52 protein-coding genes (2 of these 52 running past the window's edge) are annotated in these 55,939 nt (G+C 67.8%); 27 read left to right on the top strand and 25 right to left on the bottom strand.

Translation table 11 applies throughout. The annotated features are described in order from the left end of the window. Both ACZ5BM_RS05510 and rlmN read right to left on the bottom strand, forming a co-directional pair. Positions 1–1,343: the 5' portion of a Hint domain-containing protein gene (locus tag ACZ5BM_RS05510; protein WP_498910415.1), read on the bottom strand. 397 nt of this gene lie to the left of the window's left edge; the window shows 1,343 of its 1,740 coding nt (coding positions 1–1,343); its start codon is at positions 1,341–1,343; its stop codon lies off the left edge, out of view. A gap of 541 nt (positions 1,344–1,884) precedes the next feature. After that, positions 1,885–3,072 (bottom strand): 23S rRNA (adenine(2503)-C(2))-methyltransferase RlmN, encoded by a 1,188-nt coding sequence (gene rlmN, locus ACZ5BM_RS05505; protein WP_498910414.1) that lies wholly within the window; start codon positions 3,070–3,072, stop codon positions 1,885–1,887. A gap of 154 nt (positions 3,073–3,226) precedes the next feature. On the opposite strand from rlmN, the gene ACZ5BM_RS05500 reads away from it, so the two are divergent. Beyond that, positions 3,227–3,370 (top strand): hypothetical protein, encoded by a 144-nt coding sequence (locus ACZ5BM_RS05500; RefSeq protein ID WP_498910412.1) that lies wholly within the window; start codon positions 3,227–3,229, stop codon positions 3,368–3,370. A 6-nt stretch (positions 3,371–3,376) separates the two neighbouring features. On the opposite strand, the gene ACZ5BM_RS05495 is transcribed toward ACZ5BM_RS05500, so the two are convergent. From ACZ5BM_RS05495 to ACZ5BM_RS05475, 5 genes are all read right to left on the bottom strand, one after another. Beyond that, a complete protein-coding gene (locus ACZ5BM_RS05495; RefSeq protein ID WP_498910410.1) occupies positions 3,377–4,117 on the bottom strand; it encodes a TlyA family RNA methyltransferase in 741 nt (246 codons plus the stop codon). 4 nt (positions 4,118–4,121) lie between these two features. After that, positions 4,122–6,089, bottom strand: coding sequence for a 1-deoxy-D-xylulose-5-phosphate synthase (gene dxs, locus ACZ5BM_RS05490; protein WP_498910408.1), 1,968 nt, complete (start codon positions 6,087–6,089; stop codon positions 4,122–4,124). A 15-nt stretch (positions 6,090–6,104) separates the two neighbouring features. Continuing rightward, positions 6,105–6,983: a polyprenyl synthetase family protein gene (locus ACZ5BM_RS05485; RefSeq protein ID WP_498911504.1), complete on the bottom strand. Its 879-nt coding sequence runs from the start codon at positions 6,981–6,983 to the stop codon at positions 6,105–6,107. Between the two features lie 96 nt (positions 6,984–7,079). Next, a complete protein-coding gene (locus tag ACZ5BM_RS05480; protein ID WP_498910406.1) occupies positions 7,080–7,328 on the bottom strand; it encodes an exodeoxyribonuclease VII small subunit in 249 nt (82 codons plus the stop codon). Between the two features lie 171 nt (positions 7,329–7,499). After that, entirely contained in the window at positions 7,500–7,814 is a 315-nt protein-coding gene (locus ACZ5BM_RS05475; RefSeq protein WP_498910404.1) for a sulfurtransferase TusA family protein, read from the bottom strand. Positions 7,815–7,856: 42 nt separating this feature from the next. On the opposite strand from ACZ5BM_RS05475, the gene ACZ5BM_RS05470 reads away from it, so the two are divergent. Both ACZ5BM_RS05470 and ACZ5BM_RS05465 read left to right on the top strand, forming a co-directional pair. Continuing rightward, positions 7,857–8,786, top strand: coding sequence for an ROK family protein (locus ACZ5BM_RS05470; protein WP_498910402.1), 930 nt, complete (start codon positions 7,857–7,859; stop codon positions 8,784–8,786). Positions 8,787–8,800: 14 nt separating this feature from the next. Beyond that, complete coding sequence (locus ACZ5BM_RS05465) at positions 8,801–9,745, top strand: alpha/beta hydrolase (protein WP_498910400.1); 945 nt, start codon at positions 8,801–8,803, stop codon at positions 9,743–9,745. A gap of 780 nt (positions 9,746–10,525) precedes the next feature. On the opposite strand, the gene ACZ5BM_RS05460 is transcribed toward ACZ5BM_RS05465, so the two are convergent. From ACZ5BM_RS05460 to ACZ5BM_RS05450, 3 genes are read right to left on the bottom strand one after another with little or no spacing between them, the layout of a single operon-like run. Continuing rightward, the gene (locus ACZ5BM_RS05460) at positions 10,526–10,693 is read right to left on the bottom strand and encodes a hypothetical protein (protein WP_498910398.1); all 168 of its coding nucleotides are present in this window, start codon (positions 10,691–10,693) and stop codon (positions 10,526–10,528) included. Continuing rightward, on the bottom strand, positions 10,690–12,045 hold the full coding sequence (locus ACZ5BM_RS05455; protein ID WP_498910396.1) for an amino acid permease: 1,356 nt from the start codon (positions 12,043–12,045) through the stop codon (positions 10,690–10,692). The genes ACZ5BM_RS05460 and ACZ5BM_RS05455 overlap by 4 nt, the downstream gene beginning before the upstream one ends. Positions 12,046–12,051: 6 nt before the next feature. Further along, on the bottom strand, positions 12,052–12,876 hold the full coding sequence (locus ACZ5BM_RS05450) for a cell envelope integrity EipB family protein (RefSeq protein ID WP_498910394.1): 825 nt from the start codon (positions 12,874–12,876) through the stop codon (positions 12,052–12,054). A gap of 168 nt (positions 12,877–13,044) precedes the next feature. Between ACZ5BM_RS05450 and ACZ5BM_RS05445 the strand changes: the two genes are divergently transcribed. Then, positions 13,045–14,826: a serine hydrolase domain-containing protein gene (locus ACZ5BM_RS05445; protein ID WP_498911502.1), complete on the top strand. Its 1,782-nt coding sequence runs from the start codon at positions 13,045–13,047 to the stop codon at positions 14,824–14,826. Between the two features lie 9 nt (positions 14,827–14,835). On the opposite strand, the gene tam is transcribed toward ACZ5BM_RS05445, so the two are convergent. Further along, a complete protein-coding gene (tam, locus tag ACZ5BM_RS05440; protein WP_498910393.1) occupies positions 14,836–15,615 on the bottom strand; it encodes a trans-aconitate 2-methyltransferase in 780 nt (259 codons plus the stop codon). A gap of 13 nt (positions 15,616–15,628) precedes the next feature. Continuing rightward, positions 15,629–17,464, bottom strand: a complete 1,836-nt coding sequence (aspS, locus tag ACZ5BM_RS05435; protein ID WP_498910391.1) for an aspartate--tRNA ligase family protein — start codon at positions 17,462–17,464, stop codon at positions 15,629–15,631. Between the two features lie 194 nt (positions 17,465–17,658). On the opposite strand from aspS, the gene rnd reads away from it, so the two are divergent. Continuing rightward, a complete protein-coding gene (gene rnd / locus ACZ5BM_RS05430; protein WP_498911500.1) occupies positions 17,659–18,849 on the top strand; it encodes a ribonuclease D in 1,191 nt (396 codons plus the stop codon). A gap of 149 nt (positions 18,850–18,998) precedes the next feature. Beyond that, complete coding sequence (locus ACZ5BM_RS05425) at positions 18,999–19,667, top strand: GcrA family cell cycle regulator (protein WP_498910389.1); 669 nt, start codon at positions 18,999–19,001, stop codon at positions 19,665–19,667. Between the two features lie 67 nt (positions 19,668–19,734). On the opposite strand, the gene ACZ5BM_RS05420 is transcribed toward ACZ5BM_RS05425, so the two are convergent. The 4 genes from ACZ5BM_RS05420 to ACZ5BM_RS05405 are packed head-to-tail and all read right to left on the bottom strand — an operon-like array spanning position 19,735 to position 21,515. Continuing rightward, on the bottom strand, positions 19,735–20,358 hold the full coding sequence (locus tag ACZ5BM_RS05420; RefSeq protein ID WP_498910387.1) for a septation protein IspZ: 624 nt from the start codon (positions 20,356–20,358) through the stop codon (positions 19,735–19,737). Positions 20,359–20,370: 12 nt separating this feature from the next. After that, positions 20,371–20,676 (bottom strand): hypothetical protein, encoded by a 306-nt coding sequence (locus ACZ5BM_RS05415; protein ID WP_498910385.1) that lies wholly within the window; start codon positions 20,674–20,676, stop codon positions 20,371–20,373. Next, entirely contained in the window at positions 20,676–21,101 is a 426-nt protein-coding gene (locus ACZ5BM_RS05410) for a DUF4112 domain-containing protein (protein WP_498910382.1), read from the bottom strand. Before ACZ5BM_RS05410 ends, ACZ5BM_RS05415 begins: the two co-directional genes overlap by 1 nt. Positions 21,102–21,119: 18 nt before the next feature. Continuing rightward, positions 21,120–21,515 (bottom strand): hypothetical protein, encoded by a 396-nt coding sequence (locus ACZ5BM_RS05405; protein WP_498910380.1) that lies wholly within the window; start codon positions 21,513–21,515, stop codon positions 21,120–21,122. Positions 21,516–21,548: 33 nt separating this feature from the next. Here ACZ5BM_RS05405 and ACZ5BM_RS05400 point away from each other — a divergent pair, with 33 nt between their 5' ends. Together ACZ5BM_RS05400 and ACZ5BM_RS05395 are read left to right on the top strand one after the other, a co-directional pair. Further along, on the top strand, positions 21,549–22,016 hold the full coding sequence (locus ACZ5BM_RS05400; protein WP_498910379.1) for a hypothetical protein: 468 nt from the start codon (positions 21,549–21,551) through the stop codon (positions 22,014–22,016). 95 nt (positions 22,017–22,111) lie between these two features. Beyond that, positions 22,112–22,903, top strand: coding sequence for an NYN domain-containing protein (locus tag ACZ5BM_RS05395; protein ID WP_498910377.1), 792 nt, complete (start codon positions 22,112–22,114; stop codon positions 22,901–22,903). Positions 22,904–23,067: 164 nt separating this feature from the next. Here the strand turns inward: ACZ5BM_RS05395 and xseA are convergent, their stop codons facing one another. Then, positions 23,068–24,681 (bottom strand): exodeoxyribonuclease VII large subunit, encoded by a 1,614-nt coding sequence (xseA, locus tag ACZ5BM_RS05390; RefSeq protein ID WP_498910375.1) that lies wholly within the window; start codon positions 24,679–24,681, stop codon positions 23,068–23,070. 63 nt (positions 24,682–24,744) lie between these two features. Between xseA and purD the strand changes: the two genes are divergently transcribed. Continuing rightward, entirely contained in the window at positions 24,745–26,043 is a 1,299-nt protein-coding gene (purD, locus tag ACZ5BM_RS05385) for a phosphoribosylamine--glycine ligase (protein WP_498910374.1), read from the top strand. Between the two features lie 85 nt (positions 26,044–26,128). Here purD and ACZ5BM_RS05380 read toward each other — a convergent pair whose 3' ends face one another. Then, the gene (locus ACZ5BM_RS05380) at positions 26,129–28,555 is read right to left on the bottom strand and encodes a TonB-dependent receptor (protein ID WP_498910372.1); all 2,427 of its coding nucleotides are present in this window, start codon (positions 28,553–28,555) and stop codon (positions 26,129–26,131) included. 308 nt (positions 28,556–28,863) lie between these two features. Between ACZ5BM_RS05380 and gmk the strand changes: the two genes are divergently transcribed. The 6 genes from gmk to ACZ5BM_RS05350 all read left to right on the top strand — a co-directional run bounded on the left by gmk (position 28,864) and on the right by ACZ5BM_RS05350 (position 36,171). After that, entirely contained in the window at positions 28,864–29,520 is a 657-nt protein-coding gene (gene gmk, locus ACZ5BM_RS05375) for a guanylate kinase (RefSeq protein WP_498911498.1), read from the top strand. 71 nt (positions 29,521–29,591) lie between these two features. Then, on the top strand, positions 29,592–31,070 hold the full coding sequence (rfaE1, locus tag ACZ5BM_RS05370; RefSeq protein ID WP_498910370.1) for a bifunctional HldE family protein: 1,479 nt from the start codon (positions 29,592–29,594) through the stop codon (positions 31,068–31,070). Between the two features lie 43 nt (positions 31,071–31,113). Then, positions 31,114–32,334: an AGE family epimerase/isomerase gene (locus ACZ5BM_RS05365; protein WP_498911496.1), complete on the top strand. Its 1,221-nt coding sequence runs from the start codon at positions 31,114–31,116 to the stop codon at positions 32,332–32,334. A 152-nt stretch (positions 32,335–32,486) separates the two neighbouring features. Next, positions 32,487–33,995, top strand: a complete 1,509-nt coding sequence (locus tag ACZ5BM_RS05360; protein ID WP_498910368.1) for a replicative DNA helicase — start codon at positions 32,487–32,489, stop codon at positions 33,993–33,995. A gap of 26 nt (positions 33,996–34,021) precedes the next feature. Beyond that, on the top strand, positions 34,022–35,161 hold the full coding sequence (locus ACZ5BM_RS05355; RefSeq protein WP_498910366.1) for a glycosyltransferase family 61 protein: 1,140 nt from the start codon (positions 34,022–34,024) through the stop codon (positions 35,159–35,161). 167 nt (positions 35,162–35,328) lie between these two features. Beyond that, entirely contained in the window at positions 35,329–36,171 is an 843-nt protein-coding gene (locus tag ACZ5BM_RS05350) for a hypothetical protein (RefSeq protein WP_498910364.1), read from the top strand. A gap of 146 nt (positions 36,172–36,317) precedes the next feature. Here ACZ5BM_RS05350 and ACZ5BM_RS05345 read toward each other — a convergent pair whose 3' ends face one another. Together ACZ5BM_RS05345 and ACZ5BM_RS05340 are read right to left on the bottom strand one after the other, a co-directional pair. Then, on the bottom strand, positions 36,318–36,914 hold the full coding sequence (locus tag ACZ5BM_RS05345; RefSeq protein WP_498910362.1) for a helix-turn-helix domain-containing protein: 597 nt from the start codon (positions 36,912–36,914) through the stop codon (positions 36,318–36,320). 22 nt (positions 36,915–36,936) lie between these two features. Next, positions 36,937–37,182 carry a hypothetical protein gene (locus tag ACZ5BM_RS05340; protein ID WP_498910360.1) on the bottom strand — a complete coding sequence of 82 codons (246 nt, stop codon included), beginning with the start codon at positions 37,180–37,182 and terminating at the stop codon, positions 36,937–36,939. 66 nt (positions 37,183–37,248) lie between these two features. Here ACZ5BM_RS05340 and ACZ5BM_RS05335 point away from each other — a divergent pair, with 66 nt between their 5' ends. From ACZ5BM_RS05335 to ACZ5BM_RS05325, 3 genes are all read left to right on the top strand, one after another. Then, positions 37,249–38,316 (top strand): dihydroorotate dehydrogenase 2, encoded by a 1,068-nt coding sequence (locus tag ACZ5BM_RS05335; RefSeq protein WP_498910358.1) that lies wholly within the window; start codon positions 37,249–37,251, stop codon positions 38,314–38,316. Then, positions 38,313–39,167, top strand: a complete 855-nt coding sequence (locus ACZ5BM_RS05330; RefSeq protein ID WP_498910356.1) for an HAD family hydrolase — start codon at positions 38,313–38,315, stop codon at positions 39,165–39,167. The genes ACZ5BM_RS05335 and ACZ5BM_RS05330 overlap by 4 nt, the downstream gene beginning before the upstream one ends. A 91-nt stretch (positions 39,168–39,258) precedes the next feature. Next, positions 39,259–41,904 carry a hypothetical protein gene (locus tag ACZ5BM_RS05325; protein WP_498910355.1) on the top strand — a complete coding sequence of 882 codons (2,646 nt, stop codon included), beginning with the start codon at positions 39,259–39,261 and terminating at the stop codon, positions 41,902–41,904. Positions 41,905–41,941: 37 nt separating this feature from the next. Here the strand turns inward: ACZ5BM_RS05325 and ACZ5BM_RS05320 are convergent, their stop codons facing one another. Both ACZ5BM_RS05320 and ACZ5BM_RS05315 read right to left on the bottom strand, forming a co-directional pair. Next, complete coding sequence (locus tag ACZ5BM_RS05320; RefSeq protein ID WP_498910353.1) at positions 41,942–42,367, bottom strand: hypothetical protein; 426 nt, start codon at positions 42,365–42,367, stop codon at positions 41,942–41,944. A 111-nt stretch (positions 42,368–42,478) separates the two neighbouring features. Then, positions 42,479–43,060 (bottom strand): YqgE/AlgH family protein, encoded by a 582-nt coding sequence (locus ACZ5BM_RS05315; protein ID WP_498910351.1) that lies wholly within the window; start codon positions 43,058–43,060, stop codon positions 42,479–42,481. Positions 43,061–43,201: 141 nt separating this feature from the next. Between ACZ5BM_RS05315 and ACZ5BM_RS05310 the strand changes: the two genes are divergently transcribed. The 3 genes from ACZ5BM_RS05310 to ACZ5BM_RS05300 are packed head-to-tail and all read left to right on the top strand — an operon-like array spanning position 43,202 to position 45,143. Continuing rightward, positions 43,202–43,501 carry a hypothetical protein gene (locus ACZ5BM_RS05310; RefSeq protein WP_498910349.1) on the top strand — a complete coding sequence of 100 codons (300 nt, stop codon included), beginning with the start codon at positions 43,202–43,204 and terminating at the stop codon, positions 43,499–43,501. Continuing rightward, complete coding sequence (locus ACZ5BM_RS05305; protein ID WP_498910348.1) at positions 43,498–44,259, top strand: Rossmann-fold NAD(P)-binding domain-containing protein; 762 nt, start codon at positions 43,498–43,500, stop codon at positions 44,257–44,259. The genes ACZ5BM_RS05310 and ACZ5BM_RS05305 overlap by 4 nt, the downstream gene beginning before the upstream one ends. Next, positions 44,256–45,143 (top strand): polyphosphate kinase 2 family protein, encoded by an 888-nt coding sequence (locus ACZ5BM_RS05300; protein WP_498910346.1) that lies wholly within the window; start codon positions 44,256–44,258, stop codon positions 45,141–45,143. The genes ACZ5BM_RS05305 and ACZ5BM_RS05300 overlap by 4 nt, the downstream gene beginning before the upstream one ends. A gap of 79 nt (positions 45,144–45,222) precedes the next feature. On the opposite strand, the gene clpA is transcribed toward ACZ5BM_RS05300, so the two are convergent. Continuing rightward, positions 45,223–47,571 (bottom strand): ATP-dependent Clp protease ATP-binding subunit, encoded by a 2,349-nt coding sequence (clpA, locus tag ACZ5BM_RS05295; RefSeq protein ID WP_498910344.1) that lies wholly within the window; start codon positions 47,569–47,571, stop codon positions 45,223–45,225. Between the two features lie 237 nt (positions 47,572–47,808). Next, entirely contained in the window at positions 47,809–48,138 is a 330-nt protein-coding gene (gene clpS, locus ACZ5BM_RS05290; protein ID WP_498910342.1) for an ATP-dependent Clp protease adapter ClpS, read from the bottom strand. Positions 48,139–48,517: 379 nt separating this feature from the next. Here clpS and ACZ5BM_RS05285 point away from each other — a divergent pair, with 379 nt between their 5' ends. From ACZ5BM_RS05285 to ACZ5BM_RS05270, 4 genes are all read left to right on the top strand, one after another. Further along, positions 48,518–49,624: a D-alanyl-D-alanine carboxypeptidase family protein gene (locus ACZ5BM_RS05285; protein ID WP_498911494.1), complete on the top strand. Its 1,107-nt coding sequence runs from the start codon at positions 48,518–48,520 to the stop codon at positions 49,622–49,624. A gap of 191 nt (positions 49,625–49,815) precedes the next feature. Then, positions 49,816–50,625 carry a type I methionyl aminopeptidase gene (gene map, locus ACZ5BM_RS05280; RefSeq protein ID WP_498910340.1) on the top strand — a complete coding sequence of 270 codons (810 nt, stop codon included), beginning with the start codon at positions 49,816–49,818 and terminating at the stop codon, positions 50,623–50,625. 5 nt (positions 50,626–50,630) lie between these two features. Then, the gene (gene ggt, locus ACZ5BM_RS05275; protein ID WP_498910338.1) at positions 50,631–52,493 is read left to right on the top strand and encodes a gamma-glutamyltransferase family protein; all 1,863 of its coding nucleotides are present in this window, start codon (positions 50,631–50,633) and stop codon (positions 52,491–52,493) included. A gap of 36 nt (positions 52,494–52,529) precedes the next feature. Further along, complete coding sequence (locus tag ACZ5BM_RS05270; RefSeq protein ID WP_498910336.1) at positions 52,530–53,165, top strand: hypothetical protein; 636 nt, start codon at positions 52,530–52,532, stop codon at positions 53,163–53,165. Positions 53,166–53,168: 3 nt separating this feature from the next. On the opposite strand, the gene ACZ5BM_RS05265 is transcribed toward ACZ5BM_RS05270, so the two are convergent. Next, positions 53,169–53,813 carry a TerC family protein gene (locus ACZ5BM_RS05265; RefSeq protein WP_498910334.1) on the bottom strand — a complete coding sequence of 215 codons (645 nt, stop codon included), beginning with the start codon at positions 53,811–53,813 and terminating at the stop codon, positions 53,169–53,171. Positions 53,814–53,895: 82 nt separating this feature from the next. Between ACZ5BM_RS05265 and purB the strand changes: the two genes are divergently transcribed. Together purB and ACZ5BM_RS05255 are read left to right on the top strand one after the other, a co-directional pair. Further along, positions 53,896–55,248, top strand: a complete 1,353-nt coding sequence (purB, locus tag ACZ5BM_RS05260) for an adenylosuccinate lyase (RefSeq protein WP_498910331.1) — start codon at positions 53,896–53,898, stop codon at positions 55,246–55,248. 143 nt (positions 55,249–55,391) lie between these two features. Further along, positions 55,392–55,939, top strand: partial view of an NRDE family protein gene (locus tag ACZ5BM_RS05255; RefSeq protein ID WP_498910329.1) — the 5' portion only. Its footprint extends 214 nt past the window's final position; the window shows 548 of its 762 coding nt (coding positions 1–548); the start codon lies at positions 55,392–55,394; the stop codon falls past the right edge of the window.

The following is a 55,939-nucleotide window of genomic DNA, read 5'->3' as shown; positions in this document are numbered from 1 at the left end:
GTTCCGGTGACGAGACGCAGGTCGGCATCGTCGGTCAGGGCCGCGCCCTGGGCCGGCGGCAGCCCGTTCCAGTCGGCGCGCGTCTCGACGGCACGATAGAGCGGTTCCACGAAGTTGCGCGACACCTCGAGCGGGGCGGCGGCATCGGCCCAGCTCAGACCGCGCGACGGCTGGAACGAGACCACGGTGCCGGACTGGCGGAAGGTGTTGCGGTTGCCGGTGTCGAGATAGCTCTCGGTGAGCACGCCGTCGGCCATGATGACGGAGTGATCGTCGGTCTCGATGTGGAAATACTCGAACGACGCGAAGCTGGCGTCGTAGAACACCGAGCGGCCGTTCACCAGCATGCGGGCGGGCACGAAGCGGCCGTTCAGCAGCAGGCAATGCTCCGGCGTGACCAGCATGTCCTTCGACGGGATGCCGTCGGCCAGCGCGCCGGCGAGGATCCGCACGGGAGCGCCGCTCTCGTCGCCCGGCAGGTCCGCACGCACGATGGACCGGGCGCGTCCGGCCCAGATCAAGCTGCGCGTGGTTTCGCGGCCATCCACGAACGCCACGATCTCGTCGCCCATGCGGAGATCTTCCACGGCCACGTCACCCGACGGGGTGCGGATCATGCTGCCGGCAAGGAAGCAGGTGATGATGCCGCCGCTGCCGTCGCTGTTCCCGTTCGCATTCGTGAAGTCGTGCGAGTAGCTGGTCGGGGGGAAAAACCCGAAGCCGCCGTGTGGCGTTCCGGTAGCTTTCAAGTTGAAGACATCGCCGGAGAGCGTGATGGTGCGGCCGACGCCCACAATCCCTAGAAGGCTGACGCCGTCGCCGATGGTCGTCGTATTGGTGGCGACGTTGTAGCTGGCCGGGATATCCGAAGAATTCGGGAAATCCATCGTGAAGTTCTTGGGAACAGTCGTGGTGATGTTGCCCTTGGCATCCACGAATTGTACCGGCAGATTCAGAACGCCGAAGCTGAGCCCGGTCTGTTCGACTTTGATCTCGCCGCCTTGCGGACCGACATTGATGGCGTTCAGCGAGGTCGCGCCGAGCACGCTGCCCTGAAGGTCGGCGATGCCGCCGTTGACGGTGACGGTGCTGGCCACGCCGCCGCTCAGAATGCCGCCGCCGATCTTGGCCGTCGCGCCGTTCTGGATCACGATCGACGAGGCCAGGCTCAGGCCCGCGATCGAGTTCGACAGGTCCACGACCACATTGTCGCCGGCCGGCGTGTTGGCGTTCTTGGTGATGATGATCTGGCTGAGACCGGAGACGCCGACCAGAGCGCTGAGATCGCCGCTGCTGTAGACCGTCGCGACGCCGTTGCTGATACTGACGAGTGCTTTTGCCATATAAATGGTCCTTCAATATTTGAAGAAGCCCGGCAGGGCGCGCGGAGATGCGCTCCCGAACGGGTGGCCAAGACGAAGAGCGGGTATCTCGCCGTATCGGGCAGAACAGTTCTGGCGGAAGCGGCGTTGTTGCTTTTTTCGTAACAAGTAATCCGTAACCTGCGTCGGAATTCCGATCAACCATAATAGACATGAGGAATAATCTTTGACGGAAAATTAACGATGCTTGCAAGCAACGGTATGATGAATACAATAAAGAAGAGAAAGTCTAAGAATTTATAAAAATCTAATCGCACGCCTACCGTATAGTCCGGATGGACGCTGGTCGGGCAGCAGGCGCGAACCTCGCCATGCATCCTGTATAAAAGCGATCGTATACTGACGTTGGCTGTCGTTCGCAGCGCGTCTGGTCTGTCGATGCTGCAAAGAAACGAAACGGCCCGGCAGCACGCGACCGGTCGATCGCGTGCTGCCGGGCCGTTGATGGGAAACGCGGGAGCGGAGGGCCCGAAGGACGGGCAGGAGCCGGTCTCCGGGCGGGCTATGCCGCGGCGGTGCGGTCGCGCCGGCTTTCGGTGCGCAGCTGCCCGCACGCAGCGAGAATGTCCTGGCCGCGCGGGGTGCGGATCGGCGAGGCGAAGCCGGCATCCTCGACGATGCGGGCGAACCGGGCGAGCTGCTCGCGGGTCGAGGTCTGGTAGTCGCTGCCCGGCCACGGGTTGAACGGAATCAGGTTCACCTTGGCCGGGATGCCGGCGATCAGGCGCACCAGCTCGCGCGCATCGGCCTCGCTGTCGTTCACGTCGCGCAGCATCACGTATTCGAAGGTGATGCGACGCGCGTTCGACGCCGCCGGGTAGCGGCGGCAGGCGGCGAGCAGCTCCTTGATCGGGTATTTGCGGTTCAGCGGCACCAGCACGTCGCGCAGATCGTCGCGCACGGCATGCAGGCTGACGGCGAGATTCACCGCCAACTCCTCGCCGCAGCGATCCATCATCGGCACCACGCCGGAGGTGGACAGGGTGATGCGTCGGCGGGACAGGGCGATGCCTTCGCCATCCATGACGATGCGCATCGCCTTGGCGACGTTCTCGTAGTTGTAGAGCGGCTCGCCCATGCCCATCAGCACGATGGTCGACAGGAGCCGCGGCGTCTCGCCGTGCGGGCTGGGCCATTCGTTGTAGCTGTCGCGCGCGGCCATGAACTGGCCGACGATCTCGGCGGCACCCAGATTGCGGGCGAGCTTCTGCGTGCCGGTGTGGCAGAAGCGGCAGGACAAGGTGCAGCCGATCTGGCTGGAGATGCAGACGGCGCCGCGATCCTCGCGACGGTCGGGGATGTAGACCGTCTCGGCCTCCTGCCCGTCGCGGAAGCGGAACAGGAATTTGCGGGTTTCGTCCTCCGCGGTCTGCACCACGGCGGCTTCCGGGCGGCCGATCACGAAGCGTTCGGCGAGCTTGGCCTGGAGCGGCTTGGCGATGCTGCTCATCTGCGCGAAATCGGTGACGCCCTGGTGATAGACCCAGTGCCAGACCTGCTTGGCGCGGAAGGGCTTCTCGCCCACCGCCACCAGCGCCTCGGCCAGCTCTTCCCGCGACAGGCCGACGATCTCGCGCCGGCCATCGGCCAGAACGGGCGGCGGCGGCGCGAACAAGGCCGCCTTGGCCAGGATGCGATCCCGCTCGGCGTCGGACAGGTCGTGCGAGTCGTGGGTGCTGGCGGGGGTCATGCTGGGCAACGTCCGGATACAATTCGGCAGGGAACAAACGAGCGGCGGAATAAACTCCGCAAATGGCCCCACGTTAAGCGTTTTGTAGCCAGACCTGCGTCACGATCATGCCACGGTCCGGAAACAAGCTCGGTCCAACAGGGGAGGCGGTTCGATGGACGATCTGGAATACAACGCGAAGCTCGACGAGCTGGACCATCTGATGAACGACCTGGACGTGCCGTTGGAGCCGTCCCGCGTCTGGGATCTGCTGGCGGCGGTGTCGCATCACGATCTGGAGCAGGTCGGCCGGGCCTGAGCCCGGTCACGGCCGGTAGCGGGCGCCGATCAGGAACTCGACATTGCCCTCCGGCCCGGTGATCGGGCTGGTCTCGATGCCGTCCACCGTCCAGCCCGGCAGGGTGCTCCACCAGTCGAGGATCGTCTCGCAGACCTGAGCATGGATCGTGGGGTCGCGAACCACGCCCTTCGAGCCGACATTGCCGCGCCCGGCTTCGAATTGCGGCTTGATCAGCGCGATCGCCCAGGCGTCGGGGGCGCACAGAGCAAGCGGTGCGGGAAGAACCGTGCGCAGGCCGATGAAGCTGGCGTCGCAGACGATGGCGCCGATCGGCTCGGGCACCAGATCGGCGCCGAGCGTGCGGGCATTCACCTTCTCATGCACCACCACGCGGGGATCCGAGCGCAGCTTCCAGGCGAGCTGCCCATGCCCGACATCGACCGCATGCACCCGTTCCGCCCCGGCATGCAGCAGCACGTCGGTGAAGCCGCCGGTCGAGGCCCCCACATCGACGCAGATCCGGCCCTTGGCCGCGTAGCCGAAATGCTCCAGCCCATGCGCCAGCTTGAGGCCGCCGCGCGATACCCAGGGATGGTCCTGACCCTTGAGTGATAGCGTCACGTCATCCGGCAGCATGTCGCCGGCCTTGGCGATACGCTGTTCGCCATGGAACGCGAGGCCGGCCAGGATCAGGGCCTGTGCCCTGGTCCTGCTTTCGGCCAGCCCACGCTCGACCAGGAGCTGATCGGCCCGGATCTTGGCCATCGTCTCAGGCGATCCCGGGCTTCCGCTGCTCGTGTCCGACGCCCAGGGCCTCCAAAGCGGTCTGGACGATGGTTTTCTGGTCCAGTCCAGCCTCTGCGATTTGGGCTGCGGGTGTGTTGTGGTCGATGAAGCGGTCGGGGAGGGTGAGGGGTCGCATGCGCACGCCGTCGAGCAGGGCTGCGTGGGCGAGATGGTGCATGACCGCCGCCCCGAAGCCGCCGGCAGCCCCTTCCTCGATGGTGATCAGCACGTCGTGCTCGCGGGCGAGACGGTCGATCAGGGCGATGTCGAGCGGCTTGGCGAAGCGCGCATCGGCGACCGTGGGGGCGAGACCGCGGGCCGCCAGCTCGTCGGCGGCCTTCAGCGCCTCGCCCAGCGACGTGCCCAGCGACAGGATGGCGATGCCGCCCTTCTCGCCTTTCGGCCTCTCCCGCACGATGCGGCCCACGCCGATCGGCAGCACCTCGCCGCGTGCGGGGAGCGCCAGGCCGAGCCCGTTGCCGCGCGGATAGCGCACGGCACTCGGGCCGGCATCGTGCGCCGCCGCCGTGGCCGTCATGTGCATCAGCTCGACCTCGTCCGCGGGCGCCATCACCACGATGCCGGGCAGGCAGCACAGATAGTTCAGGTCGAACGCGCCGGCATGGGTGGCGCCGTCCGCGCCCACGAGGCCGGCGCGGTCGATCGCGAAGCGCACGGGCAGGTTCTGCAGCACGACGTCGTGCACCACCTGGTCGTAGCCGCGCTGCAGGAAGGTGGAATAGATCGCACAGAACGGCTTGATGCCCTCGGTCGCCATGCCGGCGGCGAAGGTGACGGCGTGCTGCTCGGCGATGCCCACGTCGAAGAAGCGGTCGGGGAAGCGCTTCGCGAAGGCGTCGAGCCCGGTGCCGGACGGCATGGCGGCGGTGATCGCCACGATGCGCGGGTCGTGCTCGGCCTCGGCCAGCAGGGCGCGGGAGAACACGTTGGTGTAGGAGGGCGGGCCGGGCGGCGCCTTGGTCTGCTCGCCCGTGACCACGTTGAACTTCTGCACGGCGTGATACTTGTCGCCCGAGGCTTCCGCCGGCGCATAGCCGCGGCCCTTCTGGGTGATCACGTGCAGCAGCACCGGGCCCTGCTCGTCCGCGTCGCGCAGGTTGCGCAGCACGGGCAGCAGGTGGTCCATGTTATGGCCGTCGATCGGGCCGATATAGTAGAAGCCCAGCTCCTCGAACAGCGTGCCGCCGGTGAGCATGCCGCGGGCGTATTCGTCGGCGCGCTTGGCGGTGCGCTCGATGGTGGTGGGCAGGCGGCGCGCGACCTTGCCGCCGAGTTCGCGCAAGCTCAGGAACGAGCGCGACGACATGATGCGGCTGAGATAGGCCGACATCGCGCCGACCGGCGGCGCGATGCTCATCTCGTTGTCGTTCAGGATCACGATCAGCCGGGCCTTGGACGAGCCGGCATTGTTCATCGCCTCGTAGGCCATGCCGGCCGAGATCGATCCGTCGCCGATCACGGCGATCACGTTGCGCTGCGGCAGGGCCCCCTGGCCGGCGGCCTCGCTCTGATCGGACAGCAGCTCGTGTGCCACGGCCATGCCGAGGCCGGCCGAGATCGAGGTGGACGAGTGTGCCGCGCCGAACGGGTCGTATTCGCTCTCCGAGCGGCGCGTGAAGCCGGACAGGCCGCCGGGCTGGCGCAGCGTGCGGATGCGGTCGCGGCGCTCGGTGAGGATCTTGTGCGGGTAGGTCTGATGGCCCACGTCCCAGATCAGCCGGTCATACGGCGTGTCGAACACCGCATGCAGGGCGACGGTGAGTTCCACCACACCCAGAGCCGCACCCAGATGCCCGCCCGTCACCGACACCGCGTCCAGCGTCTCGCCCCGAAGCTCGTCCGCAACCACACGAAGCTGCTCCGCACTCAAATTGCGAAGATCCAGCGGCGACGAAACACGGTCCAGTAAGGGGTATTTCGAAGTGCTCATATCCGGTTCCCCCGATCAGTTCCGACGCTCGACCACGTAGCGCGCCAGCGCGCGCAGGCCGTCCGCACCGGCGCCGAAACCGGACAGGAAATCGGTCGCGCGTTGCGCCAGACGTTCCGCTTCGGCGCGGGCGCCGTCGATGCCCAGCAGGGCGACGAACGTGGATTTGCCGGCTTCGGCATCCTTGCCGGCCGTCTTGCCGAGCTGTTCCGCGGTCTCGGTCGCGTCCAGCACGTCGTCCGCCACCTGGAAGGCGGCGCCGAGATCGCGTCCGTAGAAGGCGATGGCGTCACGATCGGCCAGCGAGGCGCGGCCCAGGATCGCGCCGGCTTCGGCGGCATAGCGGATCAGGCGTCCGGTCTTGAGCGCATGGAGACGCTCCACCTCCGGCAGCGCCAGGGCGCGGCCTTCGCCTTCCATGTCGATCATCTGACCGCCGACCATGCCGGCGGCGCCGGACGCACTGGCCAGCGCCGCCACCAGGGCGATCCGGGCTTCCGGATCGGCATGGGTGGCCGGATCGGCCAGGATCGCGAAAGCCTCGGTCTGCAAGGCGTCGCCGGCCAGGATGGCGGTCGCCTCGTCGAATTTCCTGTGCGTGGAAGGCTGGCCGCGACGCAGATCGTCGTTGTCCATCGCCGGCAGGTCGTCATGCACCAGCGAATAGGCGTGCAGCATCTCGACCGAGGCGGCCACGCGCAGCGCGCCGTCCTGGGCGGCACCGAACAAGGCCGCCACTTCGGTGGCGAGGAAGCCACGGAAACGCTTGCCGCCGCCCAGCGTGGCGTAGCGCATCGCGTCGACCACGCGGGCCTCGCCGCCGGAGACGGGCGGCAGCAGCCGGTTGATCGCGGTTTCGATCAGCCCGGCGCGCTCGGCCAGGATCTGCTTGATGGGACGCGCAGCGCCGGCGACGGCGGACGCTTCGGGCACGGCATCGCCGGAGGGAATGCCGGTCGGGGTGGTATGGATCACGCGCGTTCGGTCCGTTCAGTCGATCGTCTTGGTTGCCAGCGCGCCGTCGGCCCGTTCCACGATCGCCTGCACGCGGGCCTCCGCCTCGCTGAGCTTGGCCTCGCAGTGGCGGCGCAGCTCGGCGCCGCGCTCATAGGCGGTGATCGCGTCTTCCAGCTTCTGCTGACCGCCCTCGAGACCCCGCACGATGCGTTCCAGCTCGCCCAGAGCGTCCTCGAAGGAGAGATCGAGCGGAACCGGGTTCGGCGGCGCGGAATCGGACATGGTGGCTCCTGGCGCCAGGGTTGGAGAAAAGGGTCGGAGAAACGGGCGGATCACGGCGTCGTCGCACGGTCCGGATCGGGCCGCATGGCACGCGCACGGATTACCGCCAAACCGGGCGGGGGAGCAAACCGTGCGACAAACCATGGCCCCGGGAACGGGCGCTGACGCGGCTCAGGCAGGCGGGGTGGACGGCTCCTGGTCCGGGCGGCGGCGCAGCACGAAGCTGAAGGTGCCGCCTTCCTCGCCGAACGCGACCAGGGCGTGGCCGGTCTCGCGACAGAAGGCGTGGAAATCGGCTACCGAAGCGCGGTCGGTCGCAAGCACGCGCAGCTTCTCGCCCGGTTTCATGCTTCGTAGCATTCTATTTGCGCGAAGAACCGGCAAAGGACAGCTCAGCCCCTTGACGTCGAGCAGCGTTTCGCCGACGGCGGCTTTCGGCGCTGATTGTTGCGCTGGCGATGGAGCCTGGCTTGGAGAAAGGGGCATCCATCCATCATAAACCCCTCCAGTAGGGCTTGCGAGGCGCAGATGGCTGATTTCCGGGTCGGGATCGATTTCGGCGGAACCAAGATCGAGATCGTGGCTATCGGCAACGACGGCAAGGAAACCATGCGCAAGCGCGTGGCCAATCCGCTCGAATACGACGCGTCGATCCGGGCGATCCGTGAACTGGTCGAATCGGTGGAACAAAGCCAGGGCGGCACTGCCACCGTCGGCGTGGGCATTCCGGGGGCGGTCAGCCCCGATACCGGGCTGGTGAAGAACGCCAATTCCACCTGGCTCAACGGCCGTCCGTTCGCACGCGACCTGTCCGCGACGCTGGAGCGGGAAGTGCGGGTGGAGAACGACGCCAACTGCTTCGCCCTGAGCGAGGCGGTGGACGGCGCAGGTGCCGGCAACCAGATCGTGTTCGGCGTCATTCTCGGCACGGGCGTCGGCGGCGGAATCGTGGTGAACGAGCGCGTGCTGATCGGCCGTCATTCCATCGCCGGCGAATGGGGCCACACCCCGCTGCCGTGGCCGAAGCCGGACGAGACCCCGGGCATCGCCTGCTTCTGCGGCAATCACGGCTGCGCCGAGCGCTATCTGTGCGGCTCCGCCCTGGCCGAGGATTGCGACGGCCCCGGCCATCGCGACGCGTCCTCGATCCCCGGCCGCGCCGAGGCCGGCGAGGAGAAGGCGATCGCGGCGCTGAACCGTCATGCAGAGCGTCTGGCGCGCGGGCTGGCGCAGATCATCAACATCCTCGACCCGCACGTGATCGTCCTGGGCGGCGGTCTGTCGAACATGAAGCACCTCTACAGCCAGGTGCCGCCGCTGATGGCGAAGCATGTGATCAGCCCGCAATGCACCACGCCGATCCTGCCCAACATCCACGGCGACAGCTCGGGCGTGCGCGGCGCGGCGTGGCTCTGGCCGCGCGAGCAGCCCCGCACCTACCGCACCAGCTTCTCCTGAACCCGGAGCGCGCCATGCCGGATCTGTCCCGCGTCGATCCCGAACTGCGCGCCGGCCTGGAGGCCATGCGCAGCGAGCCGGTGAATGCCGAAACGCTGCACGCGCTGCGTCAGCGCCGGGCCGAGGAAGGCAAGGCGGCCCTCGCGCACAACCCGTCCCTGGCGACGCTGGAGGTGCACGAGGTCGGGCCGATCTCCGTGCGCGTGTTCACCCCCGTGGGCGGCGACCCGGAGCTGCTTCATCCGGCCTATCTGCATCTGCATGGCGGCGGCTACGTGATGGGCTCGGCCTCCGGCGCAGACGCGGAAAAGGCGGCGCTCGCGGCCGAACTCGCCTGCGTGGTCGCGTCGGTCGAGTATCGTCTGGCGCCGGAATCGCCGCATCCGGGCCCGGTGGAGGACGCTTACGCCGCCCTGCGCTGGCTGCACGAGAACGCGGCGTCGCTGCGGGTCGACCGCACGAGGATCGCGATCGGCGGGGAGAGTGCCGGCGGCGGTCTGGCGGCGTCGCTCGCTTTGCTGGCGCGCGATCGCGGTGAAATCCCGCTGGTGTTCCAGTCCCTGATCTACCCGATGCTGGACGACCGCACCGTGACGGCCGAGCCGCACCCGTTCGCGGGCGAACTGGTCTGGACGCGCGACGACAACCGGTTCGGCTGGTCGTCCCTGCTGGGCGTCGAGCCGGGCAGCGACGGCGTGTCGCCCTACGCCGCCCCGGCGCGGGCCGAGGATCTGTCCGGCCTGCCGCCGGCCTTCATCTCGGTCGGCACGCTCGATCTGTTCATTGACGAGGACATCGTCTACGCGCAGCGCCTGATCCGCGCCGGCGTTCCGTGCGAGCTGCACGTGTTCCCGGGCGCGTATCACGGCTTCGACTCCGTAGCCGCCGCGCGCTCGGCCATGGTGGCCCGTAACCGGGCCCGGTCCGCGCTGCGCAACGCGCTGCATCCGAGGCGCTGATTGCTGCTGCAGGTCTACGCGATGTTCCGAGATCGAGTTGGGCAGAATGTAGAACCGCAGCGACAGGGATGCCTTTCAAGTCCCATGTGAAGTGTTGTCGCAGTTGGCCGTTTTGGACGAATTGGCGGGGTCCTGCTCGATTTTGATCTGGAGACTGCCCGGGCTGTCTCTGATGCGTGAATCAAGTCTGCCGTAGGATTTTGGCAACAATGACTTCGAGCCTTCGGGCATCATTGGCCATGTCTGCCCAAGAGTCGACAGTCTCCTCCGATGGAGTAAGGCTGGAGACATGTGAGATCCAGCTCTCAAGCGCATCCTTTACGAAAATCCACTCGCGGCTGTTCAAAGCGACTGAAACTGGACTTTCTGTCTGATCTTCATGCACTTTGTCGCTATCTCCTCCAGACAGTCGGTGAATTTCGAAACAGACATCTTTTTTCGCCAGGCAAAGAAGATAATGGTTCGAATGATCCTGGCAATATTTCAGATCATACCCACGATAAGTTTCAGATCTAAGTGCCCATACATACACGCGGGTAGTATCGCCAGAGTGTAATGGTGCATAATTACCATCGCTTATGGAGTGGTCAGTGCGATTAATAATATCAATCGTTATGCCCTCAGGGTGAGCGCCTGTAAGCCTGGGCCGAGAAAAAGTCAGTATCTACATAGATTGAGCGAGATCGTGGTGAGAGATCTCGATCCGCCAAATCGGATATCGCTCAACTTCCGGCAAACGTGCTGCGACCGGCCTGCGACCTGGATCGATAACCGGTCCAGCTATGCATCCGTATCGCTCGCGACGTGCCCGCTGCCGAAATCGACGTCGGTGACGATGTCGTTGATCACCGCCACCGCGACGTCGCGTACGATGCCATGCGCTTCAGCGTCGGCCAGGACCTGTTCGAGGCGGGGGCGGAGCCAGTCGTGGGCGGGGGTTCCGGTCATGGGGCGTGTCTCCTTCGGGTGAGTCGATCCAACACCAGCACGGCGACCACGGTTCCGGTGCCGAGCACGATCTGCGGGCGTGTGGTGGGGTTCGCCGCCATGGCCAGAAGCACGGCGGCGATGACGGCGACGGTGGCCCAGGACAGGAACGGGAACAGCCACATGGCGAAGGCCGGGCGTCGTCCCTCGTGCTGCATCGCGCCGCGCAGCCTGATCTGGGCGAGACAGATCAGCAGGTAGACCAGCAGGATCAGCGCCCCGGAGGCGTTCAACAGAAACGCGAATACGCCGTCCGGCGAGATGCTGGAGGCGACCGCTACGCAGAGCGCGACCGCCGTTCCCGCCAGGATCGCCCGACGCGGCACCTGGCCGCGTCCGGTCCGCACCAGGAAGGCCGGAGCATCGTGATGCGCCGCCATCTCGAACAGCACCCGCGACGTCACGTAGAGCGACGAGTTGAGGCAGCTCAGCACGGCGATCAGCACGATGATCGACATGGCGAGCGGCGCGCCGGGGATGCCGAGCGCCTGCATCGCGGACACGAAGGGCGAGTGTCCCGGAACGAGCCGGTGCCAGGGCACCACGCACAGGATCAGGCTGATGGAGCCGAGATAGAACAGCAGCATGCGGGCGGCGACCGTGTTGGTGGCATGGGCGACGTTGCGGCCAGGATTGTCGGATTCCGCCGCCGCCACGGTGGCGATCTCGCTGCCGGTGAACTGAAACACCACGGTCGGCACGATGGCCAGCACCGCCGCGAGCCCGTGCGGCGCCACGCCGTCGGTCCAGAGGCGCGACACCGAAGCCGCATCTGCGCCTAACAGGCCGAACAGGGCCGCGATGCACAGGCCGCAGAAGCCGAGGATCGCCGCGACCTTCAGCGCCGAGAACCAGAACTCGAACTCACCGTAGGAGCGCACGGAAACGAGGTTGGTGCCGGCCATCAGCAGCACCAGCAGAACGCCGAGCACGGTGCGGTCGACGGGAATCCAGGCGCTGAGGATGATCGATCCGCCGATCGCCTCGGCCGCCACTACCACGGCCCAGAACAGCCAGTAGAGCCAGCCGGCGAGAAAGGCGGCGCGCGCGCCGAGGCCGTGCCGGATGTGGAAGATAAACGAGCCCTCTCCGGGCCGCTCGATCGCCATCTCGCCCAGCATACGCATCACCAGCAGCGCCACCGTGCCGGCCAGCGCGTAGGAAAGCAGCACGGAAGGGCCGGTGCCGGCGATGGCAGCGGAGGAGCCGACGAACAATCCGGCGCCGATCACGCCGCCGATGGCGATCATCGCCACATGGCGGCTGCGCAGGCTGTGCGACAGCCCGGAAGGCCGCGTCTTGGTTTCGGACATCGGAGATCAGGACCGGCAATGCGCGGCGGTGGCGCCGGGCGTGAAGGAGGTCATGGCGCCGTCCATGACGAAGGAGCCGAAATCCATCCGCAGCCGGTCGCTGACGCCGTTGGCGAAATAGCGCATGCCGACCTCGTAATCCGGGGTGATGGTGCCGGGCTTGCGGTTGAAGAAGGCGACATGCACGCGCCCGGAGCCGAGCTTGCGCAGGCCGGGCTGATCGGAGTCCGAAGGCGGGGCGTGCCAGGGCAGGATGGTGACGTAGCTGTCGGAGGGGCCGTCGGCGCTGGTGCCGTCGAACAGAACGGGGTCGATGCTGCGCTTGCCGTCCTCCGCCGCGCGGATGATGGCGGCGGTGTGCATCATCGGGAACAGCGTTCCGGCCGGAAGCGCGATGGTGGCGGGGGCGGGCAGGGTGAAGCGCGCCTGCCCTTTGCCGTCGGCCCCCAGACTGGCTTCGCCGCGCACCTGCTGGGTGAGCTGGCCGTTGTCGCGCTCTTCCATGTCGAAGCTGAGGTGGCGCCCGTCCTTGCTTTCCAGCGTGGCATAGGTGGAAACCATGTCGGAGGACTGGCCTTCGCGCGTGGCGATCTGCAGATGCAGTTGCTGCTGCGTGGCCCAGTTCTGGCAGGCGTCGATGACCTTGAAACTCATGGAGCCGGTGGCGGCCACCGTGTTGCCGTCCGTGGTGGAGGCGAGCGAGAGATCGTACTGGGCGGTGTGCGGGGCGAGCTGGATGTCGGGGACGGGCAGGGATGCCGGGGCTGCGGTCGCTTCGCAGCTCGCCGCCGCGCCGATGGCGATCGCTGCGGCGACTATCGTTCTGAGCATCCGCGGCGATCTCCGGCTGGCCAATCCGGACAGCGTATCACCGGCTGCCGGTGTCGTCGCGGTCCCGTCGTTCGGCGGTCGGACCAATACGGGGAGGGACCAAGGCAAATCGTCGACGGGAGATCGTTTCGGGGCTAGGACGTTCCGATCTGCTGGCAGGTGAACACCATGTTTTCCGTTTCGACCCGGTGCGGGGTGGCCGTTTCGCTGCTTCTGGTCCTGGGCGCCCAAGCTCGTGCCGTACCTGTCGCGGAGATGCCTGATCCTCTTTCCCCGGCCGAGCTGCATCGCATCAGCGACATCTTCGCCGGGTCTGTCGTCGAGACCGGAAAGGCGATCGGCATCGGCGTTGCCGTGGTGCGCGCCGGGCGGCCAGCTCGCCTGTTCACGTACGGTTTCGCCGATTGGGCCGCGCAGCGTCCGTTCACGGAGCATTCCCGCTTCGAGATCGGTTCCGTAACCAAGGTGTTCACCACCAACCTGCTGGGGCAGGCCGTGAATGCCCGCCTCATGTCTCTCTCGACCCCTCTGTCCGCCTTCGGACCCGAGCTCGGTTCGCTGCCCGCCAGTACCGCCGATGTCACCCTGGGCGAATTGGGTAGCTTCACCGCGGGTTATCCGACCCTGGCGCCGCTTTGCGGCAACCAGAATGTGCCCGGATGCCTTCCCAGCGAGCGCCCCACGGTCGCGCAGTACGGTGCTGCCGACTTCGCCGCTTATTTCCGCGGCACTCCGGCGCCCGCCTCCCTGCCGGCCGGATACACCTATTCGGATTTCAGTACCGGGTTGATCGGGCTGCTGCTTGGTGCGCCGCAGGGCCGGCCGCTCGGCAAAACGGCGCTTCCCGGCTGGCAGCGCCTGCTTGAAGAGCGACTTCTGTGGCCGCTGCGGATGCGTGACACGGCGATGCTGGTGCCCGCCGGAGATTCGGATCTGGCGTCCGGATACCAGCTTCCCGTTCTCAGCGTCTCCATCCGAAACGGCGGCATCGCGAGCATCGCCAACGCGAGTGTGGCCGGACCATACCAAACCTCGCCCACCGTCAAGGTGGTGGGCGGCGGCGGTCACGGTGCGTCCGTCGCCGCCACGCTCGACAAGCAGGGGTTCCTGGTGTCGCTGCCGGTGCTCTCGGGCGGCACCGGCTATGTGCCGCCGCCGGCGGTCGTGTTCGACGCGCCGTCCGGCCAGACCGGCAGGACGGCGAAAGGCGAGGCGATCATTCGTGGCGGTCGGGTGATCGGCATCCGCATCCTCGACACCGGTTCAGGCTATGGCGCCGGACAGGTGGTGAAGATCCACGTCGCTGGCGGCCGTAGCGCGTTCGGTCGCGATGCGATCGCTCGGGGGCGTGTCGTCGCGAGTGGGGTTGCGTTCGGCTCTGTGACGTATGGCGGTGTCGGCTATGTGCGGCCGCTCGCCGTTCTCGTGACGCCGGGCCAGGCGCTCCATAACACGGTGCCGATCTGGGCGCCGGCAGGGGCGCTGAAATCCAGCCTGTCCGATATGGCGCGCCTGGTCCGGGCGGCTCTGCCCGCCTCGCGTTCCGGTTCGTTGGGGTTCGACGGCTCCGTCGAGCCCGTGCGGGCGGGCTTCCGGATTGCGGAGCAACCTGCCGCCTGCCAGGTCGCGATTTATATGCCGTTGGCGAAATGCCCGAGCGGCAGCCCGGTTTCCGGGTTGGCCTGGAGCATTACCCGGCCCGACCCTGCCTCGCATTTCCCGGCCACCGTCATCAAGACTGGTGGTCTGACCGGTTTTTCGACTCAGGTGCTGCTGATGCCGAGCCGGGGGCTCGGCGTTGTGGTGATGGTCAATTCGCGTCAGGCGGCATTAAACGATGGCGCCGATCAAGCCGTATCGGACAACACGCTCGGTATCACGGCGCCGATGCTCGCGCACGAGATCGCCGATGCGATCTTCTTTGCCGGTCCTCCCGGAGTGGTTCCCTAGCCACCCGGTTCAGTCGACGGTCGCGACCAAAAACAGGCGTGGGAAGGGCAGCAGCACGGAACCATCCGGCGCGGCCGGATAGGCGTGCCTGAGCGCCGCCTCGTATTCGGCCAGGAAGAGCGGCGTCGTCTCGTCGTCGAGGGCGGCCAGGAACGGCCGCAGCCCGGTGGATTCCAGCCAGCGGACGATTCCGGCGGCGCCGTCGGCGAGGCGGTGATGGTACGTGGTGCGCCACGCATCGACCTCCGCGCCATGCGCCCGCAGCAGCGCGTCGTACCACGCCACGCCATGCCGGTCGGCACGGGCGGCGACGGCGTCGGACAGGCGGTCGGCCCAGCGCGGGTCCGCGGCGATCGCCCGCATCAGCACATGGCTCGGCTCGTCCAGATTGTCGGGCATCTGCACCGCGAGCGTGCCGCCGGGTGCCAGGCGGCGCAGCAGGGCAGGCAGCAGGGCGGCATGATCCGGCAGCCATTGCAGGGCGGCGTTGGAAAAGACGAGATCGTGATGCGCGCCCTCGTTCCGGGCCCAGGCGGCGATGTCGTCCTGGAAGAACGCGACATCCGGTAGCCGCTTCCGGGCGGCCTCCAGCATGTCGGGAGAGCTGTCGAGGCCGGACAACACGGCATCGGGGAAGCGGGCACGGAGCAAGGCGGTGGAATTGCCCGGCCCGCAGCCGAGATCGATCACCCGGCCCGGTGCGGCGTCGGGCAGGGCGTGGAGAAGGTCGAGGGCCGGTCGGCTGCGTTCACGTTCGAAAACCGAATAGCGTGCAGCCGACCAGTCCATCGTGTTTCTCCGTTCAGTTCGGCTTGGTTTCCGGCACGACGGGGGCGGTGGCGCCCGGCACCGGCTTGGCCGGCGGCAGAACCGTGCGCAGCGACAGCTCCTTCATGCGCGCTTCCGGCACGGCGGCCGGCGCGCCCATCATCGGGTCCTCACCCTGCTGGTTCAGCGGGAATAGGATCACCTCGCGGATGTTCGGCTCGTCGGCCAGCAGCATGACGATGCGGTCCACGCCCGGGGCCGAACCGCCATGCGGCGGCGCGCCGTAGCGGAACGCGTTCAGCATACCGCCGAAGCGTGCCTCGACCTCGCTTTCCGGATAACCGGCAATGGCGAAGGCGCGGATCATCACGTCCGGGCGATGGTTGCGGATCGCGCCCGAGCTCAGCTCGATGCCGTTGCAGACGATGTCGTACTGGAACGCCTTGATCGTCAGCGGGTCCTGCGTGTTCAGCGCCTCCAGACCGCCCTGCGGCATCGAGAACGGGTTGTGGCTGAAATCGATCTGCCCGGTTTCCTCGTTCAGCTCGTACATCGGGAAATCGACCACCCAGCAGAAGCGGAACGCGTTCTGCTCGATCAGCTCGAGCTCGTTCGCGATGCGCGTGCGCACGGCGCCGGAGAACTTCACCGTTTCGACGCCCTTGAGCCCGTCGCGCGGACCGGCGACGAAGAACACGGCGTCGCCGGCCTTGAGGCCGCAGCGCTGGCGGATGGTCTCGCAGCGATCGGCTTCCAGGTTCTTGGCGATCGGGCCTTTTGCGCCCTCGCTGTCGAAGGTGATGTAGCCCAGCCCGCCTTGCTTCTCGTCGCGCGCCCAGGAGTTGAGCTTGTCGAAGAAGGAGCGGGGACGGTCGCCGGCGCCTGGAGCCGGGATCGCGCGCACCTGGCCGCCGGCAGCGGCGATGCGGGCGAACAGGCCGAAGCCGGAGTCGGCGAAGGCGTCCGTCACGTCGCTGATGCGCAGCGGGTTGCGCAGGTCCGGCTTGTCGGAGCCGTACTCCGCCAGCGCCACGTCGTACGGGATGCGGGTGAACGGCGCCGTGTCCACGACGCGGCCGTTGCCGAACTCGTCGAACACGCCGGCGATCACCGGCTCGATGGTGGCGAACACGTCTTCCTGGGTGACGAAGCTCATCTCGAAATCGAGCTGGTAGAACTCGCCGGGCGAACGGTCGGCACGCGCGGCCTCGTCGCGGAAGCAGGGCGCGATCTGGAAGTAGCGGTCGAAGCCCGCCACCATCAGCAGCTGCTTGAACTGCTGCGGCGCCTGCGGCAACGCATAGAACTTGCCGGGATGGTTGCGCGCCGGCACCAGGAAGTCGCGCGCGCCTTCGGGGCTGGACGCGGTCAGGATCGGGGTCTGGAACTCGGTGAAGCCCTGGTCGATCATCCGGCGGCGCAGGGACGCGATGACGTTCGCGCGCAGCATCATGTTCTTGTGCACGCGCTCGCGACGCAGATCGAGATAGCGATAGGCGAGACGCAGCTCGTCGCCGTAATGCTCGTTGCCGGCCACCTGCAGCGGCAGCACCGCCGCCTGGGACTGGATCTCCATCGCCTGGGCCCGGACCTCGATGGCGCCGGTCGGCAGCTTCGGGTTCACGGTGGCGCCTTCGCGCAACACCACCTCGCCGGTGACGGTCAGCACGCTTTCCACGCGCACCCGCTCCACCTGATCGAGCAGCGCACTCGGGAACACGATCTGGGTGATGCCGAAATGGTCGCGCAGGTCGATGAACAGCAGCCCGCCATGGTCGCGCTTGGAATGCACCCAGCCGGACAGGCGCACGGTCTGGCCGGCATCCTCCGCCCGGAGGGCGTCGCAACGATGGGTACGATAGGCATGCATGGCGCGGTGATCCGGGACTGGTGAAGAGGTAGCTATAGATAGCGAAGGCGGCGCAGGAAGCCGACGGGTTTGGCCCATGTCAAGAAAGAGGTCTTCCCGACGCCCGGGACAGGTCTCCGCGGCGCGGCGGATCGAACAAGACGTCTCGCGATCTCGTCTTTCGCATGGGGGAGCGCGCGTGTATGCGTGAACCCATGTCACGCCCTGCCTCTCGCCAAGCGGGGGCCCGATTCCCCGAGCCCGTGCTGATCACCACCACCGAGGCGCTCGCCGCCTGCGTGGAGCGCCTGCGGGCGGAACCGTTCGTCACGGTCGATACCGAATTCGTGCGCGAACGCACCTACTGGCCCGAGCTGTGCGTGGTGCAGCTCGCCGGCGCCGGCGAGGTCGCGATCGTGGACGCCGAGGCCGAGGGGCTGGACCTCCAGGTTCTGGGCCCGCTGCTGGACGATCCGGCGGTGGTGAAGGTGTTCCACGCCGCGCGTCAGGATCTGGAGATCTTCCTGCACCGTTTCGGCCGCCTGCCGACGCCTTTGTTCGATACCCAGGTGGCGGCAATGGTGGCCGGGTTCGGCGATCAGGTCGGCTATGACAGCCTGGTGTCCTCGCTCACCGGCGGCCAGATCGACAAGGCGCACCGGTTCAGCGACTGGTCGCGCCGCCCGCTCTCGCCGGCGCAGATCGCCTATGCCGCCGCCGACGTGACCCATCTGCGCGATGTCTATGGCAAGCTGCGCGAGCGTCTGGAGCGGGAAGGCCGTCTCGACTGGGTCGGCCACGAGATGGCATTCCTGAGCGACCCGAACACGTTCCGCCCGGACCCGGAAACGCTGTGGGAGCGGCTGCGTCCGCGCACCGGCAACCGGCGCATGCTGGGCGTGCTGCGCGCCATCGCCGCCTGGCGCGAGCGGGAAGCGCAGCGTGTCAACGTGCCGCGCCAGCGTCTCCTGAAGGACGAAAGCCTGCTAGAGATCGCCGCCACCATGCCGGACGGGCCGGAAGCGCTGGCCACCGTGCGCGGCGTCAGCCGCGGTTTCGCCGAGGGCAAGAGCGGCGTCGGCCTGCTGGACGCGATCGAAACCGCGCGGGCTATGCCGGAGGATGCCCTGCCGGCCGCGCCGCGCAAGGACGGCCCGCGCCCGTCGCCAGCCCTGGTGTCCTTGTTGAAGGTGCTGCTGGCGGCCAAGGCCGAGCAGCATGACGTCGCACCCAAGCTGCTGGCCTCCTCTGAGGAGATCGACCGTCTGGCGACCGAGGACGCGCCGAACATTCCGGCGCTGGAAGGCTGGCGCCGGACCGTCTTCGGCGAGGACGCGCTGGCCCTGAAGAACGGGCAGGTCTCGCTGGCGGTCGACGGCAAGCGGATCAGGCTGCTGAAACGCTGATTCCGGCGGTTCTGTCTTATCCACAGGCTTTCCACATCGCTTGCGTGATTCCGCTCACCGCCTTGTCCACAAGATTATGTGGTCGGTCGGTTGAGGCACCCCAAGCTGTAGGGTAGTCTCCCACTCAACGGAGAGTTGAGGGGGCCAGGATGGAGTGGACCGACGAGTCGATTGCCCGCCTGCGCGCGCTTTGGCAGGAAGGGTTGTCCACGGCCGAGATCGGCCGGCGGATGGGGATCACCAAGAATGCCGTGGTCGGCAAGGCGCACAGGCTCGACCTGCCCGCGCGCCCCTCGCCGATTCGCAAGACCGATGCAGGCCAGCCCGCGCCGCAGCCCAAGCGTCCCGTCGCAGCCGAGAAGCCGCGCACGCCGGCCCCGGTGATGACGCCGCCGGCAGCGGAGATCGCCGCGGTCGAAGTGCCGGTCGCGGATCCGGCCCCCATCGCCGTTCAGGCGCCGGCCGTGGCCGTGGAGCCGGTCGTGTCTCAGCCCGCGCCCGCTCCGGTGGAGATCGCGGCACCCGACAACGTCCGGCTGCTACGCCCCGAGATGCCCAACCCCGCCGTGGCCCCCGTGCCGCGCGAGGAGCCGGCACCCGTCGCGCAACGTCCGGAGCCGGTGCGCGCCGTGTCGCGTCCGGCTGAACCGCGCGAGCCGCGCCGTCGCGGCCTCACCTGCTGCTGGCCCCTGGGTGAACCGGGGACCAAGGGGTTCCATTTCTGTGGCGCCGATCCCGCACCGGGCAAGCCGTACTGCGCCGAGCATGCTGCTCTGGCCTACGTCAAGCTGCGCGATCGTCGCGACAGCGTCGCCTGACGCGGAGCGGACCGAAACGGAAAACGGCGGTGCGGGCGACGGCCCGGCACCGCCGTTTTCGTTTCCGTCAGGCAGCGTTGGTCGCTGCCTCGTAGTCCGGGTCCGCTTCGCGCGGCAGAAGCCCGAGCGCTTTGTAGATCCCGGCGGCGAACGAGCCGCTGAAGCTGAACACCGCCATCGCCATCGATCCAGCGATGCCGGCCACCTGCCGGATGATCACCGCATGCCCCAGCGTGCTGTGCAGCCCGACCCACAGATAGAACCCGGCCATGCAGAAGAAATAGAGCGACCACGTCGCCGTCACGAGCTGGAAATAGCGGCGGCGGTGCGGGATGCGGAAATCCGGCTGCTGCTGCATCACCAGCTCTTCGATGATCGACTTGCCACGCGCGCCAATCGCGAACGCGATGCCGACCATGGTTTCCGTCACCGAGCCCTCGTATTTCAGCATGAACGGCGTCTTCGAGAACACGTCGATCGAGCCGAAGATCAGCACCATCGCCGTGCTCAGGATGTAGAGGCGCGGAAACCCGATGCCGAGCCAGTGTCGTCGCGCCGCATCCAGCGGCACGAAGACGAGCGTGCCGATGATCGCGGCGCGCAGGCCGATGGTGGCGAACAGCAGATAGAACACGATGACGCCGCCGAAATCGAACGCGGCGGTGCCGAGAAGCTTCTTGAACCCGTCCAAGATGCGCAGCCTTCAGTGCGGCCGGTGCGACGCGGTGCCGCCGGGCAGGGTCTGCGACGGCGACGGCGCCTGGTTCGGAAGCCGAGGGCGGTCCTTTTCCTGCCGCAGCAGATGGCGGTCGATTCCACCGACCGTGGCGTTCATCCGGCCCTGGTTCTGCTGCGTCGTGCCGGCGCTGTTACCGCCCGGCGTGCGCGGCGAGATGGCGCCTTCCGACGGCACCGCGCTCTTGTCCGGGTCGGGCACGGTCTGGGCCGAGGCGATCCCTGCGCTTGCGAAAACCAGTGCGGTCGCGGCGGCGACCCGGAGAAAGCGCATCAGATCTTGTCCTTCCGGCTGGCAGTCTCGTGCGCGTCGATCAGCATGATGTTGCGCATGTTGGCCTTGAAGCTGGCATCGAACACATCGCCGACCACGGGAACGGAACCGGCCAGGGCTTCGATACCGACATTGCCGAGCATGCGGACGATGGTCTTCGTCGGCAGACCCAAACGATAGGCTTCATAGACAATGTAGAGCGAGATCGCCGTGGTGACGGCGTCGCCGGCCGCAGGCGTCAGGCCGACCACGGCGCCGAGGCCGAAGCGGAACCGCGTGCCCGGCAGACGCAGCGCGGCATCGAGCAGCCAGGCCAGCTTCTTGATCCGGTTGAGGCGTCGGGTGCGTTCGCGCGCCGACAAGGCAGGGCGCGCCAGAAGGGCCTCCGCGGATTCGTTCAGGCGGGATGTGGGCAAACGGGACATGGGAAGATCCTTCGCTTCTCAGCGGCACACGTGCCGGAAGCCGTCCGCACCGATATAGGTGGCCGTGGCAGCATCATAGCACGCATAGGCGGTGCATTGGCCCGCCTGCGCGTACTGGCGCGGCAGGAGCTGACGCGTCATGGCGTTGTTTTCCTGCGCCGCGATGCCGCAGAGCGGCGTGTTGGCAGGAGCGGACGGGTCGTTGGGCAGCACGCCGGCCGAGGAGGCGTCTGCGTTGGCGGTCATGGCGGCCGGGCCCGGGGGAGGCGGGGCCGCGGGCTGCGCGGGCGTCGCGGCCGCGCTGGTCGCAGGCGGCGGCTGAACGCCATCGTCGCAGGCGGACAACAGGCCGGCGATCGCCAGAACCGGCGCGATGGGTGCGATCCGTCGCGCTGCCGTCAACCACCGTTCCATGCCGATCTCCCGATATCACAGGCGTGCGAACGCTTGCCGGGGGCCGGGCGTTGCAGCGACGCAATCATCGGGGAACCCGGCATGAACGACCAGATCGCCCAAACCGTTTCTCCTCTCTCAGCCTCGTCGCTGATCCTGCGCAATGCCGACGGCAGCGGCCGCGGGACGCTGCGTCACGTCGGCGCCAACATCGTCAAGCTGTTCGGCGAGCAGGTCGACATTCAGGGCGCGGCTCACCAGCAGCTCTGGATCGACCGGCTGACCAGCCTGAACCAGGACGGCTTCTCCTATGCGGGCAACGTGTTCGTCGCCATCCGCATCACCGAAGGCGGTATCGGCCAGGAGATTCCGTTTGAAGAAGGTCGCAAGGTGGAAATGCAGGGCATGTTCATTCCCGCCGACCAGGCGACCGCGGGACCGAACGACCCCGGCCTGCCCGTGCTGCACTTCACCCATAAACCCGTTGGTTTCGTGGTCTATGACGGGAAGACTTACGATTGACGTATATTTTGTCCTACAACCGTGCTGAAAGCCGTCGAACCGCCATAGTCTGGCGAGGTGATGGCGTCGTTCCGGTGCCCAGGGTTTGATATCGCATGTGTTTCGCTGTTTTCGTCGATGCCGGCTACCTGTTCGCGCAGGGCTCGGTGGCTCTATCCGGCCGCTGGGTCAGCCGGGAACTGATGTCGCTCGACATCGAGGGCATCAAGGAGAGCCTGACCTCGCTTGCCGTCGTGAAGAACCGCGAGCTGCTGCGGATTTACTGGTACGACGGCGCACGGGCCGGCCGTCCCACCGCCGAGCACGATCTGCTGGCCGACACCGACTCCATCAAGCTGCGCCTCGGCCGCATCAATATGTCGGGCGAGCAGAAGGGCGTCGATGCCCGCATCATCAACGACCTTGTCGAACTGTCTCGGAATCGAGCCATTTCGGATGCGGTTCTTTTATCGGGCGATGAGGATCTGCAGCTCGGTGTGGGACAAGCGCAGCAATTCGGCGTCCGCGTTCACCTGATCGGCATCCATCCGGCCCGATCGACCCAGAGCCGGTCGCTGCGCCGGGAGGCGGATACGACCACGGAATGGGACGCGACGGTTCTGGATCGCTTCCTGGCGATCGGCACCGCCGAGCCGCAGGAAGAGCCGCTTTCCGAAACGGAGGCGGCCGAGCTGGAAGCGGAGATCGACGGGCTGGTGTCCGCCCTGCCGCCGGATACGCTGGCGCAACTCCAGAAATCGTTCGAAACCAGCAGCACCGTTCCGGGCGACTACGACCGCGTGCTGCTCGGCATCGGTCGACGCGCCTTCGGCGAGCCGACCCTCACCGATGGCCAGAAGACGTTGCTGCGCGGCCTGTTCGTGCGTCTGGTGCGCGAACTGAACTGAGCGCGTGATTTCCATCGGTCTAACGCTAGGAAGAAGAGTGTTCTTTCTTGAAAGAAAGAACCAAAGAATTTTTGGTTGTTTGAATAAGGAAGGCTGAACTCCTCCGACTCAAACAATCGAAAGTCTTTTTGCTTCTTTTTCTCCAGAAAAAGAAGGCTCTTCCTCTACAGCGCCAACGCCCCCTGCGCGGTCGCATCCGGCTCCACCCGCACCGCGCGCGTCCCGTCGGCGAAGCGAAGCTCCAGCCGCGCGCCGGTACGAAGCGCGCCGGCCTGGGTCACGGCATGCCCGTCCTTGTCGCGCACCAGCACGTAGCCACGCGCCAGCACGGCCAGCGGCGACACGGCTTCGAGCTGCGCCGACAACACGGCCAGCCGAGCGCGCTGATCCTTGCCGCGTGCCCCGGCATCGCGCAGCACCAGACGCAAACCGGATTGCAGCCCGTTGGCGGACAAGGCCAACCGGTTGCGGCTGCGCTCGATCAACCGCTCCGGGTCCGGCAGGCGACGGTCCAGCGCCGCCAGTGCGGCACGTCCGGATGTCGTCGGCGTGATGCGGGCGCGATCGAGCATGAGCGTGGCATCGGCCAGACGGGCGCGTCGCTGTTCGATCAGCCGGCGCGGGTCGGGCAGATGGCGTTCCGCGGCCAGAAGCGCTGCGCGGCGCAGCGTGACCAGACCCGGCAGCGCCCGATCGAGTCGGTGGCCCAGATCGCGCAGAGTCCGGCGCCGTGCGTCGAGCTGGCCGGGCAGGGACAGCTCCAGCCGGTGCGCGCGGTCGTCCAGGCGCTGTCGCATCTGGTTCAACAGCGTCGGCAGATCGGGCAGGGCGGCGGCGGCGCGGCCGTAGCGGGCACGGGCAGCCTCGAGCGCGCGGCCCAGCCCCGCCTCCAGACGCGCGGCGCGGTGCGACAGATCGGCCAGCAACTCCAGACGCGCCGGGATGGCGATCTCCGCCGCCGCCGTGGGGGTGGGCGCGCGCCGGTCGGACACGAAATCGATCAGGGTGGTGTCGGTCTCGTGTCCGACGGCGGAGATCAGCGGGATCGAGCACGCCGCGGCGGCGCGCAGCACCGCCTCGTCGCTGAACGCCGCCAGATCCTCCAGGCTGCCGCCGCCCCGCGCGACGATCAGCAGATCCGGGCGCGGCACGCCGGTGCCGGGACCGGTGCGCCGGTCGAACCCCTCGATCGCGGCGGCGATGCGCGCGGCAGCCCCTTCGCCCTGCACCGGCACCGGCCAGAGAAGCAGAGACCTGGGGAAGCGGCGGGCGATGGTGGTGCGGATATCGTGCAGCACCGCGCCCTGCGGCGACGTCACCAGCCCGATCAGCGCCGGCAGGAACGGCAGACGCCGCTTGCGCTCGGCGTCGAACAGCCCTTCCGCCGCCAGCTTCAGCCGCAGCCGCTCGATCCGCGCCAGAAGCGCGCCCTCGCCGGCATAATCCATCCGCTCGACGATCAGCTGGTAGGAGGACCGCTCGCCATAGGAGGAGATCCGGCCGGTGGCGATCACCTCGACGCCGTTCTCCGGCTGCAGGCCGAGCCTGGCCACGCTGTTGCGCCAGACCACGCCGCTGATCTTGCCGCCCTCGTCCTTGAGCGAGAAATAAAGATGCCCGGACGGGTAGCGCTTGAACTCGGTGATCTCGCCGCGCACCCGGATGCGCGAAAACGAGGTTTCCAGCACCCGCTTCACCGCGCCGGACACTTCCGAGACGCTGTATTCCGGCAGGTTGGAGCTGGGGCCGGCCCCCGGCGTCGCGACGGTTTCGATCATGCGTGCAGGGTATGATACCACCGCCCGGTTCGCGAGGGGCGGGCCGGGACGAAGGAGAGTGGCATGCGTGTTCTGCTGGTGGGCTCGGGCGGACGGGAACACGCGCTGGCCGCCGCGCTGAGCCGCTCGCCGCTGCTCCGGGCGCTGTTCATCGCCCCCGGCAATCCGGGCACGGCGTCGTTCGGCACCAACGTTGCAGTGCGTGTGGACGATGTCGAGGCGCTGGTCGAGCTGGCCCGTCGCGAGTGCATCGATCTGGTGGTGCCGGGGCCGGAAGCGCCGCTGGTGGCGGGTCTGGCCGATGCCTGCGCCGCCGCCGGAATCCGCTGCGCCGGGCCGACCGCCGAGGCGGCACGGCTCGAAGGCTCCAAGAGCTTCACCAAGGAGGTGTGCGACGCCGCCGGCATCCCCACCGCGCGCTGGGAACGCTTCGAGGACGCCGATGCGGCGGTGGAGTTCGTGCGCCGTCGCGGCGCGCCGATCGTGATCAAGGCGGACGGCCTCGCCGCCGGCAAGGGCGTCGTTGTGGCGCAGACCCTGGCCGAGGCGGAAGCGGCGATCGACATGATGATGCGCGAGAACGGCCTCGGCACCGCCGGCGCCGCCGTGGTGATCGAGGAATGCCTGGTCGGCGACGAGGTCTCGTTGTTCGCCTTCTGCGACGGTGAGACGGCGGTGCTGATCGGCGCGGCGCAGGACCATAAGCGCATCGGCGAGAACGATACCGGTCCGAATACCGGCGGCATGGGCGCCGTGTCGCCGCCCGCCTTCTTCGACCGCGACACGCAGGAGCTGGCGCTCGATCTGCTGGTGCGGCCCATGCTGCGCGAGATGAGCCAGCGCGGCACGCCGTTCCGGGGCGTGATCTTCGCCGGGCTGATGCTGGAAGCCGACGGGCCGAAACTGATCGAATACAACGTGCGCTTCGGCGACCCGGAAGCGCAGGCGTTGCTGCCGCGCCTCGAAACCGATCTGCTGCCGGCTCTGACCGCCCTGTGCGATGGCGGCCTCGCCGGCACCGAGGTGCGGTTCTCGGACGACGCGTCGGTGGCGGTGGTGATGGCCGGGCGCGGCTATCCGGAGCGGGCCGCGACGGGAGCGGTGATCGACGGGATCTGGCGTGCGGAAGCCTTGCCCGGCGTGCGCGTGTTCCAGGCGGCGACGGCCCGCAACGAGAAGGGCGCGCTGGTCGGTAATGGCGGCCGGGTCCTGACCGTGATGGCGACGGCGCCGACGCTCGGCGAGGCGCGCGAGCGGGCCTATCGCGGCGTGGAGGCGATCCACTGGGCGGACGGGATCTTCCGTCGCGACATCGGCGTGCGGGCCCTGGCGCGTGCCGAAGCCGCCGCGGCGATCGCCTGAACGCGCCGAAACGGAATCCTTCCGGTTTCTGACGGGAAGAAACGAAACCGGCCGTCCCCGCGCAGGGACGGCCGGGTTTTAAGGATCAGAAGCCGACCGACAGCGTGGCGATGGCCGCGAAACCGTCGCCGATCGTGTAGAGCGGCGTCTTGCCCGCGATCCTGGTGCCGAACACGCCCCTGGTGGTCTTGGCGTTGGTGGTCACCGAGTTGGCGTAGCCGAGATATTTCTCGTTGGTGAGGTTCTGCAGATCGAGACGCAGCGTCGGCGTCTTCAGATGCCAGGCGCTGTGGAAGCGATAGCCCAGCGCCGCATTGATCGTGGTGTAGCCGTTATAGGCTTCCTGGTTCATGAAATCGGCATATTGGTGGCCGGTGTATTTCAGGTCCAGATCGCCGAACAGCGAGCCGTTGTCGTAATCGACGCCGACTGCCGACTGGAACTGCGGTGCGTTGGGCGCCAGCTTGCCGGTGGTGGGCAGGTAGTCGCCGCCAGAGACGATGTTGCTGTCCACGGTGGTGTGCAGGATTTCCGCAGACGCATACGGCCGGAAGTGATGGAACGGACGCGTGCCGATCTCCATGTCCACACCGTCCGAGGTCTGGCCGCCGGCGCTGATGTTGGAGCCGTAGATGATGCCGGTGGCGGGATCGATCACCGAGGTGCTCAGCTGACGGTTGGTGAAGTTGTAGTGGAAATAGGTCACCGATCCGTTGATCAGATCGCCCTTGTAGCGATAGCCGAGTTCCTCCGAGATGGAGACTTCCGGCCGCTGGTTCGGGCTCGCCAGGGTCGCATACTGGCGGGTCTTGGGATTGTAGACGCCGGCATCGTACAGCGTGTAGTTGGTCGGCGTCTTGAAGTTCGTCGTCACCGACGCGAAGATCTGGTTCCTGCTGTTGATGTTGTAGCTCACCGAAGCGGTCGGCAGCGGCGCCGAGTTGTCGGTGCTGACGTAACGCTGGCCGACATTCGGCAGGTAGTTGGTGCCGTTGCGCTTGATGATCGAGTATTTCAGCCCGGCCGAGAGGTCGAGCTTGTTGCGCAGCAGCGACAGCGTGTCGCCCACGAACACGGTGTGGATCTGGGTGAGCGTCAGCGTGTTGCGGTATTGCAGCAACTGCCCGTTGCTCAGCACGAGATTGTTGGAATCGCCCCACTCGTTGAGCGGATGGCCGTTGCCCTCGACCGGGCTGTACGGACCGGTCTGGCGCTGCCAGGAATATTCGAACCAGTAGCCCAGCACGGCATGGTTGATGCCGGTATCGAGGGTGAACTTCGACACCACGCCCGGGCGGTAGGTCTGGGTGATGGACGGGTTGTAGGCCAGAACCGTGCCGCGCGTCTGGTTGCCGAGCGTGCCGGTATAGGTCTGTGCGCCGAACTGGATCTTGTCGAGCGACTGCGGATAGGCGCCGCCGCCATTGCCGTAGCCGTACCAGAGATACGGATCCACCGCGAAGCTCAGATGGTCGGTCAAGGTGAAGTTCGACGGTGCGCTCGAATAGATGTTGGTGAACGGGTTCACGCGCACGCGGTAGAAGTTGCTGTCGTTCTTGACGTAGTTGTGGTTGTAGACCGTGTTGCCCGGCAGGGTGTAGCCGACCGGATTGTTGCCGCCGTAGCCGTAGCGATGCCAGCTATCGGCACTGACGCTCGGATACTGGTTGTTGTCGAGTTGGTTGATGACGAAGGCCAGGCTGACGCGGTTGTTCTGGCCCCAGTCGTTCACCGCCTTCAGCTCGGCATGCTGCTTGTCGTCCGTGCCGGGACCGCGCCAGTGCACGTCGCTCGATTTCGAATACGATGCGTAGGCGCGCAGATTGGTGTTGCCGATCAGGCCGCTTTCCAAACGCACGAGGCCGCGCACGAAGCTGTACGAACCGTAGGACACGTCGGCGAAGCCGCCGGCCTTCAGGTCCGGGTCCTTCAGATAGACGTTGACCGCACCGCCGCTGGCATTGGCCGACGGCGTGTCGAGATCGGCCGCACCCTGTTCGACCTTGATCTGCGCGATGTTTTCCGCGTCCACGATCTCCTGCGGATAGGTCGCGGCGTTGCCGATATCGTTGACCGGAACGCCTTCGAGCTGGAACGCGATCTGGCTGGAGCCGAGGCCGCGCATGGTCAGCGAGCCGCCGGTGGCGCCCATCGGATCGGTGGACGACACGTTCACGCCCGGCAGCATGCGCAGCAGCTGGAACGGGTTCGATGCCGGGTTCTGCTTCTCGATGAACGCGTTGGTGACGGTGGATACCGATTTCGGCGCGGACTCGCGCACCATCAGGCCGCCGCCGATCGCGGTGCGCTTCGGATTCACGCCGACGACGCGAATGCTTTCCGTGCTGCGCTGGTCGGTCGGCAGAGAGCCAAGCGTGGATGCGCCGGATGAAGAGATCGCAGTGTCGCTCTGCAATGTTGCGTTCGTCGTCTTGTCGGCGCGCTGCGCGAAGGCGGCGTTGGACAGGCAGGTGGAGGTCAGCAGAATGGCGACCCCTGCGCGAATACGCATGATGAATTCCCCGAGCCGAAGTGATGGCGCGCCCTAGCAGCAAATTCTGACCAGGGAGACAGAAAAACCGTCCGGCGCGCGGCCAACCGGGAATGTTGTCGGCTGATGTAACGCGATCGACACGGAATGTGACCGATCACGGTCAGTCGTATGACGGCTGCGTGTCGGTTCGGTGTCGTAGTTGTTCCGGGACCTGGCGGTCGTCCTCCCCGCGCCGCCGCGCGGTCCGGTTCACGACCGGCCTTCCCGGGGCTATAAGCAGGCACGCAACGAGGAACCCGCCCATGTCGCCGTCCGACCCGCTTCCGGTGGCCCGTTCCAGCCCGGGGAGCCGGCCGGACACCGCGCCTGCGGAGCGACGTGGCGTCTGCTTCGTGATCTCCGCACCGTCCGGCGCCGGCAAGAGCACCATCGCCAATGCGCTCCGCGCCGCCGACCCCCATCTGCGCCATTCGGTCAGCGTCACCACGCGCCAGCCGCGCCCGGGCGAGACCGAGGGCGTGCATTACTATTTCCGCAGCCGCGAGGAGTTCGACCGCATGGCCGAGACCGGCGAGCTGCTGGAATGGGCCAACGTGTTCGGCCGCGGCTACGGCACGCCGCGCGCGCCGGTCGAGGCGGCCCTGGCCTCCGGCCGTGACATGGTGTTCGACATCGACTGGCAGGGCCATCGCCAGCTGCGCGACGCCTTGCCGGGCGACGTGGTGAGCCTGTTTGTGCTGCCGCCCTCCCTGCCCATCCTGGAAGGACGGCTGCGCTCCCGCGCCTCGGACGATCCGGCCGAGATCGCCCATCGCATGGCGGCGGCCCGCGACGAGATCTCGCACTGGGAAGAGTTCGACCACGTCATCGTCAACGACCGGCTCGACCGGGCGATCGGCGACGCACGCGCCGTTCTGTCGGCGGCCAGGATCGCCCGTCCGCGCCAGACCGGCATGGCGGAGCTGGTGCGCTCGTTCGGCTGACCGGGCAGGCGCGTGGCGGACCGAAAACGGATATGGAACGGCATGGTATCGGTTCGGAGCTTCGGCTGAGCATGGATTTCTCCGGCCTGCGCGTCCTGTGCGTCGGCGACGTGATGCTGGACCGGTTCCAGTACGGCGCCATGGAGCGGATCTCGCCCGAGGCGCCCGTGCCCGTGCTGCGCCTCACCCATACGCGCGAGATGCCGGGCGGCGTGGGCAACGTCGCCAACAACATCCTGTCTCTGGGCGGGTGGGCGACCCTGGTCGGGCTGATCGGCGATGACGGGCCGGGCCGGTCGCTGCGCTCGCTGCTCGGCGGCATGGACCGTCTGGACGACGCCACCGTTCTGTCCGCGACCCGTCCGACCATCTGCAAGACGCGCTTCATCGCCGCCAACCAGCAGGTGGTGCGTGCCGACGAGGAAAGCCTGCTGCCGATCCAGCCGGACGAGGAAGACGCGCTGGTGGCGGCGATCGCCGCGCATGTGGCCGAGGCCTCGGTGCTGCTTCTGTCCGATTACGGCAAGGGCGTCCTGTCGCCGCGCGTCATCGAGGAGGCGATCCGTCTGGCCGCCGCGCGCGGCATCGCCGTGTTCGTGGACCCCAAATCGCGCGACTTCTCCCGTTATCGCGGCGCCACCTGCATCACCCCCAACGCCCGCGAACTGGCCGTCGCCGCCTCCCTGCCGGCCGGCACGGAGGAGGAGGTCGAACGGGCGGCGCGTCTGGTGATGGAACAGGCAGGCGCGCGGGCGATCCTGGCGACCCGCTCCGAGAAGGGCATGCTGCTGGTGGAACGAGGCGACGCCGCGCTGGCGGTGCGGTCCCGGGCGCGGGAGGTGTTCGACGTCAGCGGCGCCGGCGACACGGTGATCGCGGCGCTGGCGCTGTCGCACGCCTCCGGCCGTTCCTTGGAGCAGAGCATGCACATCGCCAACGCCGCCGCGGGCGTGGTGGTCGGCAAGCTCGGCACCGCCACCGCCGATCTGCACGAGGTGATGGAGGAGCTCGACCTCACCGATCAGGCCCTGGATGGCGGGACGGATGCAGAAGCCGGCCAGATCGCCGGGCTGCAATCCCTGGCCCGCGTGCAGGGGCTGGTGGCGCGCTGGAAGGCTCAAGGGTTGTCGGTCGGCTTCACCAACGGATGCTTCGACATTCTCCATCCCGGCCACGTCGCGATCCTGGCGGCGGCACGGGCGAGCTGCGACCGGCTGGTGGTCGGGCTGAACAGCGACGCCAGCGTGTCCCGGCTGAAAGGCCCGACCCGTCCGGTCAACACCCTGGCGGCACGGGCGCAGGTGATCGCCGCCATCCGTCACGTCGATGCGGTGGTCGGATTCGAGGACGACACGCCGCTGGAGCTGATCCGCGTTCTCCTGCCCGACGTGCTGGTGAAGGGCGCCGACTACGCCCCGGACCAAGTGGTGGGCCGCGCCGAGGTGGAAGCCAATGGCGGCCGTCTGGTGCTGGCCCGTCTGGTCCCCGACACCTCCACCACCGGAACGATCCGTCGCATCCGCGCCGACGCTCCCGCAGAGACGGCATGACCGGTGTCATGAACGGCGCGTCTGTGGAATTTGCGACGTGAGGATGGTGGATCGCGGGCCGGCCGCCCTGGGGCGCGCGCGGGACCGGTTCCGGGCCTGGCTGTTCGGCACCGCGTTCCCGTTCTGGAACGCGAACGGCTTCGGCCCGGCACTGCCGGACGGATCCCGGCCCGCGGCGGAACAGATCGCCCTCGACGGGGCGACCGTCTTTCCCGGCTTCACCCGCGTGCGGGTGCAGGCGCGACAGTTGTTCGTCTATGCCATCGCCGCCGAGCACGGCGTTCCGGGCGCGGCCGGTGCGGCGGAGGGCATCTTCCGCTTCCTCCTCCTGCATGGGCGCGCCACGGACGGGCACTGGATCAGGCGGGCGACGCCGCAGGGCCGTCCGGTGGACGAGGCGGCCGATCTCTACGACATCGCCTTCGTGCTGTTCGCCCTGTCGCAGCACGCCCGCGTCTTCAAGGACCCGCGCCCGCTGCGCGAAGCGGAGCGGACCCTCGCATTCCTGCGCCGCGAGATGACGCATCCGGGCGGCGGCTTCCATCACGTAATGCCGACGGAGCCGGGCTGGCGGCTGCAGAACCCGCATATGCATCTGCTGGAAGCGGCCGTGGCGCTGTTCGAGGTGAGCGGCGATGCGCGCTGGGCCGAACTGGCGCGCGAGCTGGTGGCTTTGTTCCACGAGCGCTTCTTCGATCCCGAAAGCGGTACGCTGGCCGAGCATTTCGATCAGGCGCTGCACCGGGCCGGCGGCATGGATGGCGATCTGGTCGAGCCGGGCCACCAGATGGAATGGATATGGCTGCTCGACCGGGCGGACGCCCTGTTCGGCGATCCGCTCGCCGACCGGGCGATCCGGGCGCTGGACCGGGTCCGGGACGGGCACGGCGTCGGGCATGAGACCGGGCTGATGCGCGACGCCATCGCCCGCGACGGCCGCCTGCTGCGCGGATCGTCGCGCTTGTGGCCGCAGGGCGAGCTGCTGCGAGCCGGTACGGTCCTGCACAGGCGCGCCGACACCGCGACGGAAGCGGCATCGGCGATCGACACGGTGCTGGACAGCGCCGGCAACCTGCTGGACCGGTTCCTGGTCGGCCCCGAGAGCACGACCCTGCCGCCCGGCACCTGGATCGACCAGCTCGACGCGTTCGGCCGCCCGGCGATCCGCATGATCCCGACCAGCTCGTTCTACCACATCGTCACCGCCTGGATGGAGCTGGACGTGTTCCGCCCGGACGAGCCGGAAACACTCACCGGGTTCTGAGTGCCGAACGGGCGCGGCGGGAACGTGCGCTCGAAATCATCGAGCGTTTGCAATCATTTAGGTCCTGAACGCCCTGATCTCGACACGTCGGGCCGGTCCGCCGGAGCAGATCGCCGGTTCAATCCGGCCGGCCGTTGCTCTATCCTCCCCCGATGAACAGCATCGGACGCGCCCCTAACGACCAGACCGCGGACGGCGCCCTTCTGGGCCTGTCGCAGCGCCTGCCGCCGTCCAACGCGGCAGCCGAACAGGCGCTGCTGGGCGCGCTTCTGGCCAACAACAAGGCCTATGAACGCGTCGCCGAATTCCTGATCCCCGAGCACTTCATCGACCCGATCCATGGCCGGATCTTCCAGTCGATCGTGCGCCGGATCGAGGCCGGACAGCTCGCCGACGCCATCACGCTGCGCGGCGAGTTCGAACATTCCGGCCTGCTCGACGAGGTCGGCGGCACCGCCTATCTGGCCCAGCTGCTGACCGCCATGGTCGGCATCATCAATGCCGGCGAATACGGCCGCGCGATCCACGATGCCTGGATCAGGCGTCAGCTGATCGATGTCGGCGAAACCGTGGTCAACAACGCGTTCGGGCGCGACCCGGAGCTGGACGGCGCCAAGCAGATCGAGGCGGCCGAGGAAACGCTGTTCAAGCTGGCCACGGAGAAGGGTCAGGATGGCGGCTTCGTCACCTTCGAACGCGCGCTCACCGACGCGATCTCCGTGGCCGAGAAGGCGTTCCACCGCACCGGCGCCGTCAGCGGCCTCACCACCGGCCTGCGCGATCTGGACAAGAAGACCGGCGGCCTGCATCCGTCCGATCTGCTGATCCTGGCCGGCCGTCCGGCGATGGGAAAGACCGCGCTCGCCACCAAGATCGCCTTCGGCGCCGCGCGCTCGCTCCTGGTGCAGGGGCGCGAAACCGGCACCATGCCGCGCGGCTCGGTCGCGTTCTTCTCGCTGGAAATGAGCGCCGAACAGCTCGCCACGCGTCTGCTGTCGGAAGAAAGCCGCGTGTCCGGCGAGCGCATCCGCCGCGGCGAGATCGGGCAGAAGGAATTCGATCGCTTCGTGCTGGTGAGCCGCGAGTTGCAGGCGCTGCCGCTGCATATCGACGACACCCCGGCGATCTCGCTTTCGGCCATGCGCACGCGCTGCCGCCGTCTGGCCCGCACCAAGGGGCTGAGCCTGGTGGTGGTCGATTACCTCCAGCTCATGCGTCCGGCGGTCGGCACCAAGCCGGACAACCGCGTTCTCGAAATCTCCATGATCACGCAAGGGCTGAAAGCGATCGCCAAGGAGCTGGAGGTTCCGGTCCTGGCACTCTCCCAGCTCTCGCGCCAGGTGGAAAGCCGCGAGGACAAACGGCCGCAGCTCTCCGATCTGCGTGAATCCGGCTCGATCGAACAGGACGCGGACGCGGTGATGTTCGTGTACCGAGACGAGTATTATTTGCAGCAGCGCATGCCAAAGACGACCATGTTCGACAGCACTGACAAATATCATGTCGCTCACGAGGCTTGGTTGCGGAAAATGGAAGAAGCGCACAACAAGGCCGAGCTTCTGCTGGAGAAGCAACGTCACGGTCCCACCGGCAAGATCGATCTGTTCTTCGAAGGCGAATTCACCCGTTTCGCCGATCTGGATACCGTGCACGGGACCTGAACTCGGCCGAGGATCGGATGGCGCCCATGACGATCTCCGTCGGCAGATTCATCGAATTGCGCTCGCTGCCGGTCCGCATCCTCCGCGAGCAGGAGATGCGGCCGTTCGATCTGCCGCCGGATGCGTTTCCCGGTCAGGATCACGCGGGGTTGCTGGAAGGGCTGAAAGGCGCCTCGCTGTCGCGGTTCGACGGCCGGACCGTCGTTCCTCCCGTGCGTTTGCTGCACGTCGTCGTCGAGAACGGATCGTTCTTCGTCGGCCATCGGCTGGACGGCACCGTGCTGACGGCGGACGGGCGTCCGATCGTCCAGACGGCCGCGTTCCGCGATCTGCGCGAAGCCGGGGAGCAGGACGAGACCGCGGTCGATGCCGGCCCCGTGCAACAGGTCGAGGACGTGTTCGTCGGGTTCGACGGCGCATGGCGCAATTATTTTCATTTCCTGTGCTTCGGCCTCGCCAAATCGTTTCTTGCCGCGCGACGGCTCGACCCGTCGGTCGCGATCGCCCTGCCGGATTACGACGCCAACACGACGGAACGCCCGGCATCGTTCACCCGGACCGTGTTCGAACAATGCATCGAGGCCAGCGGCCTGTCCGCGCGCGTCACCCTGTATCCGCCCGGGATCTATCGCGCGAAACGGACCCACCTGTTCTGGACCAGCCCCGGCGAACCCACGGACATCATGCATCTCGACGAGTTCCGCGCGGTGTTCGAGACGATGTCGAAATCCGTCGCCGGCACGGCCGTCGCGCCGCAAGCCGCCGAACCGTTGGCGAAGCGGGTCTATCTCGCCCGCACCCGTGCCGTCGCCAGCCGCCTGGACGATCCGGCGTCCGATCTGATCGACGCGGCCGCCGAACGCCATGGCTTCGCCAGGCTGAGTTTCGAGGGCCTCGACCTGCACCGCCAGGTCTCGATCATCGGCGGTGCCACGCATCTGATGTCGCCGCACGGGGCCGGGCTCTGCAACATGCTGTTCCACAGGGGCGCGCTGCGCGTGCTCGAACTGAACAAGCCGCTCGATGGCGGGCGCCGTCTGCGCCCCTGGTTTCTGTTGGCGGCCCGCGCCGGCCGCAGTCCCTATCGCTATCTCGATACCGGCGACGCCGGTTTCTCGGCCGACCGGCTGGAGGCCGCGTTGGCGTCGTTTCTCCGTCCGGACTGATCCCCGCACCCCGGGAACGGGTCGCCCCGGCGATGCCGGTCTTGCGGGCGGGGCGGTTCATCCGCAATGGTCCTCGTTACGAAAACGCAGTGGACAACGAGGCGCTCCGAAACACGATGCAGGATGATCGTCTCGATCCGGCCGCGCCGCCGTCCCGGTCCACTCCCATGGCCCTCCTTTCCGCCGCGATCGACCGGGACCGCGCGCTGCGTGCCGCCGCGGCGCTCGAGGCGACGCCGCGCTGGCTCGACGCCGATCAGGCGCTCGGCGCCGTATCGGCCGCGATCGCCGCGTCCCGCCCGTTCTCGCTTCTGCTTCTGGATGCCCCGCTCGCCGCCTTCGTCGCGGCGATCGACCGTTCCACCCGCCGCCTGCTCGATCCGGCGCAAAGACGGGCGCTGCTGGACGAAGGCTGGCGCGTCTGGTTCGGCACGCCCGCGGAACAGGCCGGAAGCCCCCTGCTCGCATCTCTGGGCGACGCCTTCACCGGTGCGGTGCGGGACGCCGACATCGTTTGCCTGCCCGGCATGGCCGAATCGATCGACGATGCCGATCTCGGCGCGCTGGCGATCCTGCGCCGGAGCGTGGTGAGCGAAACCGACGCGCTGTTCGCCGAGACCGGGCTGGTCGAGCGGATGCACCGGATCGTGCCCTATCTCCGCACCCTCCTGGCCGGCCTGCCGTTCCTGGGTTTCATCGGTGCGCATCCGGCCATGTTCCGCAAGCTGTCGCATTTCTGCGGCGTGCGCGACACGCGCTATGTCTGCGTGCCGCGCGAGGCCGTCTTTCCCGTGACCGAGGACATGGTCGGAGACGGCGCCGATCCGCACGACTTCCTGCCGGAACGCCACGCGGCCACGCTGGAGGCGCTGTCCGTGCCGTGCCCCGGCGCCGTGTTCCTTGTGTCGGCGCCTGGGCCGCTCGGGGCGATCTATGCCGGGCGGATCAAGGCGCTGGGCGGGATCGCGATCGAGATCGGGCCGCTGGCGGCGAAATGGGCGGGCGGGTGAGGGTGTCTGCAGGCAGGGTCTTCTTTTTCTGAAGAAAAAGAAGCAAAAAGATTTTTGTTTGTTTTGGTATGAAGAACCGGCGGGAAGTCGGTAAACAACCAGAAGTTCTTTGGTTCTTTCTTTCAAGAAAGAACACTCTTCCAGTGCTACGGTAAACCGATCCAACCGATCCTATGGACGGGGCAGTTGGCTGCCAGCACGTCGCCGTCGTCCAGACGCCGCGATGCGTCCTGCGTCGCCAGAACGCAGACCGCGCCGTCCGCCGGAAACGCGATCGCGCGGTCGTCCGGCAGCACCTCCCGACCGGGCGAGACCAGCAACAAGGCGTCCCGGGGAATCATCGGCGCGAAACGGGAATCGTCCAGCCGCACCAGATAGTCCGTGTCCGCGCTGCCCCAGGGCGGCGCGATCCGGTCGCGTGCGGTGCGCAAGATGGCGGCACTCGGCGGAACAGTTGACAGAACGGAGAACGACAGCACCGCCAGGCTGCGCGGCGATCGCACCGTCGACAACACGCGCGCCCCCGACACCAGGGTCGCGAACGCGTCGAGCGAGATGCCGGTGGCGGCCAGAACGCGGGCGAGGCTTTCCGTGCTCGGCCAGCGCGGCCCGTTCGGGCCGGTGCGCTTGGAACGGTTGAAGCTGGTCGGATCGAGACCGGCGGCGCGCGCCAGCCCCGACGGCGACAGGCCCTTTTCCGCCGCCAGCGTATCCAGTGCGTGCCAGAGTTCCTCGTGCGTCACCCGAGGCGACTCCGCGTCCCTGTCAGGCCGCGCGCTTCCCGGACGCTTTCGGCTCGCCGATCTCGGTGCGATGACGCTCCACGCCCTCGGCGGTGATGCGGAAACTTCCTTCCGCATGCGCGGCCAGACCGAGCGAGACGAGCCGGTCCAGGCACCGCGCATCCTTCAGATCGGCTTCCCGCGCATCCGGGCGGCCGGATGCGCCGGCCAGCACCAGACGGTGCAGCGCCGAACGGCAGCAGGTCTCGAGATAGGGCTCGTTCCACATGCGCGGGAGGATCGCTCCCCCGCTTGCGCGTTGCAAGCCGCGTCCGCAGCGGGCAGGAAAAGGACCATGCTGCTGCAAACCCTCGCCCTCCCGGCGCTGCGTCGCCTCGATCCCGAGAAAGCCCATCACCTGGCGCTGCGGGCGCTCCAGCTCGGTCTGGGCGGCACCGCCCGTCCGGGCGAGGATGACGGCCTGGCCGTCTCGGCGATGGGGCTGCATTTCAGCAACCCGATCGGCATCGCCGCCGGGTTCGACAAGGATTGCCGCGTGCCTGCCCCGCTGGCGAAGGCCGGGTTCGGCTTCGTGGAGGCCGGCACCGTCACCCCCCTGCCGCAGGAGGGCAACGAGCGGCCGCGCCTGTTCCGGCTGCCCGAGGAAGGGGCGGTGATCAACCGCATGGGCTTCAACAACGAAGGGCTGGAGCGCTTCGCACAGCGCCTGCGCAGCGCAAGGGCAGGGGCCGGCATCCCGGTGCCGTTCGGCGCCAATGTCGGCATCAACAAGAACAGCGACGACCCGCCGCGCGATTACGCCGCCCTGGTGCAGGAGCTGGCGCCGCATGCCGACTACCTGGTGATCAATGTCAGCTCCCCCAACACGCCCGGCCTGCGCGCCCTGCAGCAGGTGGAGCCGTTGCGCGCGGTTCTCGCCGCCGTGGCCGGCGCCGTTTCCATGCGTCCGCCTTTGCTGGTGAAGCTGGCGCCGGATCTGGCCGACGAGGCGCTGGAGGCGATCGTCGAGGCGGTGATCGAGGGCGGCGCGGACGGGTTGATCGTGTCCAACACCCTGCTGGCCCGGCCGCCGCATCTGCGCGGACGGCACGCCGGCGAAGCGGGCGGCCTGTCCGGCGCGCCGCTGCGGGCGCGCAGCACGGAGATGCTGGCCAGGGTCGCGTCCCTGTCCGCCGGACGCCTCGCTTTGATCGGCTGTGGCGGCATTTCCTGCGGCGCCGACATTCTCGACAAGATCCGGGCCGGCGCCGATCTGGTGCAGGTCTACACACGCTTCAGCATCGAAGGACCGGCCATGCTGCCCCGGCTCAAACGAGAACTGCGCGCCGCCCTGCGCGCATCCGGCTTCCCCGATCTCGCCGCGGCGCGCGGCACCGCCCTGCCGGAAAAGCACCGCGCATGAGCCGTCCGATCGACGGGCTCCACGCGCTCGCTCCCGATTACGACGGCTTCATCGTCGATCTGTGGGGCGTGGTGCATGACGGCATCGACCCCTATCCCGGCGCGGTGGAATGCCTGCACAGGCTGCGCGCGGAGAACAAGCGCGTGGTGCTGCTGTCCAACGCGCCGCGCCGCCTGGCGCCGGTGCAGGACACGCTGCGTCGCATCGGCGTGCCGGACGATTGCTACACCGGCATCCTGACCAGCGGCGAAGCCACCCGCATGGCGCTGCTCGACCCGCCGGACGACTGGTTCCGGGCGCTCGGCCGGCGTTGCTGGCATCTGGGGCCGGACAAGGATTCCAACCTGTTCGAGGGCTTGTCCCTGGAGCGCACCGCCGGACCGGACGGCGCCGATTTCGTGCTGAACACCGGACCGGACGACACGCTGGGGGAAAGCGATCCCGCGCCCTATCTGCCCGGGCTGCGCCGTTGCGCCGAGCTGTCCCTGCCGATGCTGTGCGCCAATCCCGATCTGGAAGTGATCCGGGCCGGTAAGCGCATCATCTGCGCCGGATGGCTCGCCCGGATCTATGCCGAGATGGGCGGCGAGGTGCGTCAGATCGGCAAGCCCGATCCGGCGATCTATCAGCCGGTCCTGCGCATGCTCGGCACCGATCGCGCCCGCACCCTGGCGATCGGCGATTCGCTCGCGACCGACATCGCAGGCGCCAAGGCGGCCGGGATCGACTCGCTCTGGGTGCTGGGCGGCATCCACGGCGCGGCGCTGGATGCGGATAGCGGTTTGATGGAGCGCGAGCTCGCGCGTCTGGCGCTGTCGCCGGTCGCCAACATCGCCCGCATGATCTGGTAGTGACCGGCCCAAAGGGAGGCCCGATGGCCGGCGGCGGCGCAGGCATGCGCGCGGTCGCCGATCGCGCACCGGCGACGGGACCGTCCGGCGCATGAGCCCGGAACCGTCGCCCAAACAGCAACCCGGACAACGACCCGGAAAACCGCCCGGTCCGCACCGCCGACGCTCGATCTGGCCGATCGCGGTCCTGATCGCCCTGCCGGTCCTGGTGCACGCGCCGGAGCTGCTCGGCCTCGTGTCGTCCGACCCGAACGCCCTGTTCTTCGGCCTGAGCGATCCGGTGCGGCAATGGACCCAGGGCGGGCTGATCCCCGGCATGCCGGGCTGGATCGACGGATGCGCCGGGGTGATCGTCGAGGCGCTCGGCCGGCTGGTGGCGCGCGACTGGCTGCACGGCATCGTGCCGTGGTGGAACCCCTATAACGGCGTCGGCATGCCCCTGGCCGGCGAATATCAGCCGGCGGCGTTCTTTCTGCCTTTCGTTCTGCTGACGGCGCTGCCCAACGGGCTTCTCTGGATGAAGCTGTCGCTGCAGATCGTCGCCGGCCTGTCCACGCGCGGCCTGCTGCGCGCGATGGGGCTGCGCTCCTCCGTGGTCCTGACCGGCGGCCTGATCTGGGCGTTCAACGGCACGTTCGCCTGGGCGTCGGACGGTCCCAGCGAACCGCTGGCCTTTCTGCCGATGGCGCTGCTCGGGCTGGAACGCCTGCGCGCGCGGCACAGTGTCGGCGGCTGGGGATGGCTGGCGCTCGGCTCCGCCTGGATGCTGCTGTCCGGGTTTCCCGAAACGACGTACCTGCTCGGTCTGCTGGTGATCTCCTGGGCGGCGCTGCGGGTCGCGCAGCAGAAGCGGAACAGGCTCCGTCTCGTCGCCGGTATCGCGCTGGGCGGCGTCACCGCGCTGCTTCTGGCCGGGCCGCAGCTTCTCGCCTTCCTGTCCTACATGCCGGACGCCTTCGTCGGCGCCCATGCCGGCGCCAACGACACGGCGCTGCCGCTTTCCGGCTGGATCATGCTGCTGTTCCCCGTCCTCAACGGGCCGATCTTCTACGGCTCGGCCACGGTGTGGTGGTCCATGGGCGGGTACTACGGCGTGCTGCTGGTCTGGCTGGCGCTGCTGTCGGTGACGCTTCCGGGAGAGCGGGGGCTGCGCGTCCTGCTCGCCGCCGTGGTCGCGGCGGTGATCTGCAAGCAGGGCGCGGTTCCGGGCGTGACGCCGCTGCTCGACCTGATCCCGGGCATGCGGAACATCTTCGCGTTCCGGTATTCCCCGCCTTTGGCCGCGTTCGCCATGCTGGTCCTGGCCGCGCTCGCGTTGAACGATCTGCTGTCGATCGGGGCGGATCGGGTCCGGCGCAGGGCGATGCTGCTTCGGGGCATCGCCGCCGCCCTGGCGGTGCTCGCCGCGACCGCGATCGGCTGGCGTCTCGATCGTCCGCTGCGCTCGGCTCTTCTCGCGGTGTCGAACGGGCCGCTGAGCACCGTCCAGTATCAGGCGGGATCGCTCCTGTTCGGTTTCGGCCTGCTGGCCGCGGCCGTCTTCCTGCTGGCACGTCAGGCCCGGCCGCGCGCGCTGCTCGTCCTGGCCGTGCTCGAGACCTTGCTGCTGTTCTGTTTTCCGCTGCTCTCGACCATGCGGCCGCCCAAACCGGACACCGCATTGCTGCAGGCGCTGCGCAAGGAGATCGGCCAGGATCGCATGGTCACCATCGGCCCGCTGCCGCCGAACGTGAATGCGGCCTATGGGCTGCGCGGCATCAACCATAACGGCGTGCCGATGCCGGATGCGTGGATCAAGCGTATCCGGCACGATTTCGGCCCCGGTGTCGATACGCTGTCCTTCAACGGGTTCTCCCCGTTCGATGCGCAGGGCCGTCCGTTTCTCGCCGACGCCCTCCTGTTGTCGCGCGACCGGTTCGAGGCGCTCGGCGTCGGGCTGGTGCTGACGCCGCATGGTTTTCCGATCGCCGGACGCGGGCAGGACGGGGTGACGGACCAGGCGGCGGGCGGGGATGAACTGGCACCCGGCGCCGTGCTGACCATCGACGCCGCCCATTTCCCGGCGATGACGGCGGACCGGGCCTTCCTGCTGGTCGGCACCTATCGCGGCCGGTCGGACGGCACCCTTCTGCTGCGCGTCTGTGACGGCGACGGCGCCTGCGTGGACGGCAGCGGCTCGGTGGCCGCGACGCCGGACAACAGCGCGCTGGCGATCCGCTTCCCGCATCCCTTCACGGTGGAGGCGGGCGAAACGCTGCACCTCACCCTCCGGCTGGATGGCGCGCACAGCCCGCTGATGATCTGGTTCCGGAATGCCCCCTGGGGCCGGGCGCCGGCCCTTACCCTGGACAACAACGCGACCATGCCGCGCCTGGTGTTCTCCGGCGCGAACGGCGACCTGTATCGCCTGCCATCCCCGTCCCCCTATGCCGAAGCCCCGGGCTGCACCGTCGGCCGGAGCGGGCTGGACACGGTACGGAGCGAATGCCCGCACCCATCCACCCTGATCCGCCGCGAACTGATGCTTCCCGGCTGGCGGGCGACCGTGAACGGCGTTCCGGCCACGCCCCGGGCCTGGGGCGGGCTGTTCCAGGCCGTGGACATCCCGGCCGGGCGGTCGGTGGTCCGGTTCGCATTCGCCCCGCCCGGGGCGCCGCTGGCCTGGATCGGACTCGCGATCGGACTCGGGATGCTGGTGGCCGGATTCCGGCGTCGCGGAGACGGGCGGGCCGATTAAATTACACCGTGAATGATATTCCCGGCCGGCGAGCCGATCAGCGCGGCGTTCCGGGCGCCGTCAGCGTGCCGGTTCCGGTCGGTCCCGGCTGCGTCATGCCGGTTCCGGGTGCCACCATGGTCCCCGGACGCATGCCGTTTCCGGTGCCGGACATGGCGCCGCCCTGCATCGTGCCGGGGGCCATCGCACCGCCTGCCGCACCGCCCGCCACGCCGCCGACCGCGCCCGGCATCGTCGCGCTCGGGTTCACGCCGCCCGGGACCATGCGACCCATGCCATTGCCCGCCGGGCCCATGCGGCCCGGGGTCATTCCGGGCATCGCGCCCATCGCGTTGCCACCGGACATTCCTGTGGAGCCGGTGCCCGGGGCGGCCATGCCGGCCGCGCCGCCCGTCTGCGCCAGGGCCGGAGCCGCGGCCAGCATGAAGATCAGTCCGGCGGCCTTGAACGTGGTGCGTGCCATGACGCGTTTCCTCGGCGTTTCGCCGCGCCGCCATCGGGCGCGGTTCCGAACCTGCAGCGCGACGCGGCGCGAACGGTTCGTCCCGATGCCGCCGACGTGTTTGCCCGGCGGTCAGGCGTTGCCGGAATCGGCCACCAGTTGCAGCGGGTCGACGCCGAGTCCGGCGAGAGCGCGACGCCATTTCCGGTCGTGGTCGACGCCGAAGAGGATGCTTTCCTCGGCCGGCGCGGACAGCCAGACATTCTGCCTGATCTCGGATTCGAGCTGTCCCGGTCCCCAGGTGGCATGACCCAGGGCCAGAAGCGCCTGACGCGGCCCGTGCCCGTCGGCGATCTCGCGCAGCACGTCGAGGCTCGCGGTCAGCACCACGTCGTCGTCCACCGTCAGCGACCCTTCTCCGCTCCAGTCGCTGCTGTGCAGGACGAAGCCGCGCGCCCCGTCCATCGGGCCGCCCGAACACAGCGCGATGCGCCGGCGCGGCGGCGCCGGCAGGATCTCGAGTTGGCTCATCAGGTCGTCGAAGCCCGGCTCGGGCAGGCGGCGGTTCACCACCAAACCCATCGCCCCGTCATCGGCCGAATGCGCGCACAGGAAGATCACCGTCTGCGCGAAATTGCGGTCGCTCATCGCGGGCATGGCGATCAGAAGCTGTCCGGTCAGGCCGGTGGTCATGGCGGTTTGGGAAACGGGCATCCCCCCGAAATTGGCAGGATGCGCGGCGGACGCAAGCCGGGACCGCCGGGCAAGGAGAAAATCGGCCTGGCCTGCCGTCTCGACAGCGCCCGGAAGCGGCTCCACCCTGACGGCAGCCACCGGCCGGAAAGGGGACCGTTCATGCCGTTCACGCTTGCTTTCCAGGAGCCGGGCCATGTCGGCAAGGTGCCGGAGATCCCGGATCAGCCGGGAAGCGCGCGACGTGGACGGCCGCGCACGCCCGACCGGCGCGAGCATTTCGGAACCGAGGCGCTCGCCCTGCGTCGTGCCTGCGACCTGCTGCCTGGACCCGACTGGCTCGATCTCCGCCTCTACGGCCCGGATGGCGCCCGGATCGCCACGCAGCGCGAACTGACCGCGCGTCTCGGCCTACCGGAATGGTCGCCGCCGCCGGACATTCTTTCGGAGCAGGACGCATGAGTCTCACCATCCTGATCACCGGCGCCACCGCCGGTTTCGGCGCCGCCATGGCGCGCCGCATGGTGTCGGACGGGCACAGGGTGATCGCCACCGGCCGTCGCCAGGAGCGGCTGGACGCGTTGGCCGCCGAGCTGGGCGAGGCCCTGCTGCCGTTCCGGCTCGACGTGACCGATCGCGCGGCGGTGGCGGCGCTTCCGGGATCTCTGCCCGAGACTTGGCGCACGGTGGACGTTCTGGTCGCCAATGCCGGTCTGGCGCTCGGCCTGTCGCCGGCCTGGGACGCCGACCTCGACGATTGGGACACCATGATCGCCACCAATGTCGGCGGCGTGGTGGCGCTGACGCGCGCGCTTCTGCCCGGCATGGTGGAGCGCGATCGCGGTCATGTGGTGACCATCGGCAGCATCGCCGGCACCTACCCGTATCCGGGCGGGCATGTGTATGGCGCCACCAAGGCGTTCGTGGCGCAGTTCACCCGCAACCTGAAGGCCGATCTGGTCGGCACCGGGGTGCGCGTCACCAATGTCGAGCCCGGTCTGGTCGGCGGCAGCGAGTTCAGCAACGTCCGCTTCGGCGATGATGCCAAGGCGGAGGCGGTGTATCGCAACGCCGATCCTCTGCTGCCGGAGGACGTCGCGGAAGCGGTGAGCTGGGCGATCGGTCTGCCGCAGCGCGTCAACATCAACCGGATCGAACTGATGCCCGCCACGCAGGGGCCGGCCGCGCTCACCGTGAAGCGCCGCGAGGCCGCGGAATGAAGCACAAGGACAGAAAGGCGCTGTTGAAGCGTTTCCGCGTCACCGACGGCGCCGGGTTCAGCCTGGAGGATTGCGACCCAAACGATCCGCCCGGCGGCGATCTGGACAAGGACGAAGGCAAGGCGCTGCTGGAGGAAGGCACCGCGCGTCTGGCCGAACTGCAGGCCGAACTCTATGCCGACGGCCGCCACGGGCTGCTGGCCGTACTCCAGGCGATGGATGCCGCGGGCAAGGACGGCACCATCAAGCACGTGATGTCCGGCGTGAACCCGCAGGGCGTCACCGTCACCTCGTTCAAGCAGCCGAGCGTGGTGGAGCTGAGCCGCGACTTCCTGTGGCGCGTGCACCAGGCGGTGCCGCCGCGCGGGCATATCGGCATCCTGAACCGGTCGCATTACGAGGAGGTTCTGGTCACCCGCGTCCATCCCGAGCTGGTGGATAAGCAGTCCCTGCCGGACGACCGGCGCGGCCACGGTTTCTGGCACGACCGCCTCAAGGACATCCGCCATTTCGAGCGCTATCTCGACCGGCAGGGCATCCGCACGATCAAGATCTTCCTGCACATCTCGAAGGAAGAGCAGCGACAGCGCTTCCTGGCGCGGCTGGAGGAACGCGACAAGAACTGGAAGTTCTCCGAAGCCGACCTGAAGGAGCGCGGTTTCTGGGACGACTACCAGGATGCCTACGAGGCGGCGATCCGGGGCACGGCCACCGCGCATGCGCCCTGGTACGTCGTACCGGGCAACCGCAAATGGTTCGCCCGTCTGGTGGTGGTGGAGGCGATGATCGACGCGCTGGAGCGCTTCGATCTGGAGATGCCTCAGCCCGACCCGGACGAGGCAGAGCTCGAGGCCGCCCGCAAGGCGCTCGAAGCCGAGGCCTGAAACGCGAAACGCGGGGCCGGACGAGCCGGCCCCGCGTTCGGGCTGATGGACGTCGCTCCGAGGGGCGGCGGGGCCGTTCTCAGATCTCGGTCAGCGTTTCCGACTCGCGCGTGTCGTCGCCATCCTCGTCCTGCGGGGCAGGGGCCTCGTTGGCGTGGAAGTCGAAGGCGAGCTTGCCGTCCTTGAGGGACACCTTCACCGCGCCGCCATGCACGAGCTTGCCGAACAGCAGCTCCTCGGCCAGCGGCTTCTTGATGTGCTCCTGGATCACGCGGCCGAGCGGGCGTGCGCCGTAGAGACGGTCATAACCGCGCTCCGCCAGCCATTCCTTGGCCGCGGACGACACCTCGATGGTGACGTTGCGGTCGGCGAGCTGAGCCTCGAGCTGCAGAACGAACTTCTCCACCACACGTCCGACGATTTCCGGCGTGAGTCCGGCGAAGGGAATGATCGCATCCAGACGGTTGCGGAATTCCGGCGTGAAGATGCGCTTGATCGCCTCCTCGTCCTCGCCCGCGCGATTGTCGCGGCCGAAGCCGATCGCCTCGCGCGTCAGGTCGGCGGCACCGGCATTGGTGGTCATGATCAGGATCACGTTGCGGAAATCGACCGTCTTGCCGTTGTGGTCGGTGAGCTTCCCGTGATCCATCACCTGCAACAGGATGTTGTAGAGATCCTGGTGCGCCTTCTCGATCTCGTCCAGCAGCAGCACGGCGTGCGGATGCTGGTCGATCCCGTCGGTGAGCAGACCGCCCTGATCGAAGCCGACATAGCCCGGCGGCGCGCCGATCAGACGCGAGATCGAGTGCCGCTCCATGTATTCCGACATGTCGAAGCGGATCAGCTCGATCCCGAGCGTGGAGGCGAGCTGCTTGGCGACTTCGGTCTTGCCGACGCCGGTGGGGCCGGAGAACAGGTAGTTGCCGATCGGCTTCTCGGCGTCGCGCAGACCGGCGCGGCTGAGCTTGATCGCCGCCGACAGCGCTTCGATCGCCTTGTCCTGGCCGAACACCATCGACTTCAGGTCGCGCTCCAGCGAACGCAGCGTTTCCTTGTCGTCGGCGCTGACGCTCTTGGGCGGGATGCGGGCGATCTTGGCGACGATCTCCTCCACGTCGCGCAGGGTCACGGTCTTGCGGCGCTTGTCTTCCGGCAGCAGCATCCGCGACGCGCCCACCTCGTCGATCACGTCGATCGCCTTGTCCGGCAGCTTGCGGTCATGGATGTACTTGGCTGCCAGCTCGACGGCGGCGCGGATCGCCTCGTCGGTGTAGCTGACCTTGTGATGCGCCTCGTAGTTGGTCTTGAGGCCGCGCAGGATCTTCACCGCATCCTCGACCGACGGCTCGTTAACGTCGATCTTCTGGAACCGGCGCACCAGTGCGCGGTCCTTCTCGAAATGCTGGCGGAATTCCTTGTAGGTGGTCGAGCCGATGCAGCGCAGCGTGCCCTGGGCCAGAGCCGGCTTCAGCAGGTTGGATGCATCCATCGCCCCGCCGGAGGTGGCGCCGGCGCCGATCACGGTGTGGATCTCGTCGATGAACAGGATTCCGCCCGGATTGGCTTCGAGTTCGGTGACGACCGCCTTCAGCCGCTCCTCGAAATCGCCGCGATAGCGCGTCCCGGCCAGCAGCGCGCCCATGTCGAGCGCGTAGATGGTCGAATTCAGCAGAACCTCGGGCACGTCCTTCTCGACGATGCGCTTGGCCAGGCCCTCCGCGATCGCCGTCTTGCCCACGCCCGGGTCGCCCACATAGAGCGGGTTGTTCTTGGTGCGCCGGCACAGGATCTGGATCGTTCGCTCGATCTCGGTGTCGCGGCCGATCAGCGGATCGATCTTGCCGCTTTCGGCCTTCTTGTTGAGGTTGACGCAATAGGCGGATAGGCCGTCCTGCTGTTTCGGCGCGTTGCCGCGACCGCGCTCCTCGCGCTCGCCTTCCGGCTGTTCGCCATTGTTCTGCGCACCCTGCGGCGGGCGCTGCGCGGTGCGGCCGGGCGCCTTGGCGATGCCGTGGCTGATGAAATTGACCGCGTCGAGCCGGGTCATGTCCTGCAACTGCAGAAAATAGACGGCGTGGCTTTCGCGTTCGGAGAACAAGGCGACCAGCGTGTTGGCGCCGGTCACTTCGTCGCGGCCGGAGGATTGCACGTGGATCGCCGCTCGCTGCACGACGCGCTGGAACGCGGCGGTCGGCTTCGGTTCGGCCGAGCGATCGGAGGCAAGGCCGGCCAGATCCTTGTCCAGGAACTCGGTCAGATCGGAGCGCAGCTTGTCCAGGTCGACGCCGCAGGCGCGCAGGACGGTGGCGGCGTCGCCGTCGTCGACGAGACCCAGCAGCAGATGTTCGAGGGTGGCATATTCATGACGGCGGTCGCCCGCCAGGGACAGGGCGCGGTGCAGCGTCTGTTCGAGGTTGCGTGACAGCATGGGACGCTCCTTCGCCGCTCGGGCCGGACCGATGATGGCCTATCCCCTTCGCGAAAAGCCACCGCCATTCTGCCCCGGCGGTGACGATCTTGACGGGTATCGTGTCCGACTTTCGGTAAAAATTCCGTTCACGGGAAGGCCGAACCGGCAATTTCCGGAAAGCCGGCCGTCCCTGGAGGTTACAGATGGGTTCCGGCACCGCACCGGAAAGGGTCGGGGGACGGCATCCGGTGCAAATCAGTCCTTCTCGATCGTGCACTGGAGCGGGTGTTGATTCTGGCGTGCCAGATCCATCACCTGCGTCACCTTGGTTTCGGCCACCTCATAGGTGAACACGCCGCACACGCCGACGCCGCGCTTATGGACGTGCAGCATGATGCGCGTGGCCTCGTCGCGCGATTTCTGGAAGAAGCGCTCGAGCACGTGCACGACGAATTCCATCGGCGTGTAGTCGTCGTTGAGCATGAGCACTTTGTACATCGCCGGCTTGCGCGTCTTCGGGCGGGCTTTCACCACCACGCCGAGATCGGGCGAATCGGGATTGTTCGGCTTGTCGTTCTCGCTCATCGCCAGAATCCCGGGGGCCGGAAAAGAGGAGCCGCGCCGAATCCCCTCGGCCGTTCGGAGCGGGTCCCGCACGGATCGGACGAGGACGGGGATGATGTCGGGGCGCATGACGGTATCATATTGGTTGTCCGCCAGCGCTTGAAAGCCCCTGTCGCATCGGTTCTCCCGCTGGGTGCGATCGACATGCCGTCCACCCGGACGGGGTTTGGCGGGCAAGGCTGCCGTCTCACGGCAGGAAGTGGTTTTAAGCACCTGTCCGATCAGTAATTAACCTGGACGAAAGGTTGGGACGGCCATAGTGTGACGGTCGCTACGCTGGAGAGTTCGGATGTCGCCTGAAAGACTTGCCCTGGGCGATGTCGTGTCCGCTCCGGTTCGCATGCGTTTCAGGCGTCGGGCCCTGGGCTTTCTCGGCGGCACCGCCATTCTGGTCGGCCTTCCGGCCGCTGCCCATGCGCAGTATCGCGGCACGCTTTCGACCCTGGTGATGGACGCCAACAGCGGCCAGGTGCTGGAACAAAGCAATCCGGATCTGCAGCGCTTCCCGGCTAGTCTCACCAAGCTGATGACGCTGTACCTGACCTTCGACGCCCTGCGGCAGAACCGGATTTCGCTGGATCAGGCGGTGCCGGTGTCCGAGCACGCCGCGTCGATGGAGCCGTCCAAGCTCGATCTGGTGCCGGGCTCCTATCTCACCGTCGAGCAGGCCGTGTTGGGCCTCGTCACCAAATCCGCCAACGACGCCGCCTGCGCGCTGGGCGAGATGCTGGCACAGGGCGACGAGCAACGTTTTGCGCAGATGATGACGCAGAAGGCGCGTCTGCTCGGCATGAGCAGCACCACCTTCCGCAACGCGTCGGGTCTGCCGGACCCGGAGCAGGTGTCCACCGCACGCGATTTCGCCGTGCTGGCGCGCCATCTGATCCAGGACTTCCCGGAGCAGTATCACTATTTTGCCGTGCCGGCTTTCATGTTCCATGGCCGGGAAGTGCCGAACCACGACCCGATGCTGCGGATCTATCCCGGCGCGGACGGCCTCAAGACCGGTTTCACCGTGGATGCCGGGCTCAATCTCGTCACCTCGGCCGTGCGCGGCAATGTGCGTCTGATCGGCGTGGTGCTCGGCGCCCGCACCAGCGCCCAACGTTCCAACGTGATGGTGGCGCTGCTCGATCAGGCCTTCCAGCAGGAAGGCGTGCCGGTCATGCCGCGCACCCTGGCCCGCAGCCGTCGCGGTGCCGCTTTGCTGCTCGCCTCCGACAACACGCCGGATGCGGCCGCGCCCGCGGCGCCGACCGGACGTCTGCGCCATCTGCGCGGACGCGCCGCCGTGCATTTCGCCGCGGCGCGCGGCAAGGCGGCCGCGGCGGCGCATGGCGCCCGGGTCCGTCTCACCGGCGCCAAGGTTCATCTGGCCGGAGCGGTCGCCGCTGCGCCGTCGCATGGCCGTGCCAAGGCGCATGGCAAGGGACGTCTGAAGGGCTGATCTCCCGGCCTTTCCCCGTCCGGCTGCGGATGCCGCTTGCGTCCGCTGTCTCGCCCGACCATTTTACCCGGTCTGATCTGGCGTTGCCGGCCCGGTGGAACCCGGCCGCACCCGGGACAATGCGGTTGTGAAGACGCATCGGCGCGGTGAGCGCTCCGGTGCGGCGCTGCCGGGGAGAAAGGTGCGCGGTGATGGACGGCGAGTCGGACGGCAACAGGATCATTATCCATACCGAGGCGGATTTCGCCGGCATGCGCGATGCCGGGCGCCTCGCGGCCCAGACGCTGGACATGATCGCCCCGCATGTGCAGGCCGGGGTCACTACTGGCGAACTGGACCGGCTGATCCATCAATTCACGCTCGACAACGGCGCCACGCCAGCCACGCTGAACTATCGCGGCTATCCGAAATCGAGCTGCATCTCCATCAACCATGTGGTCTGTCACGGCATTCCCGGCGAGCGCCGGTTGCAGGACGGCGACATCCTGAACATCGACGTCACCTCCATCCTGAACGGCTGGTTCGGCGATACCAGCCGCATGTTCACCGTGGGCCCGGTGTCGCGGAAATCGCAGGTGCTGATCGACGTCACCTACGAATCGCTGATGCGCGGTCTCGCGGCGGTGAAGCCCGGCAACACGCTGGGCGATGTCGGCTTCGCGATCCAGAGCTATGTCGAAGCGCAGCGATTCTCCGTGGTGCGCGACTTCTGCGGCCATGGCATCGGCCGTCATTTCCATGCGGCGCCCAACGTTCTGCATTACGGACGGCGCGGTGAGGGCGTGGTGCTGCGGGCCGGCATGTTCTTCACCGTGGAGCCGATGGTGAATGCCGGGCGTCCGGACGTGAAGATCCTCGACGATGGCTGGACCGCCGTGACGCGCGACCGTTCCTTGTCTGCGCAATTCGAGCACATGATCGGCGTGACCGACGACGGCTGCGAAATTTTCACCCTGTCGCCCGCCGGGCTGGACAAGCCGCCCTACGCTCACGCAGCCTGAGGGGCATGAACGCTTCCCGCAGACTGCTCCAAATCGCCCTCGCGGCATCCTTTTCCGTCGCGCCCGTTCTGGCGGGCGCTCAAACGCAACCGGCCCCGGCCCAAGCACCGGCTCCGAGCGCCGTCACCGCCCCGGCTCAGCCGGCCCCGAACGCCAAACCCGGTGCCTGGGAAGGCGCGCCGGACCCGCTGGCGTTCGGCCCGTCCGGTCCGTCCCGTGCCGATGGGGTGCCGGTGCTGGGCCGGCACGGCATGGTGGTCAGCGCCCATATGCTGGCCTCCAGGATCGGCGCGGACATCCTGGCCAAGGGCGGCAATGCGGTGGATGCGGCGGTCGCGGTCGCCTATGCGCTCGCCGTGGTCTATCCGGCTGCCGGTAATATCGGCGGCGGCGGGTTCCTGACCCTGAAGGAGCCGGACGGCAAGGCGTATTTCCTGGATTTCCGCGAGCATGCGCCGCTTGCCGCGACGAAGACCATGTATCTCGACGCGTCCGGCAATGTCGTGCCCGGCCTGTCGGAGACCGGCTGGAAGGCCGTCGCCGTGCCCGGCACCGTGGCCGGGATGGATCAGGCGCTCCAGCGCTGGGGCAAGCTCAAGCGCGCCCAGGTGATGGCGCCGGCGATCGCCCTGGCGCGCGATGGCTACGTGCTCGGCCCGGGCGACGTGATGCTGCTGAACACGGCCACCGAAGGCTTCCGCAAGGATCCGGCATCCGCCCGCATCTTCCTGCGCCCGGACGGCTCGCCGTTCCGGGTGGGCGACCTGTTCAAGCAGACCGATCTGGCCCACAGCCTGGAACTGATCTCCGAGCATGGGGCGGATGCGTTCTACAAGGGCCCGATCGGCGCTGCGATCGCGGCGGCGAGCAAGGCGGGCGGCGGCATCATCACGCCGGCCGATTTCGCCGCCTATCGCACGCGCGTCATGAAGCCGGTCTCGTGCACCTATCGCGGGTTCTCGATCGACACCGCGCCTCCGCCCAGCGGCGGCGGCGTCGCGATCTGCGAGATGCTGGGCATTCTCGACGGCGACGATCTGGGCAAGCTCGGTCTGCGCAGCGCTGCGGGCGTGCAGCGTCAGGTGGAGGCGATGCGGCGCGCCTATGCCGACCGGCAGGATCTGGGCGATCCGGCCTTCGTGCACGATCCGGTCGAGAAGCTGATCAGCCGCGCCTATGACCAGGAGGCGCGGGCGCATCTGCCGACCGACCACGCCGAACCGTCCTCGATGCTGCAGCCGCTGGACCCGATCCCGCACGAGAAGACGGAAACGACGCATTTCTCCATCGTCGACAAGGACGGCCGCGCCGTGTCGATGACCTACACGCTGAACGGCTGGTTCGGCGCCAAGGTCACCGCCGCCGGCACCGGCATCATGATGAACGACGAGATGGACGATTTCGCCACCAAGCCTGGCGCGCCCAACATGTATGGGATCGTCGGTTCGGAGGCGAACGCGATCGCGCCGGGCAAGACGCCGTTGTCGTCGATGTCGCCCACCATCCTGTCTCGCGACGGCCATGTGGTGATGGCGATCGGCAGCCCCGGCGGTTCGCGCATTCCGACCATCACGCTGGAAGCGATCCTGGCGGTGGTGGATGGCGGCATGAACATCGCCCAGGCGGTGAACCAGCCGCGCATCCACGAGCAATGGATGCCGGATCCCGTGCAGGCCGAGGCGGGTGCGCTGACGCCGGAGGTGACGGCCAAGCTGACCGCGATGGGCTACCATATCCAGCCGCACGAGAACTGGGGCTCGGCCGAGGGCGTGCTCGTCGGCGGCCCGTCGCTGGCGCAGCACGAGCCGGGCGATTGGGGCGGGCTCGACCTGCGTCATCCGGGCGGTGGCGCCGTCGGCGTTCCGTAGGTGCTCGAACCGCCCACGCAGACGGGAGTGGACGACGTGCACGCCCACCCCCGCCATGTGGGCCATCGCTGGCTCGATCTGATCCTGGCGCTCACGGCGGTGTTCATCTCCGCCGTGTCGCTCTACGTGGCGATCGAGCATGGCGAGACCGAGCGGGCGCTGGTGGAGGCCAATGCCCAGCTGGTGGAAGCGAATTCCTGGCCGTTCCTGCAGATGGAGGGGTCGTTTTCCGAGATGCATGACAGCACCGTCCGGATTACCAATGCGGGGATCGGACCGGCCAAGCTGGAAAGCCTGGAAGTGCTGCTGGACGGCAAGCCGGAGCGGGACGTTCTGGCCCTGATCGAGGATTGCTGCGGCGTCTCCGGGAACAAGGAGGAGCGGCGTCGACAGCTCCCCAAGGGGCTGCAGGTGAACACGCTCGACCACGAGGTGCTGCGTCCTGGCCAGAGCAATATGCTCTTGCTGCTGCCGGGGCCTTCGGATGCCAGTGAGCCGGTGGACGCTTCTCTCGGGCATCGGTTCTGGAAGGCGTCGCGGCGGATCAGCTACCGTGCCTGCTATTGCTCCGTGTTCGACAAATGCTGGATGTCAGACCTCGTCAGCTTGCAGCCCAAGCCCGTGCCGCACTGCTCGACCGGGATTTCCAGCTTCAACGACGACGAAGAATAGGCGTCATCCCGCCGTCGTCGCGGCGGCATGCGCCGGAAGGTGGTGATACACCTCCCGCCCGCCCTTCACGATCAGCTCCACCGCCACCACGGTGACGATCAGCAGCCCGACCCAGGCGATCCAGCGGTAGCGCTCCAGCAGGCGCGCCACCAGCGACGCGGCGGCGCCCATCAGCACCACGGAGATCACGAGGCCCGCGACCATCACCCAGAGATGCTGCTGCGCCGCGCCGGCCACGGCCAGAACGTTGTCCAGGCTCATGGACAGGTCGGCCAGAACGATCCGCACGATGGCACGACGCAGCATGGAGGGACCGGAATGATCCACCGGCACGGCGTCGCCGGACGCCACGCGGTCGCGATGACGCAGCTCGCGCAGCATGCGCCAGCAGACCCAGAGCAGCAGCAGCCCGCCGGCCAGCATCAGGCCGATGATCTCCAGCAACTGGAGCGCCACGGTGGCGAGAGCGATCCGGATCACCGTCGCGGCGACGATGCCGAACAGGATCGCCAGGCGCTTTTCGCGTGCCGGCAGTCCCTGCACCGCCAACCCGACCACCACCGCGTTGTCGCCGGCCAGGGTCAGGTCGATCAGCAGCACCTGAAGCAGAGCGAGCAGTTGCGGCAGCAGGTGATGCAGGCTGGACATGGTCGCTCCTCGAATGCGCCCCCTGCGCGGCGGCGGCTTTTGTGCTCAAAGGCGCGCAGAAACGCGCGAGACGGGGGTTCCGATGGTTCCACGCTATACACGACCGGCCATGGAAGCGATCTGGGCCCCGGCCAATCGCTATCGCATCTGGTTCGAGATCGAGGCGCTGGCCACGGAAGCGATGGCCCGGTTCGGCGACGTTCCGGCCGAGTCCGCCGCCGCGATCCGGCGCAACGGCGATGCCGCCATGGCCGCCTTCTCCGACGCCGATCTGGCCCGGATCGACGCGATCGAGGCGGAAACACGCCACGATGTGATCGCCTTCCTGACCTGGCTGGCCGAGAAGATCGGCCCCGACAGCCGCTTCGTGCATCTGGGCATGACGTCGTCCGACGTGCTCGACACCTGTTTCGCGGTGCAGCTCACCCAGGCCGCCGATCTGTTGCTGGCCGATCTGGACGACGTTCTGGCCGCGCTGAAGCGCCGGGCCTTCGAGCACAAATATACCCTCACGATCGGCCGGTCGCACGCGATCCATGCCGAGCCGACCTCGTTCGGGCTCAAGCTCGCCGGCCATTATGCCGAGTTCGACCGCAACCGTACCCGTCTGGTGCAGGCCCGCGCCGAGATCGCCACCTGCGCCATTTCCGGCGCGGTCGGCACGTTCGCCCATGTGGACCCGCGGGTGGAGGAGTTCGTGGCCGAGCGCCTCGGGCTCCAGCCCGAGCCGGTCTCGACCCAGGTGATCCCGCGCGATCGCCACGCCGCCTTCTTCTGCACGCTCGCCGTGATCGCGTCGGGGGTGGAGCGTCTGGCGGTGGAGGTTCGCCATCTGCAGCGCTCCGAGGTGCGGGAAGCGGAGGAGTTCTTCCATCCCGGCCAGAAGGGCTCGTCGGCGATGCCGCACAAGCGCAACCCGGTGCTGTCGGAGAACCTGACCGGTCTCGCGCGTCTGGTGCGCTCGCATGCGGTGCCGGCGCTGGAGAACGTGGCGCTGTGGCACGAGCGCGACATCAGCCACTCCTCGGTGGAGCGCAATATCGGTCCGGACGCCACCATCGGCCTCGACTTCGCGCTCGCGCGCCTCGCCGGCATGATGGAAAAGCTGGTGATCTACCCGGAGCGGATGCTGGCCAATCTGGAAAGCCTGGGCGGCGTCGTGCATTCGGGCGAGGTGCTGCTGGAGCTGGCCCGTTCCGGCATCTCGCGCGAGGACGCCTACCGGATTGTGCAGCGCAACGCGATGGCGACCTGGACCAAGCTGGCCGATGCCGATGGCCGCTCCTTCCGCGAGAACCTGAGCGCCGACCCCGAGGTCGCCGCCAAGGTGTCGGCCGCTTCGCTGGACCAGGCGATGGATTCCATGCGGCATCTGGCTGCGCTGGATAGTTCCTATCGCCGCGTGTTCGGCGAGCCGGGCCCGGCCGCGCCCTGAGCGAATGGAACGTCGTTTCCGCCATTCTCGCGTGAATGGCGGAACCCTCCCAACCTCGCCATTGACGCTCAGCCGCCTTTGCCGCATTGCGGCATGGTCGCAGTCGGCCCATAGGACGGGGCGAGATACGGATTTCGTGGAACGTGTGCACCGTCGTTGTTTCCATCACCCCAGGTGAACCCTGGCCGCTTCTGATCGCCGCCAACCGTGACGAGCGGCTGGACCGCCCCTGGGAGCAGCCGGCCCGGCACTGGGCCGATCGCCTGGGCACCATCGGTCCGCGCGACGTTCCCGGCGGCGGCACCTGGCTCGCGATCGGCCAGAGCGGCGTGGTCGCGGCGGTGCTGAACCGTGTCGGCAGTCTGGGGCCTGCGCCCGGCAAGCTGTCGCGCGGCATGCTGCCGTTCATCGCCAGCGACGAAGCCACGGCGGAGGAGGGAGCGCGGGCCGTTTCCGCGCTCGATGCCGGCCGATATCGCTCCTACAACATGATCATCGGCGATCGCGATCGCGCCTTCTTCCTGTGCGGGCTCGGCTACGGCCATGCCGAGATCACGGAGCTGGAGCCCGGCCTGCACATGATCGCCACCGGCGCGCCGGACGACATGACCATTCCGCGCATCGCCCGCCACCTGCCGCGCTTCCAGGCGGCGCCCACGCCGGTTCCGCCGGACTGGACGTCCTGGAGCAC

Source organism: Lichenicola sp. GTC18331 (assembly GCF_055386855.1).
Note: the sequence above shows the minus strand (reverse complement) of the source record. Positions and strands in the feature narration are given on the sequence as shown.

Coding starts and splice junctions, on each gene's coding strand:
- rlmN (WP_498910414.1), bottom strand. CDS start 3,072: ATGACCCCCGCCAGCACCCACGACTCGCACGACCTGTCCGACGCCGAG.
- ACZ5BM_RS05500 (WP_498910412.1), top strand. CDS start 3,227: ATGGACGATCTGGAATACAACGCGAAGCTCGACGAGCTGGACCATCTG.
- ACZ5BM_RS05495 (WP_498910410.1), bottom strand. CDS start 4,117: ATGGCCAAGATCCGGGCCGATCAGCTCCTGGTCGAGCGTGGGCTGGCC.
- dxs (WP_498910408.1), bottom strand. CDS start 6,089: ATGAGCACTTCGAAATACCCCTTACTGGACCGTGTTTCGTCGCCGCTG.
- ACZ5BM_RS05480 (WP_498910406.1), bottom strand. CDS start 7,328: ATGTCCGATTCCGCGCCGCCGAACCCGGTTCCGCTCGATCTCTCCTTC.
- ACZ5BM_RS05475 (WP_498910404.1), bottom strand. CDS start 7,814: ATGCCCCTTTCTCCAAGCCAGGCTCCATCGCCAGCGCAACAATCAGCG.
- ACZ5BM_RS05470 (WP_498910402.1), top strand. CDS start 7,857: ATGGCTGATTTCCGGGTCGGGATCGATTTCGGCGGAACCAAGATCGAG.
- ACZ5BM_RS05465 (WP_498910400.1), top strand. CDS start 8,801: ATGCCGGATCTGTCCCGCGTCGATCCCGAACTGCGCGCCGGCCTGGAG.
- ACZ5BM_RS05460 (WP_498910398.1), bottom strand. CDS start 10,693: ATGACCGGAACCCCCGCCCACGACTGGCTCCGCCCCCGCCTCGAACAG.
- ACZ5BM_RS05455 (WP_498910396.1), bottom strand. CDS start 12,045: ATGTCCGAAACCAAGACGCGGCCTTCCGGGCTGTCGCACAGCCTGCGC.
- ACZ5BM_RS05450 (WP_498910394.1), bottom strand. CDS start 12,876: ATGCTCAGAACGATAGTCGCCGCAGCGATCGCCATCGGCGCGGCGGCG.
- ACZ5BM_RS05445 (WP_498911502.1), top strand. CDS start 13,045: ATGTTTTCCGTTTCGACCCGGTGCGGGGTGGCCGTTTCGCTGCTTCTG.
- tam (WP_498910393.1), bottom strand. CDS start 15,615: ATGGACTGGTCGGCTGCACGCTATTCGGTTTTCGAACGTGAACGCAGC.
- aspS (WP_498910391.1), bottom strand. CDS start 17,464: ATGCATGCCTATCGTACCCATCGTTGCGACGCCCTCCGGGCGGAGGAT.
- rnd (WP_498911500.1), top strand. CDS start 17,659: ATGTCACGCCCTGCCTCTCGCCAAGCGGGGGCCCGATTCCCCGAGCCC.
- ACZ5BM_RS05425 (WP_498910389.1), top strand. CDS start 18,999: ATGGAGTGGACCGACGAGTCGATTGCCCGCCTGCGCGCGCTTTGGCAG.
- ACZ5BM_RS05415 (WP_498910385.1), bottom strand. CDS start 20,676: ATGCGCTTTCTCCGGGTCGCCGCCGCGACCGCACTGGTTTTCGCAAGC.
- ACZ5BM_RS05410 (WP_498910382.1), bottom strand. CDS start 21,101: ATGTCCCGTTTGCCCACATCCCGCCTGAACGAATCCGCGGAGGCCCTT.
- ACZ5BM_RS05405 (WP_498910380.1), bottom strand. CDS start 21,515: ATGGAACGGTGGTTGACGGCAGCGCGACGGATCGCACCCATCGCGCCG.
- ACZ5BM_RS05395 (WP_498910377.1), top strand. CDS start 22,112: ATGTGTTTCGCTGTTTTCGTCGATGCCGGCTACCTGTTCGCGCAGGGC.
- xseA (WP_498910375.1), bottom strand. CDS start 24,681: ATGATCGAAACCGTCGCGACGCCGGGGGCCGGCCCCAGCTCCAACCTG.
- purD (WP_498910374.1), top strand. CDS start 24,745: ATGCGTGTTCTGCTGGTGGGCTCGGGCGGACGGGAACACGCGCTGGCC.
- ACZ5BM_RS05380 (WP_498910372.1), bottom strand. CDS start 28,555: ATGCGTATTCGCGCAGGGGTCGCCATTCTGCTGACCTCCACCTGCCTG.
- rfaE1 (WP_498910370.1), top strand. CDS start 29,592: ATGGATTTCTCCGGCCTGCGCGTCCTGTGCGTCGGCGACGTGATGCTG.
- ACZ5BM_RS05365 (WP_498911496.1), top strand. CDS start 31,114: ATGGTGGATCGCGGGCCGGCCGCCCTGGGGCGCGCGCGGGACCGGTTC.
- ACZ5BM_RS05360 (WP_498910368.1), top strand. CDS start 32,487: ATGAACAGCATCGGACGCGCCCCTAACGACCAGACCGCGGACGGCGCC.
- ACZ5BM_RS05355 (WP_498910366.1), top strand. CDS start 34,022: ATGACGATCTCCGTCGGCAGATTCATCGAATTGCGCTCGCTGCCGGTC.
- ACZ5BM_RS05350 (WP_498910364.1), top strand. CDS start 35,329: ATGGCCCTCCTTTCCGCCGCGATCGACCGGGACCGCGCGCTGCGTGCC.
- ACZ5BM_RS05340 (WP_498910360.1), bottom strand. CDS start 37,182: ATGTGGAACGAGCCCTATCTCGAGACCTGCTGCCGTTCGGCGCTGCAC.
- ACZ5BM_RS05335 (WP_498910358.1), top strand. CDS start 37,249: ATGCTGCTGCAAACCCTCGCCCTCCCGGCGCTGCGTCGCCTCGATCCC.
- ACZ5BM_RS05330 (WP_498910356.1), top strand. CDS start 38,313: ATGAGCCGTCCGATCGACGGGCTCCACGCGCTCGCTCCCGATTACGAC.
- ACZ5BM_RS05325 (WP_498910355.1), top strand. CDS start 39,259: ATGAGCCCGGAACCGTCGCCCAAACAGCAACCCGGACAACGACCCGGA.
- ACZ5BM_RS05320 (WP_498910353.1), bottom strand. CDS start 42,367: ATGGCACGCACCACGTTCAAGGCCGCCGGACTGATCTTCATGCTGGCC.
- ACZ5BM_RS05315 (WP_498910351.1), bottom strand. CDS start 43,060: ATGCCCGTTTCCCAAACCGCCATGACCACCGGCCTGACCGGACAGCTT.
- ACZ5BM_RS05310 (WP_498910349.1), top strand. CDS start 43,202: ATGCCGTTCACGCTTGCTTTCCAGGAGCCGGGCCATGTCGGCAAGGTG.
- ACZ5BM_RS05305 (WP_498910348.1), top strand. CDS start 43,498: ATGAGTCTCACCATCCTGATCACCGGCGCCACCGCCGGTTTCGGCGCC.
- ACZ5BM_RS05300 (WP_498910346.1), top strand. CDS start 44,256: ATGAAGCACAAGGACAGAAAGGCGCTGTTGAAGCGTTTCCGCGTCACC.
- clpA (WP_498910344.1), bottom strand. CDS start 47,571: ATGCTGTCACGCAACCTCGAACAGACGCTGCACCGCGCCCTGTCCCTG.
- clpS (WP_498910342.1), bottom strand. CDS start 48,138: ATGAGCGAGAACGACAAGCCGAACAATCCCGATTCGCCCGATCTCGGC.
- ACZ5BM_RS05285 (WP_498911494.1), top strand. CDS start 48,518: ATGCGTTTCAGGCGTCGGGCCCTGGGCTTTCTCGGCGGCACCGCCATT.
- map (WP_498910340.1), top strand. CDS start 49,816: ATGGACGGCGAGTCGGACGGCAACAGGATCATTATCCATACCGAGGCG.
- ggt (WP_498910338.1), top strand. CDS start 50,631: ATGAACGCTTCCCGCAGACTGCTCCAAATCGCCCTCGCGGCATCCTTT.
- ACZ5BM_RS05265 (WP_498910334.1), bottom strand. CDS start 53,813: ATGTCCAGCCTGCATCACCTGCTGCCGCAACTGCTCGCTCTGCTTCAG.
- purB (WP_498910331.1), top strand. CDS start 53,896: ATGGTTCCACGCTATACACGACCGGCCATGGAAGCGATCTGGGCCCCG.